This is a genomic window from Pseudomonas sp. 11/12A, assembly GCF_000800055.1.
In the GTDB taxonomy this organism is placed as follows: Bacteria; Pseudomonadota; Gammaproteobacteria; order Pseudomonadales; family Pseudomonadaceae; genus Aquipseudomonas; species Aquipseudomonas mohnii.
This window is the reverse complement of record NZ_JUGV01000001.1, coordinates 6114464-6172134: the sequence shown is the minus strand read 5'-3', so window position 1 is coordinate 6172134 and position 57671 is coordinate 6114464. Positions and strand designations below refer to the sequence as shown.

At 61.0% G+C, this 57671-nt stretch carries 53 protein-coding genes (2 of these 53 running past the window's edge); 35 read left to right on the top strand and 18 right to left on the bottom strand.

Translation table 11 applies throughout. From position 1 onward, the window contains the following. Positions 1 to 140: the 5' portion of a prepilin peptidase gene (locus tag GQ39_RS28185; RefSeq protein WP_052193649.1), read on the bottom strand. 370 nt of this gene lie to the left of the window's left edge; the window shows 140 of its 510 coding nt (coding positions 1–140); the start codon lies at positions 138 to 140; its stop codon lies beyond the left edge, outside the window. 74 nt (positions 141 to 214) lie between these two features. On the opposite strand from GQ39_RS28185, the gene GQ39_RS28180 reads away from it, so the two are divergent. Both GQ39_RS28180 and GQ39_RS28175 read left to right on the top strand, forming a co-directional pair. Then, positions 215 to 655 (top strand): TadE/TadG family type IV pilus assembly protein, encoded by a 441-nt coding sequence (locus tag GQ39_RS28180; RefSeq protein ID WP_047537036.1) that lies wholly within the window; start codon positions 215 to 217, stop codon positions 653 to 655. Further along, complete coding sequence (locus tag GQ39_RS28175; protein WP_047537033.1) at positions 652 to 3405, top strand: PAS domain-containing protein; 2754 nt, start codon at positions 652 to 654, stop codon at positions 3403 to 3405. The genes GQ39_RS28180 and GQ39_RS28175 overlap by 4 nt, the downstream gene beginning before the upstream one ends. Here GQ39_RS28175 and GQ39_RS28170 read toward each other — a convergent pair. The 5 genes from GQ39_RS28170 to GQ39_RS28150 form a co-directional block, all read right to left on the bottom strand. Further along, positions 3390 to 5312 (bottom strand): pilus assembly protein TadG-related protein, encoded by a 1923-nt coding sequence (locus GQ39_RS28170; RefSeq protein WP_047537030.1) that lies wholly within the window; start codon positions 5310 to 5312, stop codon positions 3390 to 3392. The two genes, GQ39_RS28175 and GQ39_RS28170, sit on opposite strands and share 16 nt — an antisense overlap. Positions 5313 to 5495: 183 nt before the next feature. Continuing rightward, the gene (locus tag GQ39_RS28165; RefSeq protein WP_047537027.1) at positions 5496 to 6053 is read right to left on the bottom strand and encodes a DUF4136 domain-containing protein; all 558 of its coding nucleotides are present in this window, start codon (positions 6051 to 6053) and stop codon (positions 5496 to 5498) included. A gap of 54 nt (positions 6054 to 6107) precedes the next feature. Beyond that, positions 6108 to 6725 (bottom strand): DUF4136 domain-containing protein, encoded by a 618-nt coding sequence (locus GQ39_RS28160; protein WP_047537024.1) that lies wholly within the window; start codon positions 6723 to 6725, stop codon positions 6108 to 6110. Positions 6726 to 6737: 12 nt separating this feature from the next. After that, complete coding sequence (locus GQ39_RS28155; protein ID WP_047537021.1) at positions 6738 to 7487, bottom strand: methyltransferase domain-containing protein; 750 nt, start codon at positions 7485 to 7487, stop codon at positions 6738 to 6740. Beyond that, the gene (locus GQ39_RS28150; RefSeq protein WP_047537017.1) at positions 7487 to 7789 is read right to left on the bottom strand and encodes a MazG-like family protein; all 303 of its coding nucleotides are present in this window, start codon (positions 7787 to 7789) and stop codon (positions 7487 to 7489) included. Before GQ39_RS28150 ends, GQ39_RS28155 begins: the two co-directional genes overlap by 1 nt. A 193-nt stretch (positions 7790 to 7982) precedes the next feature. On the opposite strand from GQ39_RS28150, the gene GQ39_RS28145 reads away from it, so the two are divergent. Both GQ39_RS28145 and GQ39_RS28140 read left to right on the top strand, forming a co-directional pair. Next, positions 7983 to 8276, top strand: coding sequence for a hypothetical protein (locus GQ39_RS28145; protein ID WP_047537014.1), 294 nt, complete (start codon positions 7983 to 7985; stop codon positions 8274 to 8276). Positions 8277 to 8349: 73 nt separating this feature from the next. Beyond that, positions 8350 to 9696, top strand: a complete 1347-nt coding sequence (locus tag GQ39_RS28140) for an MATE family efflux transporter (protein ID WP_047537011.1) — start codon at positions 8350 to 8352, stop codon at positions 9694 to 9696. Here GQ39_RS28140 and GQ39_RS28135 read toward each other — a convergent pair. From GQ39_RS28135 to GQ39_RS28105, 7 genes are all read right to left on the bottom strand, one after another. Then, the gene (locus GQ39_RS28135) at positions 9690 to 10565 is read right to left on the bottom strand and encodes an alpha/beta hydrolase (protein WP_047537008.1); all 876 of its coding nucleotides are present in this window, start codon (positions 10563 to 10565) and stop codon (positions 9690 to 9692) included. The two genes, GQ39_RS28140 and GQ39_RS28135, sit on opposite strands and share 7 nt — an antisense overlap. Positions 10566 to 10582: 17 nt before the next feature. Further along, positions 10583 to 11380 carry a DUF4123 domain-containing protein gene (locus GQ39_RS28130; protein ID WP_047537005.1) on the bottom strand — a complete coding sequence of 266 codons (798 nt, stop codon included), beginning with the start codon at positions 11378 to 11380 and terminating at the stop codon, positions 10583 to 10585. Continuing rightward, positions 11377 to 12699: a type VI secretion system Vgr family protein gene (locus GQ39_RS28125; protein ID WP_047537002.1), complete on the bottom strand. Its 1323-nt coding sequence runs from the start codon at positions 12697 to 12699 to the stop codon at positions 11377 to 11379. Before GQ39_RS28125 ends, GQ39_RS28130 begins: the two co-directional genes overlap by 4 nt. Before the next feature lie 232 nt (positions 12700 to 12931). Further along, positions 12932 to 14845, bottom strand: coding sequence for an arginine decarboxylase (speA, locus tag GQ39_RS28120; RefSeq protein WP_047536999.1), 1914 nt, complete (start codon positions 14843 to 14845; stop codon positions 12932 to 12934). Positions 14846 to 15063: 218 nt separating this feature from the next. Continuing rightward, a complete protein-coding gene (locus GQ39_RS28115) occupies positions 15064 to 15435 on the bottom strand; it encodes a translation initiation factor Sui1 (RefSeq protein ID WP_047536996.1) in 372 nt (123 codons plus the stop codon). Between the two features lie 279 nt (positions 15436 to 15714). Beyond that, positions 15715 to 16272 (bottom strand): NUDIX hydrolase, encoded by a 558-nt coding sequence (locus tag GQ39_RS28110; protein ID WP_047536994.1) that lies wholly within the window; start codon positions 16270 to 16272, stop codon positions 15715 to 15717. Positions 16273 to 16275: 3 nt separating this feature from the next. Then, positions 16276 to 17343 (bottom strand): DUF2333 family protein, encoded by a 1068-nt coding sequence (locus GQ39_RS28105; protein WP_047536993.1) that lies wholly within the window; start codon positions 17341 to 17343, stop codon positions 16276 to 16278. A gap of 552 nt (positions 17344 to 17895) precedes the next feature. Here GQ39_RS28105 and gcbA point away from each other — a divergent pair. The 14 genes from gcbA to GQ39_RS28035 all read left to right on the top strand — a co-directional run bounded on the left by gcbA (position 17896) and on the right by GQ39_RS28035 (position 36577). Further along, positions 17896 to 19566, top strand: a complete 1671-nt coding sequence (gene gcbA / locus GQ39_RS28100) for a diguanylate cyclase GcbA (protein WP_047536991.1) — start codon at positions 17896 to 17898, stop codon at positions 19564 to 19566. Between the two features lie 50 nt (positions 19567 to 19616). Further along, entirely contained in the window at positions 19617 to 21563 is a 1947-nt protein-coding gene (locus GQ39_RS28095; protein ID WP_047536989.1) for a methyl-accepting chemotaxis protein, read from the top strand. A gap of 189 nt (positions 21564 to 21752) precedes the next feature. After that, positions 21753 to 23495: a protein-disulfide reductase DsbD gene (locus tag GQ39_RS28090; RefSeq protein ID WP_047536987.1), complete on the top strand. Its 1743-nt coding sequence runs from the start codon at positions 21753 to 21755 to the stop codon at positions 23493 to 23495. A 132-nt stretch (positions 23496 to 23627) separates the two neighbouring features. Beyond that, complete coding sequence (aroQ, locus tag GQ39_RS28085) at positions 23628 to 24080, top strand: type II 3-dehydroquinate dehydratase (RefSeq protein WP_047536984.1); 453 nt, start codon at positions 23628 to 23630, stop codon at positions 24078 to 24080. A gap of 48 nt (positions 24081 to 24128) precedes the next feature. After that, on the top strand, positions 24129 to 24590 hold the full coding sequence (gene accB, locus GQ39_RS28080; protein WP_047536982.1) for an acetyl-CoA carboxylase biotin carboxyl carrier protein: 462 nt from the start codon (positions 24129 to 24131) through the stop codon (positions 24588 to 24590). Positions 24591 to 24607: 17 nt separating this feature from the next. Continuing rightward, on the top strand, positions 24608 to 25966 hold the full coding sequence (gene accC / locus GQ39_RS28075; protein ID WP_047536979.1) for an acetyl-CoA carboxylase biotin carboxylase subunit: 1359 nt from the start codon (positions 24608 to 24610) through the stop codon (positions 25964 to 25966). A 287-nt stretch (positions 25967 to 26253) separates the two neighbouring features. After that, on the top strand, positions 26254 to 27132 hold the full coding sequence (prmA, locus tag GQ39_RS28070; protein ID WP_047536977.1) for a 50S ribosomal protein L11 methyltransferase: 879 nt from the start codon (positions 26254 to 26256) through the stop codon (positions 27130 to 27132). A gap of 30 nt (positions 27133 to 27162) precedes the next feature. Beyond that, positions 27163 to 28389, top strand: a complete 1227-nt coding sequence (locus GQ39_RS28065) for a DUF3426 domain-containing protein (protein ID WP_047536974.1) — start codon at positions 27163 to 27165, stop codon at positions 28387 to 28389. A gap of 185 nt (positions 28390 to 28574) precedes the next feature. Next, positions 28575 to 29585, top strand: coding sequence for a tRNA dihydrouridine synthase DusB (dusB, locus tag GQ39_RS28060; protein WP_047536969.1), 1011 nt, complete (start codon positions 28575 to 28577; stop codon positions 29583 to 29585). Next, positions 29582 to 29902 carry a DNA-binding transcriptional regulator Fis gene (fis, locus tag GQ39_RS28055; RefSeq protein WP_015093301.1) on the top strand — a complete coding sequence of 107 codons (321 nt, stop codon included), beginning with the start codon at positions 29582 to 29584 and terminating at the stop codon, positions 29900 to 29902. The genes dusB and fis overlap by 4 nt, the downstream gene beginning before the upstream one ends. 81 nt (positions 29903 to 29983) lie before the next feature. After that, entirely contained in the window at positions 29984 to 31591 is a 1608-nt protein-coding gene (purH, locus tag GQ39_RS28050; RefSeq protein ID WP_047536964.1) for a bifunctional phosphoribosylaminoimidazolecarboxamide formyltransferase/IMP cyclohydrolase, read from the top strand. A gap of 153 nt (positions 31592 to 31744) precedes the next feature. Continuing rightward, positions 31745 to 33040, top strand: a complete 1296-nt coding sequence (gene purD / locus GQ39_RS28045; protein WP_047536961.1) for a phosphoribosylamine--glycine ligase — start codon at positions 31745 to 31747, stop codon at positions 33038 to 33040. A 99-nt stretch (positions 33041 to 33139) separates the two neighbouring features. Beyond that, positions 33140 to 35914 carry a hybrid sensor histidine kinase/response regulator gene (locus GQ39_RS28040; RefSeq protein ID WP_047536958.1) on the top strand — a complete coding sequence of 925 codons (2775 nt, stop codon included), beginning with the start codon at positions 33140 to 33142 and terminating at the stop codon, positions 35912 to 35914. A 66-nt stretch (positions 35915 to 35980) separates the two neighbouring features. Continuing rightward, positions 35981 to 36577: a MarC family protein gene (locus GQ39_RS28035; protein WP_047536956.1), complete on the top strand. Its 597-nt coding sequence runs from the start codon at positions 35981 to 35983 to the stop codon at positions 36575 to 36577. 109 nt (positions 36578 to 36686) lie between these two features. Here the strand turns inward: GQ39_RS28035 and GQ39_RS28030 are convergent, their stop codons facing one another. The 5 genes from GQ39_RS28030 to cobG all read right to left on the bottom strand — a co-directional run bounded on the left by GQ39_RS28030 (position 36687) and on the right by cobG (position 42112). After that, entirely contained in the window at positions 36687 to 37502 is an 816-nt protein-coding gene (locus GQ39_RS28030) for a hypothetical protein (protein ID WP_236693124.1), read from the bottom strand. A gap of 228 nt (positions 37503 to 37730) precedes the next feature. Then, complete coding sequence (gene cobJ, locus GQ39_RS28025) at positions 37731 to 39440, bottom strand: precorrin-3B C(17)-methyltransferase (protein WP_047536954.1); 1710 nt, start codon at positions 39438 to 39440, stop codon at positions 37731 to 37733. Next, positions 39440 to 40171: a precorrin-2 C(20)-methyltransferase gene (locus GQ39_RS28020; RefSeq protein ID WP_047539229.1), complete on the bottom strand. Its 732-nt coding sequence runs from the start codon at positions 40169 to 40171 to the stop codon at positions 39440 to 39442. The genes cobJ and GQ39_RS28020 overlap by 1 nt, the downstream gene beginning before the upstream one ends. Further along, positions 40171 to 40797 (bottom strand): precorrin-8X methylmutase, encoded by a 627-nt coding sequence (locus tag GQ39_RS28015; RefSeq protein WP_047536952.1) that lies wholly within the window; start codon positions 40795 to 40797, stop codon positions 40171 to 40173. The genes GQ39_RS28020 and GQ39_RS28015 overlap by 1 nt, the downstream gene beginning before the upstream one ends. Beyond that, on the bottom strand, positions 40790 to 42112 hold the full coding sequence (gene cobG, locus GQ39_RS28010) for a precorrin-3B synthase (RefSeq protein ID WP_047536950.1): 1323 nt from the start codon (positions 42110 to 42112) through the stop codon (positions 40790 to 40792). The genes GQ39_RS28015 and cobG overlap by 8 nt, the downstream gene beginning before the upstream one ends. A gap of 285 nt (positions 42113 to 42397) precedes the next feature. Between cobG and GQ39_RS28005 the strand changes: the two genes are divergently transcribed. From GQ39_RS28005 to urtB, 17 genes are all read left to right on the top strand, one after another. Next, positions 42398 to 43048 (top strand): hypothetical protein, encoded by a 651-nt coding sequence (locus tag GQ39_RS28005; protein WP_047536947.1) that lies wholly within the window; start codon positions 42398 to 42400, stop codon positions 43046 to 43048. Between the two features lie 160 nt (positions 43049 to 43208). Further along, positions 43209 to 44420 carry a bifunctional cobalt-precorrin-7 (C(5))-methyltransferase/cobalt-precorrin-6B (C(15))-methyltransferase gene (locus GQ39_RS28000; protein ID WP_047536945.1) on the top strand — a complete coding sequence of 404 codons (1212 nt, stop codon included), beginning with the start codon at positions 43209 to 43211 and terminating at the stop codon, positions 44418 to 44420. Next, positions 44413 to 45510 carry a cobalt-precorrin-5B (C(1))-methyltransferase gene (locus GQ39_RS27995; protein ID WP_047536942.1) on the top strand — a complete coding sequence of 366 codons (1098 nt, stop codon included), beginning with the start codon at positions 44413 to 44415 and terminating at the stop codon, positions 45508 to 45510. Before GQ39_RS28000 ends, GQ39_RS27995 begins: the two co-directional genes overlap by 8 nt. After that, on the top strand, positions 45507 to 46232 hold the full coding sequence (locus GQ39_RS27990; RefSeq protein WP_047536940.1) for a cobalt-precorrin-6A reductase: 726 nt from the start codon (positions 45507 to 45509) through the stop codon (positions 46230 to 46232). The genes GQ39_RS27995 and GQ39_RS27990 overlap by 4 nt, the downstream gene beginning before the upstream one ends. Positions 46233 to 46288: 56 nt before the next feature. Continuing rightward, the gene (locus tag GQ39_RS27985; protein ID WP_047536938.1) at positions 46289 to 46624 is read left to right on the top strand and encodes a type II toxin-antitoxin system RelE/ParE family toxin; all 336 of its coding nucleotides are present in this window, start codon (positions 46289 to 46291) and stop codon (positions 46622 to 46624) included. Positions 46625 to 46628: 4 nt separating this feature from the next. After that, positions 46629 to 46952: a helix-turn-helix domain-containing transcriptional regulator gene (locus GQ39_RS27980; protein WP_047536935.1), complete on the top strand. Its 324-nt coding sequence runs from the start codon at positions 46629 to 46631 to the stop codon at positions 46950 to 46952. A 119-nt stretch (positions 46953 to 47071) separates the two neighbouring features. Next, positions 47072 to 47470, top strand: a complete 399-nt coding sequence (locus tag GQ39_RS27975) for a DUF2946 domain-containing protein (protein WP_047536932.1) — start codon at positions 47072 to 47074, stop codon at positions 47468 to 47470. Between the two features lie 48 nt (positions 47471 to 47518). Then, positions 47519 to 47998, top strand: coding sequence for a copper chaperone PCu(A)C (locus GQ39_RS27970; protein WP_047536929.1), 480 nt, complete (start codon positions 47519 to 47521; stop codon positions 47996 to 47998). Between the two features lie 21 nt (positions 47999 to 48019). Further along, positions 48020 to 48466, top strand: coding sequence for a DUF2946 domain-containing protein (locus GQ39_RS27965; RefSeq protein WP_047536927.1), 447 nt, complete (start codon positions 48020 to 48022; stop codon positions 48464 to 48466). 107 nt (positions 48467 to 48573) lie between these two features. Then, positions 48574 to 50691: a TonB-dependent copper receptor gene (locus tag GQ39_RS27960; protein WP_047536924.1), complete on the top strand. Its 2118-nt coding sequence runs from the start codon at positions 48574 to 48576 to the stop codon at positions 50689 to 50691. Positions 50692 to 50798: 107 nt separating this feature from the next. Then, a complete protein-coding gene (locus tag GQ39_RS27955; RefSeq protein WP_047536921.1) occupies positions 50799 to 52178 on the top strand; it encodes a PepSY-associated TM helix domain-containing protein in 1380 nt (459 codons plus the stop codon). 179 nt (positions 52179 to 52357) lie between these two features. Continuing rightward, positions 52358 to 53146, top strand: a complete 789-nt coding sequence (locus GQ39_RS27950; protein WP_047536918.1) for an ABC transporter ATP-binding protein — start codon at positions 52358 to 52360, stop codon at positions 53144 to 53146. Beyond that, positions 53143 to 54102 (top strand): ABC transporter substrate-binding protein, encoded by a 960-nt coding sequence (locus tag GQ39_RS27945; protein ID WP_047536914.1) that lies wholly within the window; start codon positions 53143 to 53145, stop codon positions 54100 to 54102. Before GQ39_RS27950 ends, GQ39_RS27945 begins: the two co-directional genes overlap by 4 nt. Then, positions 54099 to 55109: a FecCD family ABC transporter permease gene (locus tag GQ39_RS27940; RefSeq protein WP_047536912.1), complete on the top strand. Its 1011-nt coding sequence runs from the start codon at positions 54099 to 54101 to the stop codon at positions 55107 to 55109. The genes GQ39_RS27945 and GQ39_RS27940 overlap by 4 nt, the downstream gene beginning before the upstream one ends. 73 nt (positions 55110 to 55182) lie before the next feature. Continuing rightward, positions 55183 to 55482: a hypothetical protein gene (locus GQ39_RS27935; protein WP_081997989.1), complete on the top strand. Its 300-nt coding sequence runs from the start codon at positions 55183 to 55185 to the stop codon at positions 55480 to 55482. Between the two features lie 224 nt (positions 55483 to 55706). Then, positions 55707 to 56972, top strand: a complete 1266-nt coding sequence (gene urtA / locus GQ39_RS27930) for an urea ABC transporter substrate-binding protein (RefSeq protein ID WP_047536907.1) — start codon at positions 55707 to 55709, stop codon at positions 56970 to 56972. Positions 56973 to 57130: 158 nt separating this feature from the next. Next, positions 57131 to 57671, top strand: the 5' end (the start) of a protein-coding gene (urtB, locus tag GQ39_RS27925; RefSeq protein ID WP_047536904.1) for an urea ABC transporter permease subunit UrtB. 962 nt of this gene lie beyond the right edge of the window; the window shows 541 of its 1503 coding nt (coding positions 1–541); it begins with the start codon at positions 57131 to 57133; its stop codon lies beyond the right edge, outside the window.

Below are 57671 nucleotides of genomic sequence, written 5' to 3'. Positions count from 1 at the left end.
ACCCAGGTGGTTCCGCTCCACAGCATCCATGCCAGGGCCAACGCCCCTGCGCCAAGGGTCAAGCCATTGGCGATGTGCCGTTGCCGGGCATCCTGCGCTGCGCATAGCGTCAGCCAGATCAGTAGGACAAAGCTCTGCATCCGGTAAAAAACGTCCGTTTTGGCTGAATGATTCTATGCTGACATTACCTAGTGATGTCAGGGTAGACGCACTCATGAAAACCAGCTTCCCGCGCAAGCAAAAAGGTGCCGCAGCGATTGAGTTCGCCTTGGTCTTCGTGATTTTTTTCGGCGTGTTTTACGCGATTGTCACGTACAGCCTGCCGCTGCTGCTGATGCAGTCGTTCAACCAGTCGACGGCCGAAGCCGTACGCCGGAGCGTGGCACTGGACCCGAATACTCCCGGTTACGAAGCCCAGTTGAAGTCCACCGCCACGCAGGAACTGACCCGGCAACTGGCGTGGATTCCTGCGGGTCTGAACTTCAACGTTGCCACTGACGCAACCACCACCTATGTCGGCGGAGTCCTGAAGGTGAGCATCAACTACCCCACCAGTAAATTGAATGCAGTCATTCCGTTTCTGAACCTGCCGGGAATAGGTCAAGTGCCTGATTTACCCGCGACCCTCACCGCCAGTTCGAGCCTGCAATTTTGAGTGCCGGGGATAAACTCTTCGGGCGTTTGCTCAACCGCCACCCGCCTCCGCCCCTGGAGGCCCTGCAAGCGCCGAGCATGCCCGGTGTCGGTTTACAGATGCATCTGGACACCGAAGGTCGCGTGTTGCACCTGACCGGGCCGCTGAGACACGTGCTGGCCCAGCAGGTACCCGGCGCCCAGGCCCCGCATCTGCTCGACTTTTTGCTGCCGCACTGCGGCCTCATCGTCGAAGGCTCCCCCGCCGATTGGCAGGGCCAGGCCCTGGATCTGGACTTTTACACCCTCAGTGGTCAAACCCTGCACTTGCGCGGCTGGGTCCAGCCGTTGGCCGATGGCTGGCTGCTGCAGCTGCTGGACATCGGCGATCTGCTACTTGAGCGCCGGCAATCGCGGGTGAGCGAACAATGCCGATTGCTCGCGGTGCAGATCAGCGAGCAGTTGCGCCTGTGCAGCCTGACGCGCTTGCCCGAAGTCCTGTCCGATCAACTGCAAAGCCTGGCCCAGCGTTTTCACGTCCCCTGCATCGCCCTGGCATTGCTCGACGAGCAAGAACAGGGCTGGCAGATTCACCAGCATTTTGCAGGCCTCGATGCGCCGCAACTGTGGCACACCGGACAGCGGCTGGGGACCGGCCTGGACAGCCTGAACGGCTCCGCACCGCAGCACCTGAACTCTGTCGAACACCCCCGTCTGCAAGTCATCTTTGGCAATGCCGAGGGGTTCGTCGTGCCATATCACGATGCTCAAGGCGTGGCGGCCTGGTTGCTTTGTGGTTGCTATCCGGTGCAGCAACGGGCCCCTGATGTCAGCGAGCGCGATTGGCTGCAATTGGCCGCCGCGCTCGCCGGTCCCTTGTTGGAACGCTCCCGCGAGCACCGGCACCACCTGCAAATGGAGCGCCTGGAATCGCTGCAGGGTTTGCTGGGCGCCGGCTGGTGGGAAGTGTTCAGCGACAGGGCCGAGGTGCAACTGGCGCCCTCGCTGGCCAGCACCCTGAACCTTGCCAGCGGGCGTTTACCGCTGAACGACTGGCTCGATCAGGTGCATCCCGCCGACCGCGAAGAACTGCGCAGTCGCTTGCAGGACCTGCTGGACGAAGGCACGCCGTTGATGCTGTGCGTGCGTTCGTATCGGCCCGACGCTGCACTGCCGCCGAGCTGGTATCGCCTGCAAGGCCAGGCCGTGGGTGCCGGCCGCCATCGGCGCCTGGTGGGTTTCATGCTCGACATCAGCGACATCAAAAACCAGGAACAACACGCCGCCGCCGCACACGCGCGCCTGGACAATCTGATCGCCAGCTCCCCCGCGGTGATTTACGTGCAGCGCTATGGGGAAGGCGCGTTGCAACCGACGTTCTTCAGCGACAGCCTGCTGCCGCTGCTCGGCTGGACGCTCGCCGATTGCGCCACGACTGCGTTGGTTGAACGGGTGCACCCCGAAGACCGTGATCGTTATTTCGAGCGTACCCGGCAACTGCTGCGTGAAGGCTCGGTGCGCGCCCGGTATCGACTGCGCGACAGTCGCGGCGATTACCACTGGTTGCTCGACGAGGCCAAGCTGCTGCGCGACGACCTGGGTCTGCCGGTGGAAGCCGTGGGCCTGTGGCTGGATGTCACCGAAGCGACCGTGGCAGCCGAACAGGTCAAGCAAAGCGAAGAACGCTATCGGATCCTGGTGGAAGACTCTCCGGCGATGATCTGCCGATACCGCCCCGACCTGTCCCTGACCTTCGGCAACCGGCCACTGGCGGCGTATCTTGAGTGCACGCCCGAGCAACTGCCGGGGCTGAACCTGGGCAACTGGATGTCGCCGCAACAGCGCGAATCCTTCCTCCAGCGCCTGACCCGTCTGAGCCCGGAGTTCCCGGTCAGCACCGCGGAAATCAACCTGCAATTGCCGGGACGGGAACACGCCTGGTGGGTCTGGTCGGATCGCGGGGTGTTCGACGAGCAGGGCCAGTTGCTGGAGATTCAGGCCGTGGGCCGCGACAACACCGAAGTCCGGCGTTCCCAGCAGCAACTGACCCAAAGCGCAAAAATGGCCACCCTCGGCGAAATGGCCACCGGCCTGGCCCACGAAATCAACCAGCCTCTGAACGTGATGCGCATGGCGATCATCAATGTGCTCAAGCGCCTGGGCAACGGTGACGTGCAGGTCGATTACCTGACCGACAAGCTCAATCGCATCGATGCGCAGGTACAGCGCGCCGCGCGGGTAGTCGATCACATGCGGGTGTTCGGCCGCCGCTCGGAGATCGAGCAACAACCGTTCAATCCGGCCCAGGCCATCGAAGGCACGCTGTCGTTATTGGCCGAAGGCATGCGTGGCAAAGGGGTGGAACTGCGCATCAGCGAAACCGGGTTCGAGGTGCAAGTGCGCGGTTACGTGGATCAGCTTGAACAAGTATTGATCAACCTGATGGTCAACGCCCGGGATGCCTTGCTGAGCAAGCGTGAAACCAACCCCGAATTCAAACCGTGGATCGCGGTGTATGCCGAACGTGACCCGCAGTCGGTGCGCCTGTGGGTCGAGGACAACGGCGGCGGCATCGACCCGCGACTGCTGGAACGGATTTTCGAACCGTTCTTCACCACCAAACCGGTCGGGATCGGCACCGGGCTCGGCCTGTCGGTGAGCTACGGCATCGTCGAAAACATGGGTGGCAAACTGAGCGTGCGCAACGCCACCGAGGGTGCGCGGTTTTGTATCGAGTTGCCGGTTGTGCAGGAGGATCAAATCACCAGGTAGGCTTTGCCTTTCTCGCCGCAGGTCAGGTTGAAGCCGACGTCAACCTTGTTGATGTCGATCCCCAGGTTCATCAACAGGCTGTTCACGATCGGGTCGACCAGCGGCGCCAACAGGCCACTGATGGCCGATGCCAACAGCGCGACGACGTCGGACAGCGTCGACAGCAACGTACTCAACAAACTGCCCAACAGACTGCCGATGGTGGGCGTGTGTTGAATCAGCGTGATCCCGCCGAGTGTGCCCTTCAGACTGCCGACCACACCCGACACCATCACCGGGTGCGTCGGGTCCGCAGACACATTGATCTCATGGGGATTGGCAAAGGTGTAATTGGGCTCGGTGGTGCCGGCGACCGGGCTGTCGATCATGATTTCGCTGCCGCCACCGCCGAAAGGGGTTCGTGCGCCACACCCTGAGAAATTGCAGGTTTTCGAACCGATATCGACCAGCGTCAGCGGCGACAGGCTTGGAGCCGGCGACGACGATAGCCAGATGGCGTCGTCGATCTGGCCGACCTTGACCTGCACTGCGGAAATGTTGGTGGTGGCGGTGAGGCTTTTGTTGGTCGGGCTGGCGCAGGAATAGTCCGTGACGTAACTGCTGCCCGTGCCGGCTTCAATGCCGAGATCGAGGTTGAGCCCTTTGGGCAGTATCTGCAGGTCGGTCTGGGTGCAATTGCCCAGGAGGCAACCGGGCGCCAGCAGTGTGTTGACCAGCCCCACCACCGGGCTCAACAGCGAGTTGACCAACTGCAGCACGGCATTGATCACCGACAGGTCCACCGACACCAGGATGCGAACCTGCGCAGTGCGCACGTAGATTCTGTTCACGCCCAGCGGCGCTGCTTTCGCCAGCGCCGGGTCACCGACCGCCGAGAATTGCGGCGGTTGAATGACCTTGATGCGGGTGGTCACGCCCGCCAGTCCCAATACATTGACTGGCAACACAGCGGTCACCGCGCTGTTCTTGTTGGCCAGTTGAACGAACCCCTGAATCAATTGAAACAACTGCACCGTAGCGTCCAGCCCTGCCGCCTGCGTACCGGTTTGCAGCTGAAGCAAATCACCCAGTTTGATGGGCGAAGCGCTGGTAGCGGCTACCTGCAAGTTGGCCAACGCGGTGGTGACGGTCGCCGTGGCACCGTTGAGGTTCACCACGGTGGCCGCAGCCTTGATGAACTGGGTGACGCTGCCTTGCGTGTTCAACAGCGTGGTGTAGTTGCCGGCCGACACGCCCAGTTCGATGGCGAGCTGGTCCATGAATTTGAGCAAATTGATATCGGTCTTGACCAAGCCATCCCAGCCGCCAACGGTCAGGTTGACATTGCCCCCCAGCAGCGTCGAGAACAGCGGATTCAAGAGGCTGGATTGTGAGCTATCGACGCCCAACAGGGTGCTGCGGATACTCAATTGCGCCAGTGAGATCTTGGGTTCGGCGGCGACGGCCGTGGCGCTGAGCCGGGTCGTGAGGCTGGCCGGCCCACCGGAGAGCAATGCGCCGATACCGGCCGCGACGCTGGTGGCCACCGTGCGGGTGGCGATGACTTGAACGGCAGCGGACTTCTTCGGGTCGGCGCTGAAGGCGCGCAAGTGATCGGCGCCGATCTGCAAGGTGCCGCAACTGACGGTCAGCGTGTTGTCGGCGTTGACGGTAAAACCGTTACGGGTAGCGCTTTGGGTGGCGTAAGCGGTGGCACTCGCCCCGGACAAGCAGTTGCCATCGCGGGTCACCGCCTCCAGTGCGGCGGTGTCTGCTACGCGCTGCAGTTTGCGCTGCTCCAGGTAAAGCCTGCCGCTATCGATCACCAACAGCATGAAACCCAGCGCCAGCGCCAGCGTACCGGCAGCCATCAACCCAATCGCCCCCCGTTGCCGGGCCGGGCCGCGAAACTGCAAGCAGGGAGACATCGAGCACTCCTTTGCCGGCGCACTGCCGAGCGCGACCTCCGTTGGTGTGAAGCAGTGTAGACAAGGGAAATCAGGACTGCTGGCAACTCGCCAGCGCAGACAACAAAAATTCCTGTGGGAGCTGGCTTGCCAGCGAAGAGGCCCTCAAGCGCAATGCACCACTCAAGGCCGGCTGTGTTGTATTTATCTTGGCGGATAGTTGGACAGTATCCGGGTGACCGTTTCGCGTATCGCATCGCTGCGGTCCGAAGGGTTCGGTGTGCGGCTGAGTATCTGCTCGTCACTGCCGCGCCACACCAGTTTGCCGTCCTTGCCATCGAGCAGATCGATCTGGAGAGTGGCGACCTTGTAGGGAACCACGCGGGTTTCGTTGTACATCGGCGCGCCCCAATAGCCGTTCCAGGGATTACCCCAACCGCCGCCATAGTTGGTGGTGATCTGCTGCTGGCGCTCCTCGACAATCAGGTAGGTCTGCACATTCAAATCGCCCTTGGCACCTGCGGCAGCCGGGCGCAGGCCACGCTGATCCAGTTGATCGGCCACCGACTGGCGCACGCGCTGTTCGGTCAGGTCACTCTTGATCCGTGGGTCGTCGGGGCGATATTGCAGGGCGGGCTCTTTCCAGCTCCAGCTGCGATAGGCGGAGAAATCGCGGCTGGCGTCGAAGTCATGATTGACCTGATTGGCGGCGCAGGCACTGAGCAGCGCGGCCACTGCCAGTAAAACGAAACGGCGGAACATGATGATTCTCCGGTAGAAGGCATGAACCTGCGAAACGCTCCATAACGACAGAAGCTAACTCGGAGGATACGCCGACATTGCCTTTTCCACAGCCTCCCGAATCGCATCGGCCTGTTCCATCTGCGTGCCCTTGCGCAGGGTTTCGGCGCTGGAACTCCAGACCGGCTGGCCGCTTTGTGCGTCGAACATATCGACCTGCACTACCACGACCTGTTCCTGATAAGTACGGATGATCGGCACCGTGTTGTACATGCCAACGCCGTTGCCATAACCGCCGTGACCGCCGTAGTAGCCGCCGCCGTAATAGCCATAGTCATCCTGGACCTGACGCAGGCGGGTTTCCAGGCGCAGGTTGGCGCTGACAAACAAGTCCGCCGGGCGATTGTCATGCAGCGGGCGCAAGCCGCGCTGATCGAGGGCATTGCTAACCGCTTCGGCGACCTGCGCCGAGTCGGCCCATGCGCTGCCCGGCGGCAGTTGCCCATTGAGCCAGGCCCAACTGCGGTAACGACCATAATCACGTGGCGCAGCCGGGTAAGCGCTGCGATCGAAGGTGTTGGCTGCCTGAGGCGGCGCCGGTGGCAAAGGGTTGGAGGTTGCCACATAGGGGTTGCTGCCCTGACACGCCGCCAACCCCAGACACAGAACTAACAACCCTGAACGACTGCTCATTTCATACTCCGATCAGACCGGCCGACAAATCCAGTGCAAATAACGCCCAAGCCCGGCAAAGCTTGGATGACGACGATGGGCCAGTTCCATTTCCAGCAAGTCCACCAGCTCGGCGCGGGCCTGGAATTCCACCGGCATGTAATCGTGAAAAACCCGAACGCCGCTCTGGGTTTCGACCTGCCACAGACCTTCAAGTTGCGCCGCCAACTCCCGTGGATCAAGGGGCTGTTGCGGGGTCAGGCTTTGCTTCTCGCCGGCCATGTCGTTCTTGCGCATCTTGCGGAAATGGCCCTTGAGCAAGTTGCGGTAGATCAGCGCATCACGGTTATAAAAGGCCAGGGAGAGCCAGCCGTCTGCCTTGGTCAGTTGATGCAGCACCGGCAGGATCGCGTGGGGTTCGGCCAGCCACTCCAGCACCGCATGACAGAGCACCAGATCGTAAGGTTCGTTGAGTTGGCCGAGCAGATCCTGCCAGGGCGCCTGAATGAACGTTGCCGCTTGCCCGGCCTCGGCGAAGCGCTGGCGGGCGCCGTCGAGCATGGGCTCGGCGGGCTCGGCCAGCGTCACCTGATGGCCGCGTTGTGCCAGCCACAGCGACATGTGGCCTAGGCCGGCACCGATGTCCAGTACGCGCAGCGGGCGATCCGGCAAGGTTTCGGCCAGATCCGCCTGCAGCACTGCCAGCCGGATCGCACCCTTGGCGCCGCCGTAGATTTTTTCGGCGAAGCGGGTCGCCAACTGGTCGAAATGACGATCGCTCATCAGCTGAATCTCCGTTCGCTGTCCGCCAGTTTGCTGCGTACCACTTCATTCATGTCCAGACCCAACTCGCTGCACAACAGCAATAGATAGAGGACGATGTCGCCGACTTCCTGCCCGGCATGGGCCAGTTGGTCCGCCGGCAACTGGCGCGACTGGTCTTCGGTCAGCCACTGGAAAATTTCCACCAGCTCGGACATTTCGACGCTCGCGGCCATGGCCAGGTTTTTCGGGCTGTGAAATTGCCGCCAGTCATTGCGGTCACGGATGGCGTGCAGGCGTTCAGTCAGTTCAACAAGGTTCATCGGGTTCTCCTGAAGGCGTATAGCTTCGGGGGGATGGAGGATGAAGGCAAGCGGCAGAGGTGAGTCGTGGTCACGGGGTCGTTCCCACAGCGGCAAGACAACCCTCTATGCTTGTGGGGAACCCGGCGCCGCAATCGACGGCCCAAGGCTCAAGTCCGGCAACCCCGCCTTTCATTATCAGGACGCTCATTCCATGCAGGTAGAAGGTTTTTTCGAATGGCTCGGCCAGGCCCTCGGTTCCGTCATCCGTTTCATCGTTGATGGCCTCAGCGGCTTGTTCCAGATGATGAGCCGCGCCAGCAGCAATTTTGTCGAAGGCTTGTCCCGCGCCCTGGGCATGGACACGTCGATCATCAGCATCGTGACGCTGATCCTGGGACTGGTGCTGTTGTGGTCGGCGATCCGCGCGTTCATGAGCGCCTCGTTCATCATGGGGATCATCTGGTTGATGCTGGGCCTCTGGTTGTTGAGTTGGGTGGTTCACTAACACCCTCGCTCCTACAATGGATCGCGGCAATCCAAAATGTGTCGTTACAATGCCCGCTCCTCAAGGAGCCTGCATGCCCAAGCTGATTGCCGACTGGCGCGACCGCCCGACCCATCGCCGGGTCTGGGCGCTGGCTGCGCCGATGATCCTCTCGAACATTTCCGTTCCCCTGGTGGCGCTGGTCGACAGCACCGTCATCGGCCACCTGCCCCACGCCCATCAGCTCGGTGCCGTGGCGGTCGGGGCCAGCCTGTATACCTTTCTCGCCTGGGCCATGGGGTTTCTGCGCATGGGCTCCACCGGATTCGCTGCCCAGGCGGCCGGGCGTGGCGATGGCGCGGCGCTGCGACAGGTTTTATTGCAAGGATTGCTGTTGGCCATGGGACTGGCCGTGGTGTTGGGTGCGCTGGGCGTGCCGTTGAGTGGCGTCGCCCTGCATTTCATGCAGCCGTCGGCGGAACTGGACCAAATGACCCGCGAGTTCTTCCACACGCGGCTCTTCGGCCTGCCAGCGGCGCTGGCCAGTTATGCACTGGTCGGCTGGTTCCTCGGCACGCAGAACGCCCGCGCGCCATTGGTGATTCTGCTGAGCACCAACCTGGTCAACATTGCGCTGAATCTCTGGTTTGTCCTCGGCCTGGAATGGGGCGTGGTCGGTGCCGCCCGTGCATCAGTCATCGCCGAGTGGACCGGCGCCCTGATCGGCCTGCTGATGACCCGCCAGGCCCTGCGCGCCTATCCTGGCCACATCGCCTGGGCCGCACTGGCGCTGTGGCAGAGCTGGCGACCTCTGCTGGCGGTCAATCGCGACATCTTTATCCGCAGCCTGGCCCTGCAATCGGTGTTTTTTCTGATCACGGTGCAAGGTGCACGACTGGGGGATGCCACCGTCGCCGCCAACGCCCTGTTGCTCAACGGCCTGCTGCTGACCGCTCATGCACTGGATGGTCTGGCCCACGCCGTCGAAGCCCTTTGTGGCCATGCGATCGGGGCTCGTGACCGCGATGCCCTGCGCCGCTCATTGGTGGTCGCCTGCGGCTGGTCGCTGCTGGCGAGTCTCGGTTTTGCGGCGTTGTTCCTGTTTGCCGGGCATCTGTTCATCGAGATGCAGACCGATATTCAAAGTGTGCGCGACACCGCGTTCATCTATCTGCCCTATCTCGCTGCGCTGCCGTTGATCGCGGTCTGGAGCTACCTGCTCGATGGCCTGTTCATCGGCGCGACCCGCGCCCGGGAAATGCGCAACGGCATGCTACTGACAGTGGCGTTGCTGGTGCCGTTCGGTTGGGCGTTGCGAGGTTTCGGCAACCATGGCCTGTGGATAACCTTCCTGTTGTTCATGGTGTTGCGCAGCCTGACCCTGGGCGCGATTGCCTGGCGTCTGCGGCGCAACGATGGCTGGTTCACCCGCGCTCACTGAAACGGAGTCGTTCTGACGAACGAAGTGACCTCGTCCAGCACCGGCGCCAGACCGCGCATGGGCCGCGACAACGCCGCCACCAGCGTGGCGTGGCCGGTGCGGGAGAAATAAAGATCCTGCACCGGCACACCCGCCTCACGCAGCTTGAGTGCCAGACCGCCGGTATTGCGCGTCGGATTGACCACCTCATCGTCCGTCGATGCCATCAACAGCGCCGGTGGTGCACCGTGACTGACGTGATTGATCGGTTGCGATTGCGGCGGTGAGTCTGGCCAGAAAAACACCGGGCGCACCTCCGGATTCTTGATTGGCAGGAAATCATAAGGGCCGGCCAGACCGATCCAGCCGCTGAGATCGTGCGGCGACAGGCCTACCGCCCCCAGCAGTCCGGGGTCCAGTGCCAGCATCGCAACGTTGTAGGCGCCGGAACTGTGGCCCATCAGGTATAGACGCTGCGGGTTGCCGGCATACTGGCGGATGTGATCATAAGTCCAGGCCACCGCCCCGGCGGCATCTTCAAGAAACAGCGGATAACGCACCTGCGGGTACAACCGATAGTCCGCCAGCACCGCGACAATCCCCCGGGATGCCAGCGCCTCGCCGACAAAGCTGTAGTCGCTGCGTGAGCCACTGTTCCAACTGCCGCCATAGAAAAACACCACCACCGGCGCGTTGGCCATCGGATGACGCGGCACATAAACATCGAGCTTTTGCCGTGGATCGCTGCCATAGGCAATGCCCTCGGCCCGGTCGAACGTGCCGTCGGGCGTCAGGGCGTTGAGCATTTTCAAGGGCGAACAGGCAGTCATTGCGAGCAGCGACACAGCACCCGCAATCAGGCCTATCAACCGCCAAATCCTGCTCGCCATCAGTGTCGTACCTTCTATCAGGGGTGCTGGTCTTGCCAGCGATTGCGCAGGCGTTCGAGGCGTTCTTTCTGGGTAGCGCCCGGCAGCGGCAGGTCGGGCACGGCCTGCGGGTACTGCAAGCGTAGCCATAACCAGCCATCGAGCACCGCGCGCTCGCTGAACCCCAGTTTCAGCCCTTCCTGGAGATGGGACCACAGCGTGCGGTAATCGGTGCCGGTGGACTTGCACCATTGCCAGGTGTGGTGCTCGAGCAGGCAGGTTTGCAGCCTTGCCTTCTGATGGGGACTGAGTGCCTCTTCGATCGCCAGCGGGCTGACGGCAAGCCCCGGATTGAGCAGCCGTTGCCAGCCCTGGCTGCCGTTGGCCCGATCCGCCCAGGTGCCACCGAACCAGCGCAACTGGCTGATCGGCCCCAGCCAGCGACTCAGTTCCCCGGCGTCGCAGGCATCGAAGAAGTAACTGGCGGTGCAAGGGTTGTAGTAACTCAGCAAGGCGCGGTGATGCGCGCCGAAACCGACCGTGAGCATGCGCCGCAAGTGCGCCAGCAAGGCCGATGCCGATGTCTCGCTGATCAACAGCAGGCCACGCCAGTACCGCGCATCGCGCTGGCACGCCCGGGCCAGAATCGGACAGCTCCGCAGATCGATCAGGGCCGGACCTTGCTCGCGCAGCGCATGCCACTCCGTGCCTTCGAACAGCCAAAACCACCGCGCATGGGCAAATCGGTGCGGCAGGGCGGTTCCCGCTTGTGGCACACCCGGTGTATCCAGCAAAAACCAGTGCGGGGTCGATTCGGGCATCTCGACGGCGATCATGCCGCACCACTCTGGCCAAGCCGCAACGCCGCCCGACAGGCACAAAAAGCCTGTTCACAATGATTGAAACTGCCGCCCCCGGGAAGCAGGCACAGCAACAACAAGGGTTCTCCAGAGCACAACCAGCCCTGAATACCTTCGGGCGGATCGTCGTCAATAGAGAGCGAGCCGGGTGTCTCGACCGCTTCGGGCATCTGCATCGGGTTGAGAACGCCGATAATCAATGGTTGATCCGGATCGCCTTCGATGAAACTCACCACCACTTCCGTGCCTTCACTCAAACGAGCGACGTTTGCCGCTTCCAGCTCCGGTGATATCGGCAGCCAACAATGACTGGGCGCTGCTCCCTCGCCTTGATAAAGCCAGTCGAATTGCACCGCCACAGGCCTGGACGGATCGGGCCGAGGCTCATCGACGTCAACAATCCAGGCCCGTTGCAGGCTGTGCATGACCGGTTTGCGTGCAGAATGAGGCGACTCGAACGACACCTCCCAACGCATCGCACGCACCTGGTTGCTGTAGGGAACGTCCGGGTCCTGACGGCCCTGATGCTCGACATGGGTCAGCAACCACGATCGATTCCACTCGGCCACCGGATGTTCGGCGAGCGGCATCATCTGCCCGCTGCGCAGTGTTGGCAGATCCGTGTGACATTGCGCGCGCTGCACCGCACTCTGCGCGCATTGCCGAACCTCGAAACGACGCACCGCCGGTTGTTCGCCATCGCTGTTGAACAACGCCCTTTCGCCACGAGAAAAACACCCCCGACCATCGGAAAACACCACGCAGTGTCCTCTCGGCCGATGTTCGAAGTGGTAGTGCAGCCGTTCCTGGGCACACAGGCGCTGAACGAATTGCAGATCCGATTCCCGGTACTGCGTACAGAAATCACGAGGCGGGTAGTCACCGCCCAGTTCGAAGCGCCGATTCGGACCGACGATGCCGTGCTCCTTGAGCACCTGATCGAGGATTTGCGGCACCGAGCGGGCACTGAAGATGCGTTGGCTGGAACGCTGGGAAAGGCAAGCCAACCGTGGGCCCAGGCGAACATGACAGAGCCTGGCCAACGACCCGTGGTCGCGCTGGACTAGCTCATGCAGCTGTCCGTGCACACGGTTTCCCGATGGCCCGAAATGCAGGGAGGCCGAACGGTACAACAGGCTGGAAAGGTCAAGGCTCAGGTCATCGATCAGCAACTCAATGTCAAACACGAATGGCTCGCTGATGGACTCTCTACCGGTAAAGGCCAGGACCTCGAAGGCGTCGGACAGACCAGCTACGTCCAGACGAAATGCAGGTTCGTTGACTGGATCGAACATCGGCGATTCTCTACAGGAGGGGCGGTCGAGGATTCTCGCCGAGAGACATGGCCGAGTAGAGAGGCGAAGTACAACTTAGGAAATGACCTACGCGAAAAGAGGACTAAATGGCCTGGATGGGCGAGGACGTAGGTCGTTTCGCTTAGAGAAAGAGAGGTGTCGCACCAGGTCATCTGAAGTTTCCGCAGCGTACGGTAAATTTTCAGACAACCTGATGAGAGCGGGGCTTACCTCAAGAAGACAGGTAAGACGAACGGGTCAGGCCCAGACGCAGGGCATCGAGGAACTGGGTGCGCTCGCTGGCACTGATGCGGGCACTGGCGCACTTGTCGCGATAGTGGGTCATCAGTTCTTCTGGCGACAGGTGCACGTAACGCAGCATGTCTTCGATGGTGTCGTGGGTTTCGATACCCGCGTGATACACGCTGCCGTCGGCGTTCTGATAGATGTTCACCGAGTCGGTGTCACCGAACAGGTTGTGCATGTCGCCGAGAATTTCCTGATAGGCGCCGACCAGGAAGATGCCCAGCAGGTAGTCTTCACCGTCCTTCAGCGCGTGCACCGGCAGACTGGTTTCGATGCTCTGCTCGTCGACGTACTGCTTGATCTTTCCATCCGAGTCACAGGTCAGGTCCTGCAGCACGGCGCGACGCAGCGGCTCCTCGTCGAGGCGGTGCAGCGGCAGGATCGGCAAAACCTGGCCGATGGCCCAGGTGTCCGGCAGGCTCTGGAATACCGAGAAGTTGCAGATGTACTTGTCGGCCAGCTTGTCATTGAGTTCGTCGAGCACCTGGCGGTGGGAGCGCTGGCGCGCCTTCAACGAGTTGTGCAGGCGACGGCACACGGCGAAGTAGCATTGCTCGGCCAGGGCTTTTTCCGCCAGGGTCAGCTTGCCGTCGGCATACTGGGAGGCCACATCGCTCATGTAGTGCGTGGCGCGCCAGTAGGTTTCGGTGACCATTTCAATATCGGTCGGGCCGAGCAGGTCCACCAGCCACTGCACGGTTTCCGGCAGCGCTTCCTTGTTCTCGATCTGCGGCACGTCGTCGTTGTGTTTCTCGACGTCGGTGACCTGTACCACCAGCATCGCGTGGTGCGCCGTCAGGGAACGGCCGCTCTCGGAGAAAATGTTCGGGTGCGGCAGGCTCTGCGCGTCGCAGAACTCCTTGAGCATGCCGACCACGACACCCGCGTAATCGTCCATGTCGTAGTTGATCGAACTGGCGTTACGCGAGTGCGTACCGTCGTAGTCGACGCCCAGGCCGCCGCCGACGTCGATGTGATCCACCGGCAGGCCGAGGTTGCGCAGTTCGCCGTAGTAGCGAATCGCCTCCTTGAAACCGTGCTGGTAGTCCGCCAGGTTGGCGATCTGCGACCCCATATGGAAGTGCAGCAGGCGAATGCCTTGATCCAGGCCGGCAGCACGGAAACGCTCGACCACCGACAGCAACTGCGCCGCCGACAAACCAAACTTGGATTTCTCACCACCGGTGTCCGCCCACTTGCTCGACGCCAGGGAGGACAAACGCACGCGCAGACCGACCTGGGGCTTGACCTTGAGCGACGCCGCTTCTTCGATCACCAGGCCGACTTCGGACTCTTTCTCGATCACGATGAACACGTTGTGGCCGAGCTTCTGGCCCATCAGCGCCAGACGAATGAACTCACGGTCCTTGTAGCCGTTGCAGACGATGGTGCCGCCCTTCGGCGCCAGGGCCAGTACCGCCAGCAGCTCAGGCTTGGAGCCGGCTTCCAGGCCGATGGAGACGTTCTGGGTAGCGATGATGTTTTCGATCACCGCTTCCTGCTGGTTGACCTTGATCGGGTACAACGCGGTGTATTTGCTTTGGTATTCCAGGCGTTCGATGTTGGCGTCGAACGCACCGGTCAACTGACGCACGCGGTCTTGCAGAATGTCCGGAAAACGGACCAGCAGCGGCAAGGACAAGCCGCTTTTACGCAACTGGTCGACTTGCTCGAACAGGTCGATAGGCGCGCTGCTCGGGCCGTTCGGACGAACTTCGACGCGACCGGCGTCGTTGATCGCGAAATACCCGGCCCCCCAATGGCGAATCCCGTAAACACTGCGGCTGTCCGCAACTGTCCATTGGCTGCCATCGTCTTTGCGTGTGCGTCGTACGGACATCGAAGTCCCCTATAAAGAAGTCATAGTGCGTCGCCTGGATTCAGGCCGGCGCAGTCTAAAGAATGAAAATGACGGTTCGTCAACGAGGGGTAGACCCCGTCGACGGCAGTGAGTTTAGAAACCGGTCATGAACAGGCTCTGTGAAAACCATGATGACGACGCCAGACCTGACGTTCATCAGGACCGGGTCAAGCCACGGGTGGTTTTCACAGAGGCTGCTAGCCGCCGGATTTCTTCGCTTTGAAACCGTGCCTGGTCAACTCGGCCAAGAGTAGCTCGACATGGTCGCCCTGGATTTCAATGATCCCGTCTTTCAACGCCCCACCGGTGCCGCAACGTTTTTTCAACGTCGTGGCCAGCTCCTTGAGCGCGTCTTCAGCCAGCGGCACGCCGGTGATGGTCGTCACCGTCTTGCCGCCACGGCCCTTGCTTTCGCGACGCACGCGAGCGATGCCGTCGCCGGCCGGAATAACGGTCTGTTTGCAGATGCAGGCGTCCACCGGTTTACTGCAATCCGGGCAATGACGACCTGCGTCGGTGGAAAATACCAAGCCACCGAGGGCGGCGAAGGATGCGGCTTTTTTGGCCACCGGCAATCCTCTTGGGAGGACAAAGACTGGTCGCAGCACTTGGGAAAGGCTATCGACCGCGAAACCCCACTCAGGCAGGGGCAGCGCTAGTGAAACAGTACATCACTGCAGGAGCTGGCTTGTCGGGTCGCCGCCTCGCAGCGATGGACTTCAACGATAACGCGCTGCACCAGGCAGCACGCGTTGTCCTTGCGTTTTTCGCGAGCAGGCTCGTTCCTACAAAAGGTCGCGCAGTGTAACGGCAAAAACGCCGATTGCTAAGAGCCAATCGGCGCCAATTTATAGCTCTTTTGCGACGTCGCCGCCGCGGGCCCTGAGATAGCGTTTCAGCGCGGCCAATGAGTCCGGGCAATAAGGCTTTTCGTCGATTTCCCGAAGCACTTCGTCGATTGGCAGAAAACGCGCCTCAAGCACCTCCTCCGGTTGCAGGACCAACGGACCGTCCCACACCGCCGAAAACGCTGAACACCAGAGCCGGTTGCCGGTGTCTTCGAAGAAAAAATGGTCATGGGCGGTCAATTCCACACCGCTCACGCCAAGCTCTTCTTCCAGCTCGCGGGCCGCCGACTCGGCATAACTTTCGTCGGCCAGCACCATGCCGCCCGCCGCCACGTCCCAATATCCGGGATAAATCGCTTTGCTCAGGGTTCGACGGTGCACGCAAAGCTCACCGGCGGAATTGAACAGCATGATGTAGGTGCCCCGCCCGATCAGCCCGCGCTCGCGCAGATCGGCACGCACCAGCGCTCCGAGCGGGTTGTCCTGCTCGTCGACCCAGGCGATCTGTTCAGCATCCGAAGCTGCCCGGTGGGCAGCCTCCTTGGCACTATCGACCATGACTCAGCCCTGATTCAGCAGTTGACGCAAATCGATCACCGCCGCATTGGCGCGGGAGATGTAGTTGGCCATGACCAGCGAGTGGTTGGCCAGCACACCGAAGCCGCTGCCATTGAGGATCATCGGGCTCCATACCGGTTCCTGCGAAGCTTCCAGTTCACGGATGATCTGGCGCACGCTGACCGTGGCGTTCTTCTTCGCCAGCACATCGGCGAAATCGACCTCGATAGCGCGCAGCAAGTGCGACAGGGCCCAGGCCTGACCACGGGCTTCATAGAATACGTTGTCGATCTGCATCCACGGGGTTTCGACGATTTCTTCGTCAACCTGCGGCGCCACACCCGGTGCCACGACTTCGGTTTTCAACGCCGTGTTGAGCTTGACTCGGCCGACGCTGGCCGACAGGCGTTGCGACAGCGACCCCAGGCGAGTCCCGACGTCACCCAGCCAGTTGTTCAGGTTGTCGGCACGGGCATAGAACAGGGCCGTCTTCTGGCTCGGATCAGACAGGCGCGCCTGATAGCGACTCAGGGAATTGATGCCTTCCTGATACTCGGACTCACTGGACGGCAACACCCAGCTCTTATTGTCGAAGTTGAAACGCGGCTCGGCCTTGGCCAGATCGGCGTCTTCAGTGGACTGCGATTGCGAACGGGCGAAGTCCTTGCGCATTGCACGACTCAGATCACGCACCTGGACCAGCACGCCATATTCCCAGCTCGGCATGTTGTCCATCCACAGGCCCGGCGGGAAACGGTCGTTGGAAATGTAGCCGCCCGGTTTGTTCAGCAATGTACCGGCGACGGTCTTGAGGGTTTCGACCGTGGTATAGCCGACCACCATCTGCTTGCCTTCTTTCTCGGCCGCCATTTGGGCATTCTGCTGCACCGGAAACAGCGATGGCTCCTGGCTCCAGTACCAGCCCAGAATGCTCGTTACCACCAGGTAGATCACTACCAGTGTGAGCAGCGCCCGACTGAACAACAGGCCGCCCAGATAACTGCGGGTAGCCGACTTCGGTTCAGCGGCACGTTCAGGCGCGCTACCGGCGCGGTTCTTCCAGTCCAGCATGGCGATATCCTTTCAATCACTTAGGTTCATCGGTTCGACCACAACCATACAACAACGTGCCTTGGCCCGGCACCCGCCGTTGGGTTAATCCCGAAAAATACCGCCTGAAACGGCGGCAAACCCTTGCTCATGAACTCAAGCGCCCCGCCACTCACTACAGGTCGATGACAGCCATTGAAATTTGCCGCACCTTGGCCGTCACAAAGACTCAAGCCGTCCACCGGAGTTTTGCGGATGTCGTATAGGGGAATCCCTGAACCCTATCAGGCAAAAAGCCCTTCCGGGTCAGGTCGGCGAAAAATCAGAAAAAACCCGACAGAAGCGGCCCGGCGCCCAGCCGGAAATAGCTGAACGACAGACAAGTAAAATCCTGAAAGCGCCTGTTCACCGGGCCTCCGCAGGAACCAAGAGTCTCTTAAGGACCAATCGGTCGTAAACTGAATGAGTTCGCCTTGCAGATTATTGACGTACAACACTCATGCAATCGAAAAGAGGTGCTAGCATAGAGCCACCAGTCGACCCTCAGCGTGCACCCTAACTAGTAGTCAGGATATGACCGAGCCAGAAGACCCCAGCCGCGAGCGCCTCAAGCATCACTTTGCCCAGCGGGTAATTCATCAAGCACGTCAGATTCTTGAGATATGGCAGCGCCTGCAGCGCAGCGAGTGGTCGACCAATGACCTGTCGGAACTGAGCGAGGCCAATCTGCGCCTGCTGCGTTTCGCCGAACGTTTCGAGCAACCGGAACACACGCAACTGGCACGCCATATCAGCCAGTCGCTGGAAGCTGTCGACGCCAATCGCGGACGACTGAGCAGCGGCCTGATCACCGACCTCAATCGCTTGATGCAGCGCCTGTCGCGTACCGGCCTGCGTCATGGCGATCAGCTCGACCAAACCTTTCTGCCACCCCTGCGCAAGCCGATCTACGTGATGCTGCAGGATCATGACCGTGGCGAACGTCTGGCCAAACAGCTTGAGTTCTTTGGCCTCAGCGCCCAGTCCCTGGACAGCGTGGCGGCGTTTCGCGCCTCGATGGTCGAGCGCTTGCCAGCGGCGATCGTCATGGACGTGGATTTCAGCGGCCCCGGCATCGGCCTGAAACTGGCCGCCGAAGCCCAGGAAGGCCTCGATCATCGTTTGCCGCTGTTGTTCTTCAGCCTGCACGAAACCGACACCCCGACCCGCCTTGCCGCGGTGCGAGCCGGCGGCCAGGAGTTTCTCACCGGCACCCTCGAAGCCTCGAGCCTGCTCGAGAAAATCGAAGTCCTGACCTGCGTCGCCCAGTATGAACCTTATAAAGTGCTGATCATCGACGATTCCCGCGCCCAGGCACTGCACACCGAACGCCTCCTTAATAGCGCGGGGATCGTCACCCGGACCTTGATCGAGCCGATCCAGGCCATGGCCGAGCTGGCTGACTTTCAACCGGACCTGATCATCCTCGACATGTACATGCCGGCGTGCACCGGTACGGAACTGGCCAAGGTGATTCGCCACAACGACCGTTACGTCAGCGTGCCGATCATTTACCTGTCGGCCGAAGACGATCTGGACAAGCAACTCGACGCCATGAGCGAAGGCGGCGACGACTTCCTGACCAAGCCGATCAAGCCCCGGCACCTGATCACCACCGTGCGCAACCGCGCGGCACGGGCACGCAACCTCAAGGCTCGGATGGTCCGCGACAGCCTCACCGGGTTGTACAACCACACCCACATTCTGCAATTGCTCGAAGACTGCTCGTTCCGCGCCCGCCGCGAGAACAAGCCGCTGAGCTTTGCGATGCTCGACATCGACCACTTCAAACGGGTCAATGACAGCCACGGCCACCCCATGGGCGACCGCGTGATCAAGAGCCTGGCCCTGTTTCTCAAACAACGACTGCGCAAGACCGACTTTATCGGCCGTTACGGCGGCGAAGAGTTCGCCATCGTCATGCCCGACACTGACCTTGATGCGGCCTACCGGGTCCTCGATGAAATACGTCAGCGGTTTGCCGAAATTCATTACCCCGCTCAACCCCATGATCTTTGGTGCACCTTCAGTGCCGGGGTGGTCGAGTTGTGCGAACACTCGGACAGCCTGTTGATGGCCAGCCAGGCGGACGAGGCGCTCTATCGGGCCAAAGACGCCGGGCGCAATCGCGTACAGGCGGCCAGGACGCCAAAGCAAAGTGCCACCTTTTCATCGCAAATCACTCCATCAGTCATAACCCTGTAACAGAAACGCAATAAATTCAGGCGCTTATCATTCTGCCGTTGGTAGACACGATGCGTCTGAAGCTGCTGACCAATCTCAATACCCTTCTTTTAGTCGCCGTCTGCGTAGCCCTTGGCGCGACACTCTGGTGGTCGCAAAAGGCCCTCGAACGCCCCTATCTGTTGATGGAGCGATACCTCGGCCTGTCCCAGCGGTTTCAAAATGAAGTCGCGCGCAACGTCGAAGACTATCTCGCCAGCGGCGATGCCCTGCGCTTGAGCAGCGCCAGCCAGGCGATCGATGGTTTACAGAACGAACTCGGCGAATTGCCGCCGGCCTTGGCCGAAACCTTGCGCCCCAGCCTGTCGACCCTGGACGAATTCAGCAAAACCGACCTGCTCGCCGCCGGCAAACTCGCGGGAGACCCGCAAGCCCTGTTGCTGCAAGCCGAACGGGAACTCGGCGCCAGCCTTGACCAACTCAGCCAGTACGCCAGTGGCAACGTGGCTTACCTGACACCATTGCTCGCCGCCGCCCAGCACCTGGGCAAACTTTCCCTGGCCCGCGACAAACTGGTCAGCAGCGGCCGCAGCGAACTGGCTGCCGATGTCGAGCGCGAAGTCGCCAACATCCGTGCCCAGGCTGAGCAGCTGGATGCCCTGCCACTGCTGGGCGTGGCCGTCAGCGCTGAATCGAATACGGATGATTTCGCCGCCATGATGGGGCTGGAAAACACTCAAAAAGCCGTTGCGGAAGATGCCGGCGTCGGCCTCAAGCGTGAACTGAACAGCCTCCTCACCCGCTACCCGGCGGAACTGGCGCGTACCCGCGAGCAGATCCAGAAACGCGCCGACCTCAGTGCCGCGACCCACCTGAAAATCACTGCCGTACAGCAAGCGATCGCCGGTCTTGAGCCCGTGGTACGCGCCCAACACGGACAGATCCAGAGCGAAGTGCGATTGATGCAAGGCGTGATGATCGGTCTGATTTTGCTGATCGCCCTGCTCATCGACACCCTGCAACGCAAGCTGGCCCGAACCTTGACCAACCTCGCTCCAGCCCTGTCCACCTGGGCCGAAGGCGATTTCAGTCGCGACATTCAATTGGGCAAAACCAACCGCGAACTGCAAGACATCGAAGCCTCGCTCAATCGCCTGCGCGCCTATCTGGTGGACCTGGTGGGCACCATCCGCCTCAACGCCGAGCAGGTCGCGGGCAGCAGCCGAACCCTGGCAGAGTTGAGCAATGACCTGCACAGCGGCGCCGAACATCAGGCTGGTGACACGGCCATGATCCGTGATTCGCTCAGCGAACTGGAGGCGACCATTCAACAAGTGGCCGGCGATGCCAGTCAGGCCGCCGATGCCAGCCGCCACGCTGGCCAGGCCGTCGCGCACGGGCAGCAAGTCATCGGCCTGAGCCTCACCGGCCTGCATGCGCTGGTGGGTGAAGTGCAGGGCAATGCGCAGATGATCGAACACCTGGCCGAGGAATCGGCCACCATCGGCGGTGTGTTGACCGTGATCCGCTCGATTGCCGACCAGACCAACCTGTTGGCCCTGAACGCGGCCATCGAAGCGGCTCGCGCCGGGGAAATGGGGCGCGGCTTTGCCGTGGTGGCCGAAGAAGTGCGCTCTCTGGCACAACGCACCGCCGGCGCCACGGGAGAAATTCAGACCCTGATCGCCGGCCTGCAAACTGCCGCGCGGCAATCGGTCGAAGGCATGCGCGCCCAGGTCGAACACGCCGAAGCCACCGCCAATCAGGCCCAGGCGGCCGACGGTGCGCTGGATAAAATCGTCGGAGCGATCCAGACCATTTCCGAGACAGCCGTGCGCATTGCCGATGTCACCGCCCAGCAGAGTGGCGCTGTCAGCGAGATCCGCGATCACAGCGAGCGGATTCACCAACTGGGTGGGGATAACTTGCTGCGCATTGGCGAAGGGCGAGAGCAAGGGGAGAACCTGCTGGTGTTGGGCGGGCAACTGCATACAGCCGTTCAGGCGTTCCGCGTCTGACGAATTGCTATCGCGCGCAAGCCCGCTCCCACTGGATTCTTGGCAGTACACAATGTTTGTGTTCACTGAAGATCACTGTGGGAGCGGGCTTGCCCGCGATGGCGTCAGTTCACTCACCACACATCCGTGGCTCTGCACACCGAACGACTGTCCGCTATCATGCCCCCAATTCCGATACGCGAGATTGTCATGCGCCGTTTGCTCTGCCTGCTGCTTTTAGTGCTCGCCCTGCCGGCCACCGCCACCGGGCTGCTGGAGAGTCGGCCCAGTTCGACGCTGGGTTCGATCAACAACAGCGCCGATTTCCTGCCGGTGCGCGAAGCCTTCCAGCTCAGCCTGGTGGAAAGCACGCCGCAATCGATCAAGCTGCGCTTCGTGGCCACCGAAGGTTATTACCTCTACCGCCACCGCTTTCAATTTCGCGCCGATCCAGCCGATGTCGTCCTCGGCACAGCACGACTGCCGGACGGGCAAAAGAAGCATGACGAGTACTTTGGCGACGTCGAGGTCTACCACGGCATTCTCGACGTGGAACTGCCGCGCACAGATCAACGCGCCTTTACCCTGGCCGTGACCTATCAGGGCTGTGCCGATAAAGGCCTGTGCTACCCACCCGAGACCGAACGCCTGAACATCAATGGCGACGGCGCAACGACAGCCCGTGACTGGAGCTGGCGTGAACTGGCGCTGTTTTTTCTCGCGGGCCTGGGCCTGACCTTTACTCCCTGCGTACTGCCCATGCTGCCGATTCTTTCCGGCGTAGTGTTGCGCGGACAGGTCGGCGGCTGGCGCGGGTTCAATCTGTCGTTGGCGTATGTACTGCCGATGGCCACCTGCTTCGCCCTCCTCGGTGCCTTGATGGGATTGTTTGGCGCGCAGCTCAACTTGCAGGCACGCCTGCAATCAGCCTGGGTGCTGGTGCCGTTCGCGATGTTTTTTGCCGTGTTCGCCCTGGCGATGTTCGGCGTGTTCGAACTCAAGTTGCCACACGCGATCAGCAGCCGACTCGATCGCATCGCCGGACGCACCGAAGGCGGTTCGCTGTGGGGCGCCGCCGTGCTGGGCGTGGTCTCGAGCCTGCTGGTTTCACCTTGCGTCTCGGCACCTCTGGCCGGCGCGCTGCTATACATCAGTGCCAGCGGCGATGCCTTGGGCGGAGGCCTGAAACTGTTCATGCTCGGCCTCGGCATGGGTGCACCATTGCTGCTGGTGGCCACGGGGGGAGCCGCCTGGTTGCCGAAGAGCGGGCCGTGGCTGGTCTACGTGAAAAACGCGATTGGCGTATTACTGCTCGGGCTGGCGATCGGCCTGTTCAGCCGCGTCATGCCCGGGCAGGTCACCTTGCTGTTGATCGGCTTGCTGGCCGGTGGCGTCGGCCTGTTCATGGGCGCGCTGGAGTTCGTCTACAAACCGCCTCGAAAACGCCTGGGTCAATTGCTCGGGTTGTTTCTGCTGTTTTATGCGCTGGCCTGCTGGTATGGCGCGTTCAGCGGACAGACCGATCCGTTCAACCCGATCGGTCAGACGCGCACGGTTGCCGGCAACCCGCCAGCGCCCACCAGCAATGCATGGCAGACCGTCAGCACCCCGGCCGACCTCGACCGCGCACTGGCCGAAGCCCGCGCGTCGGGCACTCCGCTGCTGCTCGACTGGTACGCCGACTGGTGCATCAGTTGCAAAGTCATCGAACACGAAGTGCTCAACGACTCCACGGTTGTTGAACGGCTCAAGGGCTACCGGCTGATTCGCTTCGACATCACCGCCAGCAATGCCGAGCAACGCGCCCTGCTCGACCGCTACAAACTGTTCGGGCCTCCGGCACTGATGTTTTTCGGCAAGGACGGCATCGAACGTGCGCAAGTACGGGTGATCGGCGAGATCAATGCGCCGGACTTCGCCGAACGTGTTGCCAGGGCGAATGACCAGATTTAATCAAGCGGTCATATAACTCGCGCAAACATCGGGCATCGTGCTGGCTATTGCAGAGAACTGGACAGTCACAAAGGCTTTGCGGCATAGTCGCCGGGTTCTGACCATTGCACACGGATAACAAAGGAACAGCCGATGGCGACCCTACTGGTTCTGCACGGACCCAACCTGAACTTGCTTGGCACCCGTGAACCGGGCACCTACGGCGCCACGACACTGGCGCAGATCAACCAGGACCTGGAACGCCGGGCCCGTGAAGCCGGCCACCATTTGCTGCACCTACAAAGCAATGCCGAGTACGAATTGATCGACCGCATCCACGCCGCTCGCACTGAAGGCGTGGACTTCATTTTGATCAACCCAGCAGCTTTTACACATACAAGTGTCGCATTACGTGACGCGCTGCTGGCGGTGAGCATCCCATTCATCGAAGTGCATTTGTCTAACGTGCACAAACGTGAACCTTTCCGCCATCACTCTTACTTCTCCGACGTAGCGGTGGGAGTGATCTGCGGCCTTGGCGCCAGCGGTTATCGACTGGCCCTGGAGGCCGCCCTAGAGCAGCTTGAAAGACAGGCAACAGCTTGAACAACAAGCGTTAAACGCCCCTGACCGACCCTTGGGAGTTGATGATTCATGGATATCCGTAAAGTTAAGAAACTGATCGAATTGCTGGAAGAGTCCGGCATCGACGAGCTCGAGATCAAGGAAGGCGAAGAGTCCGTACGCATCAGCCGTCATAGCAAGACCCCGGCTCAGCAGTATTACGCACCGGCTCCGATGCATGCCCCGGCTGCCGCGCCTGTCGCTGCTGCTCCGGCTGCCGCTGCCGCCCCTGCTGCTCCGGCCGCACCAGCGCTGAACGGCACCGTTGCCCGTTCGCCGATGGTCGGCACGTTCTATCGCAAGTCTTCGCCAACCTCGCCGTCCTTCGTTGAAGTCGGCCAGACCGTGAAGAAAGGCGACACCCTGTGCATCGTTGAAGCCATGAAGATGATGAACCACATCGAAGCTGAAACCAGCGGTGTGATCGAATCCATCCTCGTCGAAGACGGCCAGCCGGTTGAGTACGACCAACCGCTGTTCACCATCGTTTGAACCGCGGAGAGCCTTTGATGACTGCGAAGTTGGAAAAAGTTCTGATCGCCAACCGCGGTGAGATCGCACTGCGGATTCTGCGCGCCTGCAAAGAGATGGGCATCAAGACCGTCGCCGTTTATTCCAAGGCTGACAAGGAACTGATGCACCTGGGCCTGGCAGACGAGTCCGTCTGCATCGGTCCTGCATCGGCCGCCCAATCTTACCTGCACATCCCGGCGATCATCGCCGCGGCCGAAGTGACCGGCGCCACCGCCATTCACCCAGGCTACGGTTTCCTCGCGGAAAACGCCGACTTCGCCGAACAGGTCGAGAAATCCGGCTTCGCCTTCATCGGTCCGAGAGCTGAAACCATCCGCCTGATGGGCGACAAGGTTTCGGCCAAGCACGCCATGATCGCCGCCGGTGTGCCTACCGTTCCGGGTTCCGACGGCCCGCTGCCGGAGGACGAAGAAACCGCCCTGCGCATCGGCCGTGAAGTCGGTTACCCGGTGATCATCAAAGCCGCTGGCGGCGGCGGTGGTCGCGGCATGCGCGTTGTGCACAAGGAAGAAGACCTGATTTCCTCGGCGAAACTGACCCGCTCCGAAGCGGGCGCAGCGTTCGGCAACCCGATGGTCTATCTGGAAAAATTCCTGACTAACCCGCGCCACGTGGAAGTCCAGGTACTTTCCGACGGACAGGGCAACGCCATCCATCTGGGCGACCGCGACTGCTCGCTGCAACGCCGTCACCAGAAAGTTCTCGAAGAAGCGCCGGCACCGGGCATCGACGAGAAGGCTCGCCAGGAAGTCTTCGCCCGCTGCGTCAAGGCGTGCATCGACATCGGTTACCGTGGCGCAGGCACTTTCGAGTTCCTGTACGAAAACGGTCGCTTCTACTTCATCGAGATGAACACTCGTGTCCAGGTAGAGCACCCGGTATCGGAAATGGTCACCGGCATCGACATCGTCAAGGAGATGCTGAGCATCGCCGCCGGCAACAAGCTGTCGTTCACCCAGGATGACGTGGTCATCCGCGGTCACGCGCTGGAATGCCGGATCAACGCCGAAGACCCGAAAACCTTCATGCCGAGCCCTGGCACGGTCAAGCATTTCCACGCCCCGGGCGGAAACGGCGTTCGCGTCGATTCGCACCTGTACAGTGGTTATGCCGTTCCGCCGAACTACGATTCGTTGATCGGCAAGCTGATCACCTACGGTGCAACCCGCGACGAAGCCATGGCGCGCATGCGCAATGCCCTGGACGAGATCGTGGTCGACGGGATCAAGACCAACATCCCGCTGCACCGCGACCTGACTCGCGATGAAGGCTTCTGCAAAGGGGGCGTGAACATTCACTACCTCGAGCACAAGCTGGCGGGCGAGAAGCACTAAGCTTCGACCTCATCAACAAGGCCGCCTTCGGGCGGCCTTGTTGTTTCCGGATATTTCATTTAACGAATCACCACCAACCCTGTGGGAGCGGGCTTGCCCGCGATAGCCGTGTATCAGTCTACGATTGATATCGGATGTACCGGCCTCATCGCGAGCAAGCTCGCTCCCACAGGGTATGTGTTGATGCTCGGGCCAACCCACTCCCACAAACCCCCCGCGCTCGCGTAAACTTGCGCGCTTCTCGCAGCCCGCTAGGCTGCAATCAATATTTTTCAAAGGTGCCCGCCATGCCTTGGCTGCAAGTCCGTCTCGCCATCAGCCCAGAACAAGCCGAAACCTATGAAGACGCTTTCCTTGAAGTGGGCGCCGTGTCGGTGACCTTCATGGACGCCGAAGATCAGCCCATCTTCGAACCGGAACTCAATACCACACCACTGTGGTCGCACACCCACCTGCTGGCCCTGTTCGAAGGCGGCACCGAAGCCGCCAGCGTACTGGCCCACCTCGAGCTGCTGACCGGCAGCCCATTGCCCGAGCACCACAGCGAAGTGATCGAAGACCAGGACTGGGAACGCAGCTGGATGGATAACTTCCAGCCGATGCGTTTTGGCCAGCGCCTGTGGATCGTGCCGAGCTGGCACGCCGCCCCCGAGCCTGAGGCGGTCAACCTGCTGCTGGACCCGGGCCTGGCGTTCGGCACCGGCACCCACCCCACCACCGCGCTGTGCCTGGAATGGCTCGACGGCCAGGACTTGAAAGGTTGCAATGTGCTGGACTTCGGCTGTGGCTCGGGGATTCTGGCAATCGCCGCCCTCCTGCTGGGTGCGAAGGAAGCCGTGGGCACCGACATCGACGTTCAGGCGCTGGAAGCCTCCCGCGACAACGCCGGACGCAACAATATTGCCGAAGAGCTCTTCCCGCTGTATCTGCCGGAAGATTTGCCGCAGGTTCAGGCCGACGTGCTGGTCGCCAACATTCTCGCCGGCCCGCTGGTGTCCCTGGCACCGCAGCTGTCCGGACTGGTCAAGACGGGCGGTCGCCTGGCGCTGTCGGGCATCCTTGCCGAGCAAGGCGAAGAAGTGGCCGCCGCCTATGCCAAGGACTTCGACCTGGATCCGATCGCCAATCGCGATGGCTGGGTGCGCATCACCGGCCGTCGGCGCTAGAATGAGCCTCTGCATAATCCGGATCGCCGCATGACCGACAGCTTCGTCACTCAGTGCCCGCATTGCCAAACCAGCTTCCGCGTCAGCCATGCTCAGTTGAGCGTGGCTCGCGGCGTTGTTCGCTGCGGCTCATGCCTGCAGGTGTTCAATGCCGCCAAGCAGTTGCTTGAGCAGGCCGGCAAGGAACCTGTCGCACCGGTCGTCCCGGCCATCGTCGAAGCACCGCCACCCGCAGAACCCCGCGCCATCAGCCAAAAACAATGGACGGCCGCCGAGCTGGACCTCGACAGCCTCGACCTCGACGAAGAGCTGGCCCGACTCGAGCAGCGGGAAATCCAGCCGACCACGGAGTTCACCCGGCATCGCGAAGACACGCTCAGCGCCCGTCGCGACACCGCCGAGACCGAAGAGCCCTGGTCCGACAGCCTGTTCAGCGAATCGGCTGCCGATCGCGCCCAGACCGAAGAAGAGGATTTGCCGGAACCGGAGCAGGTCCCGAACAAACCCTCGCGCACTGAACCTTCGCTGTCCCTGGAGCCCGTCGAACCGGAGGACGAAGCAACACCGCCACAACTGCGCCTGCACGACCCGCTCGACGCACCGGTTCATCATGAACGCCTGTCGGCCACTGCAAGCGACGAACATGACGACGACCTGCCCTCGATCGAGCCATTGCGCAAGCGACGCGAACGCAGTGAACCCGGCGTGCGCACCGACGTGTTGCAAGACCTGACCGATGATCCGCTGCAACTGGACTGGCAACAACGTCGCTCCCCGTGGGGTCGCCGACTCTTCTGGCTACTGCTGATCGTGCTCGGCGCTGGTGCGCTCGTCGGCCAGTACGTTGCTTACCACTTCGATGAACTGGCACGTCAGGACCAATACCGTCCGTGGTTCCAGCAACTGTGCCCGCAAATCGGCTGCACAGTGCCATCCAAAGTCGACATCGCGAAAATCAAAAGCAGCAACCTGGTGGTACGCAGTCACCCGGAATTCAACGGCGCCCTGGTGGTCGACGCGATCATCTACAACCGCGCGCCTTTCTCCCAGCCATTCCCGTTGCTGGAACTGCGCTTTGCCGACCTCAATGGCCATCTGATCGCCAGCCGTCGCTTCAAGCCCGGCGAGTACCTGAGCGGCGATCTCGAAGGCATGGCCGAAATGCCCCCGCAGACACCGATCCACATCGCACTGGACATTCTCGATCCAGGCGCCAAAGCGGTGAACTACAGCCTCAGCTTCCACTCACCGGAGTGAAACGGTTCACCGATCCTGAATTGACGACAACTTTCTGACTTTACCCGCCCGGACCAAACCGCTGGCGATAACAGAATAACTGTTCAGATTTTGTTCAATTCAGCCTTTATCCAGTCATCGAGAGCGGGTATCATGCCAACCCTTTTTCGAACTCTCATGATCCGGCCCCACAACAGGGAAGTCCTATGTCGGCGGTACGCATCGGCCCATACACATTACACAACGGCTTGATTCTCGCCCCAATGGCGGGCGTCACCGACCAACCCTTTCGTCAGCTGTGCAAGCGACTGGGCGCGGGGCTAGTAGTCTCCGAAATGGTCACCAGCGACATGAGTTTGTGGAACACCCGCAAGTCGCGCATGCGCATGATCCACGAAGGCGATCCCGAGCCACGCTCGGTACAGATCGCCGGTGGTGACGCACAGATGCTGGCGGATGCGGCCCGGGCCAACGTCGAGCTGGGCGCACAGATAATTGATATCAACATGGGCTGTCCGGCAAAAAAAGTCTGCAACAAGGCTGCCGGCTCCGCACTGTTGAAGGATGAGGCATTGGTTACCGAGATCCTGCAGGCCGTCGTGGCTGCGGTTGATGTGCCGGTGACCCTGAAGATCCGTACCGGCTGGGACCGGGACAACAAGAATGGCCTGACCGTGGCGAAGATCGCTGAACAGGCGGGCATTTCGGCGCTGGCGGTCCATGGCCGCACCCGTGCCGATCTGTACACCGGTGAAGCCGAGTACGACACCATCGCCGCGATCAAGCAGGCGGTGTCGATGCCGGTCTTTGCCAATGGCGATATCGACTCGCCAGAGAAGGCCCGATACGTGCTCGATGCGACCGGTGCCGATGGCCTGCTGGTTGGTCGGGCCGCCCAGGGACGGCCATGGATTTTTCGCGAGATCGACCATTTCCTGCGAACCGGCGAGAAGCTCCCGGCGCTGGAACTGATCGAAGTGGAACGCATACTGCTAGAGCATCTGGCTGCGCTTCACGCCTTCTACGGAGACGTGATGGGCGTACGCATTGCTCGAAAGCATGTGGGCTGGTATCTCGCAACCTTGCCGGGCGCCAGGGAGTTTCGCGCCCACTTCAATCGTTTGGAAGATACGGAAGCACAATGCGCCAACGTTCAGGGCTTCTTCGCAGAACGTTACAAGAGCCTGACAGGGGACGGAGAGGGGGTGGCCGCATGACGATGATGACCGAGACTTTAGTGAGTGGAACAACACCCGTGAGCGACAACGTGAATTTGAAACAGCACCTCAATACCCCGAGTGAAGAAGGCCAGACCCTTCGCGGGAGTGTCGAGAAAGCGCTGCACAATTATTTCGCCCACCTTGAGGGCGCTGCCGTCACGGATGTGTACAACCTGGTGCTCTCCGAAGTCGAGGCTCCCCTGCTCGAGTGCGTGATGAACTACGTCAAGGGCAACCAGACCAAAGCCAGCGAGATGCTCGGGCTGAACCGAGGCACGCTGCGCAAGAAACTCAAGCAGTACGATTTGCTGTAAGCATTCAATCAAACCAGAAAGGCGCCCGCGTAAAACCGGTCGCCTTTTTTGCTGACTCCTTTGCTTTTGATGGAAATTGAAATGACCGACCAGACTACCCGCCTGCCGATCCGCCGCGCCTTGATCAGCGTTTCCGACAAGACCGGGATCCTCGAATTCGCCAAAGAACTTGAAGCACTGGGCGTCGAGATCCTCTCCACCGGCGGGACGTTCAAGCTGCTGCAGGACAACGGCGTTGCCGCAGTGGAAGTCGCTGATTACACCGGCTTTGCCGAAATGATGGACGGTCGGGTGAAAACCCTGCACCCGAAAATCCACGGCGGGATCCTGGGTCGTCGCGGTATCGACGACGCCATCATGAACGAGCACGGCATCAAGCCGATCGACCTGGTAGCAGTTAACCTTTACCCGTTCGAAGCCACCATCAACAAGCCAGGCTGCGACCTGCCGACCGCGATCGAAAACATCGACATCGGCGGCCCGACCATGGTTCGTTCGGCAGCGAAGAACCACAAAGACGTGGCCATCGTGGTCAACGCCAGCGATTACGCCGGCGTCCTGGAAAACCTCAAGGCCGGCGGCCTGACCTACGCCCAGCGTTTCGACCTGATGCTCAAGGCCTTCGAACACACCGCTGCCTATGACGGCATGATCGCCAACTACATGGGCACCGTGAACCAGGCCGCTGATACCCTCAGCACTGAAGGTCGCAGCGAATTCCCGCGCACCTTCAACAGCCAGTTCATCAAGGCCCAGGAAATGCGCTACGGCGAGAACCCGCACCAGAGCGCGGCGTTCTACGTGGAAGCCAAGCCTGCCGAAGTCGGCATCGCCACCGCGACCCAACTGCAAGGCAAGGAACTGTCGTACAACAACGTGGCCGACACCGATGCCGCGCTGGAATGCGTGAAGAGCTTCGTCAAGCCAGCCTGCGTGATCGTCAAGCATGCCAACCCGTGTGGCGTGGCCGTCAGCCCGGACGCCGAAGGCGGTATCCGCAAGGCCTACGACCTGGCCTACGCCACCGACACCGAATCCGCTTTCGGCGGCATCATCGCGTTCAACCGCGAGCTGGATGCTGAAACCGCCAAAGCCATCGTCGAGCGTCAGTTCGTCGAAGTCATCATCGCCCCGAGCGTCAGCGAAGAAGCCCGCGCCATCGTGGCCGCCAAAGCCAACGTACGCCTGCTGGCCTGCGGCGAGTGGTCGGCCGACCGCGCGGCGGCCTGGGACTACAAGCGCGTCAACGGTGGCCTGCTGGTGCAGAGCCGCGACATCGGCATGATCAGCGCCGACGACCTGAAAGTCGTGACCAAACGCGCACCGACCGAACAGGAAATCCACGACCTGATCTTCGCCTGGAAAGTCGCCAAGTACGTTAAATCCAACGCCATCGTCTACGCCAAGAACCGTCAGACCATCGGTGTCGGCGCTGGCCAGATGAGCCGCGTGAACTCGGCACGTATCGCCGCGATCAAGGCAGAACACGCTGGCTTGCAGGTAGCCGGTTCGGTAATGGCTTCCGACGCATTCTTCCCGTTCCGCGATGGTCTGGACAATGCGGCCAAGGCCGGTATCACTGCGGTGATCCAGCCAGGCGGCTCGATGCGTGATGCTGAGGTGATCGCTGCGGCGGATGAAGCCGGCATTGCAATGGTATTCACCGGCATGCGCCACTTCCGTCACTGATTACTCGATCAACTGTGGGAGCTGGCCTGCCAGCGATAGCATCCCCTCGGCTTAGCTGATAAACCGAGTTGCCTGCATCGCCGGCAAGCCAGCTCCCACAGAAAAGCACCTCTGCGGTGCTCAACAGAATTAGCGTCATCCGAGGTTTTTGAAATGAATGTTTTGATCATTGGCAGCGGTGGCCGTGAACACGCCCTGGCCTGGAAAGTAGCTCAGGATCCGCGTGTGCAGAAGGTTTTCGTGGCTCCGGGCAACGCCGGCACCGCCATTGAAGCCAAGTGCGAGAACGTCGCCATCGATGTGCTGGCGCTTGAGCAACTTGCAGACTTTGCCGAGAAAAACGTTTCCCTGACCATCGTCGGCCCTGAAGTACCGCTGGTCGCTGGTGTCGTCGATCTGTTCCGCTCCCGCGGCCTCGACTGCTTCGGCCCGACCGCCGGTGCCGCTCAACTGGAAGGTTCGAAAGCGTTCACCAAGGACTTCCTGGCTCGCCACAAGATCCCGACCGCCGACTACCAGAACTTCACCGAGATCGAGCCAGCCCTGGCTTATCTGCGTGAAAAAGGCGCGCCAATCGTGATCAAGGCCGATGGCCTTGCCGCCGGTAAAGGCGTGATCGTTGCCATGACCCTGGCCGAAGCCGAAGACGCCGTACGCGACATGCTGGCGGGCAACGCTTTCGGCGACGCCGGCTCCCGCGTGGTGATCGAAGAGTTCCTGGACGGCGAAGAAGCCAGCTTCATCGTCATGGTTGACGGCAAGAACGTCTTGCCGATGGCCACCAGCCAGGACCACAAACGCGTCGGTGACGGCGATACCGGCCCGAACACGGGCGGCATGGGTGCCTACTCCCCTGCTCCGGTGGTCACCAACGAAGTGCATCAACGCGTCATGGACCTGGTGATTTGGCCGACGGTTCGCGGCATGGCCGAGGAAGGTAACGTCTACACTGGTTTCCTGTATGCCGGTCTGATGATCGACAAGGCTGGTAACCCAAAAGTTATCGAATTCAATTGCCGTTTCGGCGACCCTGAGACCCAGCCGGTCATGCTGCGCCTGCAGTCGAGCCTGGTACTGCTGGTCGAAGCAGCCCTGGCCCAGGCGCTGGACAAAGTTGAAGCGCAATGGGATCCACGTCCGAGCGTCGGTATCGTTCTGGCCGCTGGCGGCTATCCAGGTGACTACGCCAAAGGCGCGGCCATCAAGGGTCTGGATGCAGCCGCGACACTGGAAGGCAAAGTCTTCCACGCCGGTACTGCACTCAAGGACGGACAAGTCGTGACGGCCGGCGGTCGGGTGCTGTGCGCCACCGCCATGGGCGCAAGCGTCGATGCCGCTCAACAGCAGGCATACAAGCTGGCAGCCAAAATTGATTGGGAAGGCTGTTTCTATCGCAAGGACATTGGCTACCGTGCCATTGCCCGCGAGCGTGGCGAAAATCAGGAATAAGCTACCCATTCAGCCGGGCAAGGGCTTCGAGCCCTTGCCTGACTATTCCGGCGCCGCGCATAGTTATATTCTGGCATCAACCTACGAAGGGATTTCGCCGTGCGCTGGCTCAGGATTGCCATAGGTTTTACCGTCACTCTGCTGACCTTGCTCTGCATGCTTACGGCTCAGGCCGCACAAGGCAGCGGCTGGTCCGTTTTGCTCGACGAACAGGGCGACCTGCAGCTGAGCGACATCCGTTCCACACGCTATACCAATCAATTCAGCCCTATCGAACTCGATGAGCTCACCGCCGCCGAGCCCGAAGGCGCACTCTGGCTGCGGTTCCGGCTTGCTCCCGGCAAGCATGAACAGTTGCTCCGGGTGTTCGCACCCGATTTGCTGCACTTCAATATGTATGTGCTGGACGGCGACAAGCTGATCGAGCAATCGAAGACAGGCAGCGAACAAATCAATACCGATCGACCTTTGCCCAGCAGCGACCTGATGCTACCGTTGCCGCAAAGCAACAAGCCTCTCGACGTTTACCTGCGGCTGGTTTCCGAACACCAGCTACGCCCTTACATCACCTTGCAATCAGCGGTCATGACCGCAGCCAACCAGAGCCAGACGCTGATCTACGGCCTGCTGTTGGGCTGCATTGGCATGATGATCCTGCACAACCTCATCCGTTACGCCTACACCCGTTCACGCAGCAGCCTGTGGCTGGCGGCATCCGAAGGCTGCCTGATGCTCAGCCTGGTCCTGCTGTTGAACCTGGCCGGCCCCTGGCTTGCGGAGTGGCAAGCGGTGCAAACCCATGGCGCGTACCTCGCCTTGTTGCTGACGGCACCCTGTGGCCTGATGTTTGCGCTACGCTTCTTCGCCCCCCTCGGTTTCCACCCGCTGAACAAAGTGATCGCGGGCGAAATTCTGTTGATCGCGATCTCAGGGCTGCTACTGCTGTTCGTCAACACGCTGCCGTTGAACTTCATCACCTACGGACTGGTGGCCCTTGCAGGCTTGACGATGCTGTTCGTCAGCGCCTTCCACTGGCAGAAAGGCTATCGCCCGGCGCGGCTGTTCGTGGCCGCCATGGTGGTGTTCAACCTCGGCATACTGATCATCCTGCCTGCCCTGCTGGGGCTGACCCACATCGAACCCCATGGCCTGATCACCACCCTGCTGGCATTCATTTGCATCAGTGGCCTGCTGATGAGCATCGCCTTGAGCGAGCGCCAGCGCAGCATCACCGAAGACCGCTTCAGCATCAGTCGCGACCTGGCCGCCAGCAACGCCGAAATCAACGCCAAGGCAGAGTTTCTGGCGAAGATCAGCCATGAGATCCGCACCCCGATGAACGGCGTACTGGGGATGACCGAGCTGTTGCTGGGCACGCCACTTTCGGTCAAGCAGCGCGACTACGTGCAGACGATCCATAGCGCCGGCAACGAACTGCTGACGCTGATCAACGAAATTCTCGACATCTCCAAGCTCGAATCCGGACAGATCGAACTGGACGATGTGCAATTCGACCTCAACGCCCTGATCGAAGACTGCCTGAGCATCTTCCGCGCCAAGGCCGAACAGCAGAACGTCGAATTGATCAGCTTCATCCAGCCTCAAGTGCCGCGGGTCATCAGCGGTGATCCGACACGTTTGCGCCAGACCCTGTTGAGCCTGGTTGAAAACGCCCTTAAAAAATCCGATGAAGGCGAAATCCTGATCGTCGTCGCGCTCGACGAACGCAGTCCCAAACCACGCCTGCGCATTGCCGTACAGGACAGCGGCGAACCCATGGACGCTGAAGAGCGTGACGCGCTGATGCACGCCGAATTGCACAGCAAGCATTTCCTCTCGACCAACCGGCTGGGCGGTAATCTGGGCCTTGTCATTGCCCGTCAGTTGATTCGCCTGATGCACGGCGAGTTCGGCATCAAGAGTGGCACCAACCAGGGCAGCACACTGTGGCTGACCTTGCCGCTGGACCCTGACCGTCTCGAGCACCCGACTTCCGACCTCGACGGTCCGTTGCAGGGCGCACGGGTGTTGGTGGTGGACGACAACGACACCTGCCGCAAAGTGCTGGTGCAGCAATGCAGCGCCTGGGGCCTGAACGTCAGCGCCGTACCCTCCGGCAAGGAAGCGCTGGCCTTACTGCGCACCAAGGCGCACCTGCGCGACTACTTCGACGTGGTCCTGCTGGACCAGAACATGCCCGGCATGACCGGCATGCAACTGGCCGCCAAGATCAAGGAAGACCCGAGCCTGAACCATGACATCCTGCTGATCATGCTCACCGGCATCAGCAATGCGCCGAGCAAGATCATCGCACGCAACTCAGGAATCAAACGCATCCTCGCCAAACCCGTGGCCGGTTACACCCTCAAGACAACCCTGGCCGACGAGTTGACCCAGCGCAACAAGGGTCTCGCCGTGATGCAGCAGCCATTGGGTCCACCTCTGCCGATCAAGGTCCCCAGCGATTTCCGCATTCTGGTGGCCGAAGACAACAGCATCTCGACCAAGGTCATCCGCGGCATGTTGGGCAAGCTCAACCTGCAACCGGACACCGCCAGCAATGGCGAAGAAGCCCTGCAGGCCATGAAGGCCCAGCGTTATGACCTGGTACTGATGGATTGCGAGATGCCGGTCCTCGATGGCTTCTCGGCCACCCAGCAATTGCGTGCCTGGGAAGTCGGCAACCAGCGCACTCGCACGCCCGTGGTGGCATTGACCGCGCACATTCTCGCCGAGCACAAGGAGCGCGCGCGCCAGGCCGGCATGGACGGACACATGGCCAAACCCGTCGAATTGTCGCAATTGCGCGAACTGATCGAACACTGGGTTGCCCAGCGTGATCAACAAGACCGCGCCACGACCCCAACGTCCTGAGCCGACAGACCCCGCAACGCCTGATAGACTCCCCTCCTCGACTTCCCTCGCCAGTGAGCCTGCACCATGCTTCACGTGTTGTTCAGTGTTTACCTGAAGATGCTGGTGCTCTACAGCCCGTTCTTCGTATTGTCCTGCTTCATCAGTCTCACCCGCGGTTACTCGCGCAAGGAACAGCGTCGCCTGGCCTGGAAAGTGGCAATCGCCACGCTGGTTTCCAGCGTCTTGCTGTACCTGTTCGGAAGAGTGATTTTCAGCGTCTTCGGCATCACTGTGGATGCGTTCCGCATCGGTGCCGGTAGCGTGCTGTTCATCTCGGCACTCGGCATGGCGCAAGGCAAGTCGGCAGTGCAAACCGACAACGTGCAACAGGACGTGACCATCGTCCCGCTGACCATCCCGCTTACGGTCGGCCCCGGCACCATCGGTGCCTTGCTGGTCATGGGTGTAAGCCAGCCGCACTGGGACGACAAGCTCACCGCAATCCTCAGTATTGCCCTGGCCAGTTTCACGGTCGGCGTGGTGCTGTACCTGGCCAATCATATCGAGCGCATTCTCGGCGACCAGGGATTGCAGATCGTCAGCCGGTTGATGGGGTTGTTCGTGTGTGCGTTGGCGGCGCAGATTATTTTCACCGGGGTCAAGGGCTATCTGATTCCTTGACTGGCACCGCCCGCTCCGAGACTTCACTCGGGAGAGATAACGCCAGCATCAATCAACGAGCCATTTTTCAGACGGGCCAGAGGCAGCAGATGCCTCTGACCCTTTCGTGTTACTTGCGACGCCTGAAACGCTTGACCAAAATTTCCTTTCGATGCTCGCCAAGATACTCTTCAATGTCCGCCCTTATTTCCGCATATCGGGCAGGATTGAAGGTTACGAACGACTTCCCGTGAAAAATATCCAGCGAGGAAGTTTTCCAGTCGACAAACAGCACGCCCCCCTCACGGCCTCCACCTTGATGATCAACAGCGGCTAGCGCAACCAGGATAATTCCATTCGACATTTGTTCGCAGGGAATCGTGGACAAACGTACGCCTTCAGCACTCTTCGCCCCTATATTCAGCAAGTTGATGGCTTCAGGCTCTTTCTTTAGTGCGTCCAATGTAGAGTTCGCGACCGCACTAAGCACCGCGGCGCCTGGGAAAGCCGCTTTGGCCGCCTCGACGGCAGCCCGGACAATATCAACCATGACATTATCGATTTCCAACTTCAGCGACGTTGCGCTGTACTTCGAGTAGCCTTTATCTGGAACAAAACATCCCAGGTCTTCCATGCACGTCGTAAAGGCGTGATACCAGGCCTTGGGATCTTTATGTCCTGGAACTTCGTAATTAGCCTCCATTTTCGACATGGTGATCAAGTTCTCGATAATCGCCATGTTCTCAATGCTTATCTTGTCACCATAACCAATCAGGCTATTGCCGAGCACCAGTGCATCCAGCTCTTTTGTTGGACTCGTTGCAACCGTCGACGGCACCGACCTTTTAAGCCGCTTGCCTGCCACGGCGTTTTTGCGCCTTTCAACGCGCGCCCTTACCAGATCGATACGGTCAGAACCGCTTAAAGAACTTTCAAACTCACTCACAATAATATCCTTTTATTTATTAAAAACCGCTCCCTCCCGGAGCGAATCAAATCTAACGCGACCACACTCAACCAACAACCATAACTAAATACAACATATGTAGCGCGCATCAAATAATCATGCACACAATTACGACCACAACAAAAAGCTCACAAAACCAACCGGACCGCCACCAAACAATAGTTCGGGCGATCCGGGGTTATTCGATACAAAAAAATGAAGCAGTTATTATCGGGCGGGATTGAGCTTATCGCCGTAGCTACGTGGCGTGTACACCCAGGTACTACCGTCCGGGCGAGGAATCACACGAGTCGTCGAGGAGCCAATGAGCACCATCGTTCGCATGTCCACCTGATCGGCAGTCAATTGCCCGAGTGTCGTCACCCGCAAGGTCTGACCCGGGCGACCGATATCGCGCCCCAGCACAACTGGCGTTTCAGGTGTGCGATGCCTGGCGACGATGTCCAGCGCCTGCCCCAGCTGCCACGGGCGCGAGCGCGAGATCGGGTTGTAGAACGCCAGGGCCAGGTCCGCCTGGGCCGACAGATCCAGGCGCTTTTCGATGATTGACCAGGGCTTGAGGTTGTCCGACAGCGACAACACGCAGAAGTCATGACCCAGCGGTGCGCCTGCCTGTGCGGCAGTTGCCAGCGACGCGGAAACGCCCGGCAGGATCTCGAGATCGACGTTGTGCCAATGGACGTCCGTGGACTCGTCGAGCGCTTCCAGCACGGCGGCAGCCATGGCAAAGACACCCGGATCGCCAGACGACACCACCACCACCGACCGCCCTTGGGCCGCCAGTTCGAAGGCGTGGCGAGCGCGCTGCATTTCCTCACGGTTGTCGGTGCAATGCAGCACCTGATCGGCACGGAAGGGTCCGGCCATGCGCACATAGGTTTCATAACCCAGCACATCGTTGGCGCGCGCCAGTTCGGCCTTCACCGCCGGGACCATCAACTCGGCCGCACCGGGCCCCAGACCGATCACCGCCAGGCGCCCGCGAGGTCGGCCGATCTGCAGCGGGTCCACTGGCTGTTCGGCGATCGCTACGCTGATGGTTTCATCGCCAGCGATGGAAACAGCCTGCCCGATGGCATCGCGGGCCAGCTCGCTGAGCGTTCCAGCCGCGCTGGAAAAACGCAGGGGTACACCCAATTCGAGTGCGGCTTCACGCAGAGCCGGGTCAGCCATTTCCGTGTCGGCAGCCAACAGGCAGGCCAGCGATTGCCGGGCAATATTGGCCTGACGCAAAACATCACCAATCACCTTCGGCAAATCCGCAACGCCGGGCTTTACCGCGACCACCACGCAACGTGGATAGATCAGCAGTTCATTGGCCGCAACCGCTCGCTCGGCATGGCCGACATGAACGGTCAAGCGCGCCTGCCCGTCCTCAGGCAACTGCGCCTGCGCCAGCCAGGGCGCCGAACCTTCGATGCGCACCGTTTCACCGGCCAGCAAATCGGAGACGAAACGCTTGCCCAGCTCCAGGTCACCCAAGGCATAGCCGCTGGGTGGATTAAGCAGGCAAGTGCCAAAACGCAGCTCGCCACTGGTGGTGATCGCAGCCGCTACCTCGAGATGAGCAGCGATCTCTCGCGCCAACACATTCACCCCGCCCAGGCCGCCGAGCAGCGGCACCACTGCGCTGCCGTCTTCAGCCACGGCCAGCACCGGCGGCTCACTGCCCTTTTCCAGTAGCAGCGGCGCCAGTGTGCGAATCACGATCCCGGCCGCGCACAATGCAATGATCGGCGTGTCTTGCCGATATAGATCGCGCAACGTCGCACCGAACTCGCGATAGAGACAGTCCGCGCCTTCAACCCGTTCGGCCAGGCCGTGGATCAGCGCATCCGGGTAGAGTTGTTGAATCTTGCGCGCGGTCGCAAGGCTGCCATTGCCGAGTATGACAATCGCCGGAACTGGACGGGGCATCAGCCTTGCCACCTTACGCCGGGAACGATGATCAGCGAGAAATACGGCGAAGACATCGGCTCGACCTCATCCAGCGGGACGATTTTCTGATTGGCCATGGTCGCGCGCTCAACGTACAGCGCGCGCTCGGCCAGACCGAGCTCTTCCAGAACCTGGCGGACCTTGGGGAAGTTGCGCCCCAGCTTCATGATCACCGCCGCGTCTGCATCGGCCAGGCGACGCTTGAGTTCATCGTGCGGCAATACACCGGACAACACCGACAGGCTCTGATTGCGGTACACCAGCGGCGCCCCGAGTACCGAAGCACCGCCGAGCATCGAGCACACGCCCGGCACGACTTCGGCGTCATAGCGCTCGGCCAGGCGATCGTGCAGGTACATGTAAGAGCCGTAGAAGAACGGATCACCTTCGCAGATCACCGCCACATCTCGACCGGCATCCAGGTGCGCGGCCAGTTGTTCGCCAGCGGTATCGTAGAAGTCGCTGATCACTTGCTCATACGACAGCGGCGCGGGCAGTGCCTCGGTGGTCACCGGGTAAACCAGCGGCAGCAGGGTTTGTGCATCCTGCAAATGGGCCTCGATGATGCCAAACGCGTTGCCCTTTTTTCCCTTGGCGACGAAGTACGCCACCACCGGCGATTCGCGCAGCAGACGCAGGGCTTTGACGGTAATCAGTTCAGGATCACCCGGGCCGACGCCGAGGCCGATCAAACGTCCTGGTTGCTGCATCATTCGATCTCCGTGGCGAGGGCATTGACAGCGGCCGCGGCCATGGCGCTACCGCCCAGGCGGCCTTGCATGATGACGAAGGGCACGCCACGGCTGTCGGCGGCAAGCGCTGCCTTCGATTCGGCGGCCCCGACGAAGCCCACCGGGAAGCCGAGGATCAGCGCCGGTTTCGGTGCCCCGGCGTCGAGCATTTCCAGCAGATAGAACAGCGCGGTCGGCGCATTACCGATCACCACCACACTGCCTTCCAGATGCGGGCGCCACAGCTCCAGCGCGGCGGCGGAGCGGGTGTTGCCCAGCTCACGGGCCAGCTCCGGAACGCTTTCATCGCGCAGGGTGCAAATCACCGGGTTGTTCGCCGGCAAGCGCGCGCGGGTGACGCCTTCGGAGACCATCCGCGCATCACACAGGATCGGCGCACCGGCCGCCAACGCATCGCGTCCGGCCTTGCCCGCGCCTTCGGAAAACTGCAAACCGTCGATGGCATCGACCATCCCGCAGGCGTGAATCACCCTCACCGCGAGTTTTTCCAGATCGGCCGGGATTCGCGCGAGGTTGGCCTCGGCGCGAATGATCGCGAAGGAATTGCGATAGATCTCCTGACCGTCGCGGATGTAATCAAGCATCTAGGGGGCTCCGTGAGCGGGCGTCGAGCAAGGCGCCGACCGCGTCGATAGTAAGGTTGCGTGCGTGCAAGGCGCCGAATCCCGGCTGCGCTGCATCGCGAAAATAGAGGTCGTAATGACCGGGAGTCACGGCCAGCAAAGTGACCGGAGCAATATGCGCGGCAGCACAGGATCGTGAGCAACCGCTCAAGTGGACCTTCAATGCATGCCCATCGCGTTGCAGCAAAGCAGCCAGTTGCAACGCGTCCGCCTTGGTGTCGGCCAGGCCTTTGCCGCAACCGCTGGATCCGGTACAGGCGATCAACCGGGACAATGGCTGAGCGCTTGCGCATAACAAGCCCAATGACTCCAGGCGCCGAATGACTTCAGCGGCGTTTTCCTCATGGATATTGGGCAGCAGCAAACTCTGCCAAGGGGTGAAACGCAGGCTCGAATCGCCGAACGCTTGCGCCAGTTGCGACGCGCCTCGGAGCATATCCGGGGTCAGTCGGCCCAGCGGCGGTACGGCGCCGATGTACACCAGGCTCGCCTGTGCCTGTGAGTGCGCGCCAATGTGCAGAAAGTCCGGGCTCACGCGGCGTTGCCAGCCAACAACGGGATTGATTGGCAACTGCGCCTGCAGCCGGGCGAGGAACGTGGCGACCGGGTATTCGGCCAACAAGTGGCGCATTCGCGTCTGATCGGGTCGTGCGAGTTCAAGAAACAACTCCAGCACCGCCACCACCAATGCATGACCATCGTCCAGCCTCACCGCACCGAGCGCAGCATCCATTGGGGTGCCGGCCAGGCCGAAGACGAGCCATTGGGTGCCATCCTGCTCTGTCGCGCTCAGCCACAGATCATGAGGGTGTTCCAGCATTGCCAGCGCTTCGCCGCCATCGATTTGCACAGCAAACTTGGCGCTCAGATCGTGGAAGCGCGCGTGAGTTTGCAGCGTGTCCAGCACCTGTTCCGCCAGTGCGCGGGTGTCGAACAACATCTGAGGGTCTATCCCGGCGGCCGGGCTGAGCATCAGATTGCGTACATCATCGCCCTCGGCATGGCTCGGCCCCAATCCAGCGGCGAGCAAACTGTCGATCAACGCCGCCGTTTCGCTGCCAATCCCGCGAATCTGCAGGTTGGCGCGGTTGGTCGCCTCGATCACCCCAGCGGCATATCGTTCGGCGCCATCTGCCACGGAGATCGCCTGCCGGGCCTTGATCGAGCCACCGCTGAGTTTGATCCGGCAGATACCACCGTCCAATGCCTGGACGACCCGCAACAACCCGGGACAGGCCGAAGGGCGCAAAAGGGTGGGTTTCTGATGTGGATTCACAGGATGACCGGTACGAGATGAAGGGCAGCATTATGCCTGCTTTGTCTGGCCGGATGAAAAGCCCGCGCAGATTGACGACGAAAAGCGATCCCGGGGCCGGTTTGCGCTGTTCGAGCCTGTATTGCACAGGGGCAATTCAATCAGGCAATAACGCCACGGAAACGCTTAACAGCAAGAATCAAATTTATAACCCGCCATCATTTCAACGACCGATGATTCTTTGTAGTTTCATCAACCATTAAAGCCACGCATCACAACACAAACACCACCTACAAGGAGCAGTGTATGGTTATGGACAAACCCTCTGGAACATTAACCGGCCCCAATCTTATTTCATGCATCAGTGAACTCTCTCCAGCGGATTACGATGATTTTACCTTTTGCACACAAATAGCCACCCATTCCGCGGACCTGGTCGGCAGCCGCTTTACCGATTCGGAAAAATGGTTACATGAGTATGTAGTGACGCTGAATTTTTTTGGCTGGTCTGTCTTTCAGGAAGCCATCTTCACTCGCACGCGATACGACATCTCGACGAGCATCGCGGATTTTCTGGTTCAGAGCGCACAGCGCATGCCCGACTCCCGACAAGGGAACGCCATGATCGACACCCTCGACGCGTTGAAACCGGACAATCCGGCGATCGCCTCACTGGATAAGGAAAGCCTTAATGGCAAGCGCTTTCAGGTTATCCCTGTGCGGTATGATTCAAAAGGCTTTCTTGAAGTTGCAGTGTTCAATCTGGAATTGGTAGCCAACGCCAAAAAGAACAGTTTTATATTCTGGAGCTGGGAAGAACAGCCCGCAACAATCATCCAGCATCGAGCCAGCCTTAAACTGGATAAAAGAATACTTGAAAGCAAAAGATCAATGATCGAGAAAAAGCGGCTCGAAATCAGAATGAAGAGATTCGACCTGAGAAAGCGTCATCAATAAAATTAAATCCCCCCCGATTAACACCTCTATCACCATCAACAACGATTTCGCATGCTGCCACAGGCGAATGCATTCGCCGCCGCGTTATGATGCGCAACCTGCGTGAGTCGACGCAGGTTGCGCAGAGTGATTTGGCTTCGGTTTACAGAAGAGGAACGGCATGGCCCCCTGGCTGACGGTAGTAGGCATCGGTGAAGACGGTTTCAAAGGCCTGGGCAAGAACGCCCGGCACGCCCTGTTGCATGCCTCACGGATCTTCGGCGGTCAGCGGCACCTGGACCTGTTGCCGGCGTGCATTCGGGGCGAACGCCAGAGCTGGCCGAGCCCGTTTTCCGTCGAGCCCGTGCTGGCCCTGCGCGGTGAGCCCGTGTGTGTTCTCGCCAGTGGCGATCCGATGTTTTTCGGGGTCGGCGCCAGCCTCAGCCGACAACTGGCCAGCGCCGACCTGCAAATTCTGCCAGCCCCCTCCTCTTGCTCGCTCGCCGCCGCCCGAATGGGCTGGCCCTTGCAGGAGGTCGTGACGTTATCGGTGGTGGCCCGCCCCGTCGCCGCCCTCAATGCGCAGTTGTTCAGCGGCGTGCGCTTGTTGGTCCTGAGCAACGACGGGGGCAGCCCCGCCGCCATCGCCGCACTGCTGCGTGATCGCGGATTCGGCCCCAGTCGCCTCAGCGTGCTGGAACACTTGGGCGGCCCCGCAGAACGGCGGATCGACGGCATTGCCAGCGAGTGGAGCGATCCCGCGATTGCCGACCTGAACCTGATCGCCATCGACTGCATCGCCGAACCCGATACGCCACGCCTGTCAAGATTGGCCGGTTTGCCGGACTCGGCGTTCAAACATGACGGCCAACTGACCAAGCGCGATGTACGCGCGGTCACGCTCGCCCGCCTGGCCCCGGTTCCCGGTGAGCTCTTGTGGGACGTCGGTGCCGGCAGCGGCTCGATCGGCATCGAGTGGATGCGCGCCCATCCGAGTTGCCGGGCGCTGGCCATCGAAGCCGATGCAGGGCGCCAGCAGTTGATCGAACACAACCGCGATGCCCTCGGCGTCCCCGGCCTGCAGCTGATTCGCGGCAGTGCGCCGCAAGCCCTGACCGGGCTGGAGCGACCGGACGCGATTTTCATCGGCGGCGGCGTGACCCGCGAAGGCGTGCTCGACGCCTGCTGGGCCGCCCTCAAACCCGGCGGCCGGCTGATCGCCAATGCGGTCACGCTGCAAAGTGAAATGACCCTGATGGCCTGGCGCGACCGGCACGGCGGAGACCTGACGCGGATTCATATCGCTCAGGCACAACCGCTGGGCGACTTCGATACCTGGCGTCAGGCGTTGCCGATTACCTTGCTGGATGTGACGAAGTCCCTCGATGCGTGACGAAACCGCCGAACAACCCGCCCCCCTGCGCAGTGGCCTGACCACGGGCAGTTGCGCGACGGCAACCAGCCTTGCGGCGGCTCGCCTGCTGCTCAGCGGGGTGAGCTCGGATGCCGTGGAGATCATCTTGCCCAAAGGCAAACAGGTGCAGATGCGCCTGGAGTTTTGCCGCACGACCGAGGACGGCGCCGAAGCGGGCACCCTCAAAGACGCTGGCGATGATCCTGACGTGACCCACGGCGCCTTGCTCTACTCCCGGGTACGCCTCATCGGCGAACCGGGTGTCAGTTTCAAGGCCGGACGCGGTGTCGGCACCGTCACCCGGCCAGGGCTGGTGCTGGGCGTCGGCGAGCCGGCGATCAACCCGGTGCCGCGCAAAATGATCACCGATCACCTGACCCGACTGGCCGATGAATTCGGCTATGGCGGCGGTTTCGAGGTCACGGTGAACGTCGAAGGCGGCGAGGAACTGGCGCTGAAAACCATGAACCCGCGCCTGGGGATTCTCGGCGGTCTGTCGATTCTTGGCACCAGCGGCATCGTCCGGCCATTTTCCTGCGCGGCGTACATTGCCTCGATCCATCAGGGCATCGATGTCGCCAAGACCAACGGTTACCTGCACATCGCCGCGTGCACCGGCAATGCCAGCGAAGACACGATGCGTCGGGTCTACAACCTGCCGGAAATTGCCCTGATCGAAATGGGTGACTTCGTCGGCGCCGTGCTCAAGCACCTGCGCAAAGTGCCGGTGGAAAAACTCAGTCTTTGTGGCGGCTTCGGCAAGATCAGCAAACTGGCGGCCGGGCACATGGACTTGCACAGTCGGCATTCGAGCATCGACCTGCCACAACTGGCCGAATGGGCGGCAGCGGTTGGCGCCGACGCGGCGTTGCAGCAAAGCATCCGCGAAGCCAACACCAGTCAGCAAGCGTTGGCCATGGCCAGCGCCGCCGGGATCGCCCTCGGCGATGCAGTGTGCCGGCATGCCCTGGACTTTGCCCGCAGCGTGGTGCCGGCGCAGGTTCAGGTCGAAGTGTTCGCGATCGATCGCCAGGGCGGGATCGTCGGCCATGCAGGAGCCTTCCAATGAAACGCCTGCTGTTGCTCGGTGGCGTCACCGAGGCCCTGGCGATTGCCCGAACCCTGGGGCCACAGCACATCTACAGCCTGGCCGGTGTCGGTCGGGTGCCGACGGATCTGACTTGCCAGGTTCGTGTTGGCGGCTATGGCGGTGCCGAAGGCCTGGCGCAGTTCATCCGCGATGAAAGGATTGATCTGCTGCTCGACGCCACCCATCCCTACGCCGCCCGAATCAGTCAAAACGCCGCGACCGCCGCCCGCTTGAGTGGCATCGCCTGTTGGGCGCTGCGGCGTCCGGCGTGGCAACCACAGCCCGGGGATGACTGGCGCGAAGTCAGCGACTGGGCTGAATTGATCCAGGCACTCAAACCCTTCCGGCGACCGCTGTTTACCCTCGGACGCGAGCCCCTGCAGCACCTGGATGAAATCCCGCCGGATCAATTCTGGACCCTGCGCGCACTGGACGTTTATCCCGGCAACGAGCGCTGCGAAGTGATCGGTGCACGCGGGCCGTTCCTGATCGAGGATGAGCGTGTGCTGTTCGAACGCCGGCAGATCGACGTGCTGATCAGCAAAAACAGCGGCAGCACCGCCACCGAACCGAAGCTGGAAGTGGCGCGGGAACGTGGGGTGCCGGTGCTGGTGTTGAAGCGGCCGGTGTTGCCGGGGGTTGAGCGGGAGTTTCTGTCGCTCGAGGAAACACTTGATGCGTTGGCGGCCTGCGCTCAGTAAGGCAGGATCATTGGCTTGCATGAACAGTAACCTATTTGTTACCTTCAAGGCCGCCTGTGATCACACTCGAAGAATACGTGCAGGACAACGAATCAAGCCCCTTTGGGCGCTGGTTTTCCACCTTGAATGCTCAGGCAGCGCTAAAGGTTTCCAATGCATTGCTCAGACTGGAGCTAGGCAATACATCCAACATCAAGTGGTTTGAAGGTCTCGGCGAATATCGAATCAATTGGGGCCCCGGCTACAGGATCTACCTTGTTCAAGAAGGGAAACGCCTGATCATCCTTTTGGGTGGAGGCGACAAGTCCACGCAAAAAACCGACATCAAACAGGCAAAAATACTGATAGCCGAATTTCGGACCCGAAAAAAAGCTCAACGAAATCGGAGATAGAGTCATGGCGCTAACCCGAAGCTACAAACACACGATCGCCGAGCGCGCCCAGCGTGATCCCGAGTTCGCCCAAGCATTGTTGGATGAGGCTGCTACCCTGTTTCTCAATGGTGAACCTGAAATGGCCAGGATCATTCTGCGTGACCTCGTTAACGCCACTGTAGGTTTCGAAGAACTGGCAAAGGGAACAGCGAAGCCCAGCAAAAGTCTCCATCGGATGCTATCTGCCAAAGGCAATCCGAGCATGGACAACCTGGCTGCGATATTCGCGGTCATTCGCGCTACGCTTGGAGTAGATATGCAAGTACATGCGGTGCGTGCGCACTGACAGCATAAGAAACAAGCGAACTTGGCTGCGACACCAAACCGCACGCAGCCTTTTTACTTATCGGCCCTGATCAGGCTAAATAGCCCGCGCCTGATCGCCCACCCAAACGGATTTTTTCCATGTCCCGACACCGGCTCGCAATTGCCTGGATAGCCTGCTTCGCAGTGCTGTTCAACATGCTCGCCATGCCGATGTCCGGAGCGATGGCGCAGACGACCACAGCACCTGCCGAACAAGTGTTGTGGGGCAGTTTCTGTTCATCCAGCGGCACCAAAATGGTGGCAATTTCTCTGGGCAAGATTGAGCAGAAGGCACCGCAAAACGACGAACACTCCAATATGCAGCATTGCTGGTGTTGCTCCGGTTCCGCGCCGCTGGTGGCGCTGCCAGGGCATGAACCGCAGCTGTATTTCGCCAGTTTCGAATCCAATCGCAGCTTGCCTCCGTCGTCCCTCAACACCCCGACGCCGCGCCAGCAATGGCCAAGTCTCAATCCCCGCGCTTCCCCTCTGGTGTGATTCCTTCTCGCAATTGAACTGCGTTTTGAATCGTTCCGGAGAACTGCCATGTTGAACAAATTCCTCGTTCTGGCCGCGTTGCTGCTGCCTGCCTGCTTTGCCAATGCCCACGAATACAAGGTTGGCGAACTGGAAATCGCCCACCCCTGGTCGCAAGAGTTGCCGCCCAATGCGCCGACCGTTGCGGCGTACTTCGTGATTCACAACCCAGGCAAAACCGCCGACCGCCTGCTCAGCGCCGATACCCCCATTGCAGGCGAAGCTCAGTTGCACGAGCACGTCATGCAAAACGACATGATGAAAATGCAGCACGTACCGAGCGTGGAGATCCCCGCTGGCGGCGAGGTCACTTTTGCGCCGATGGCCTATCACGTGATGCTCCTCAACCTGAAAGACCGCAGCCTGCTCACTGACGGCAAACGGTTCCCGATGACCCTGCACTTCGAGAAGGCCGGTGACGTGAAGGTCGACGTCACGGTGCAGAAGCAGGCGCCGGATGGCATGCCAGCACACGCGCATACCCCGTAATCGCCTGAGCTGAAAACGCCCATGCGCGCGCTTAGCGCCAGGTCATCCAGGTCACGTCGTCAGCCATTGAGCCTGACACGCGGCAGCTGGATCAGCCTGTTCGCCATGCTGATGATTTTCATCGGTCCGCTGATATCTCAGTCGATGCCGATGGATTCGCGTGCGGCCATGTCCATGAGCATGTCGATGGACATGAGCATGGACATGTCGGCAATGGAGCACGCCGACCACGGCGCGCAACCCGCCGCCGAGCACTGCCCGCCACAAGCCGGGCATCATGTCCTCTGGGAAAAATGCGGCTATTGCAGCCTGCTGTTCAACTGCCCGGCGCTCACCGGTGGCGTGTCATTCACCGCATTCGACACCCCGCCCGTCAATACTTTCACCACACCCTCCCCACGCCTGGGCCATGCCCGGCAAACCTTCTTCCCCGGTGCTCGCACCCGCGCCCCGCCCGTCCTCGCGTAAACACCCACCACTGATTTCACACGTCCGCAAGACAACCAAAGCTCGGTCCCACAGGGATTGCGCAGGTTGTCGGCCGTGTCGTTTACGACTGTTCGATGGAAATTGTCATGTCCAGGTTTTCTGCTGACTCACGCTTGAGCTCTGCCCAGGCCTCTTTTACCCTGAACGAAGCCAGCATCCGCTTCAGGCACACCACCGCCATCCTGTGCGGTGCCCTTCTGGCGCCGGTGGCGCTGGCCGATGAACACGCTAATCATGTTGAAGAACTGAGCCCGACCGTCATCACCGCCGTTGCGCCGAGTTCACCGCTGACCATCGTCACCAACCCCAAGGAGCCGCGCCAACCGGTGCCGGCCAGCGACGGTGCCGACTACCTGAAAACCATCCCCGGATTCGCCATGGTGCGTAACGGCGGCACCAATGGCGACCCGGTCCTGCGCGGCATGTTCGGCTCACGGCTGAACATCCTCACCGACGGCGGCATGATGCTCGGCGCCTGCCCCGGCCGGATGGATGCACCCACCTCGTACATTTCTCCACAAACCTACGACAAGCTGACCGTCATCAAAGGCCCGCAAACCGTGCTCTGGGGGCCTGGCGCTTCAGCCGGCACCATCCTGTTCGACCGTGAACCGGAACGTTTCGGCGAACTCGGCACCCGGGTGAATGCCAGCGTGCTGGCCGGTTCCAACGGCCGGTTCGACAAGCTGGTGGACGCTGCTGCCGGTGGGCCGCTGGGATACGTGCGCGTCATCGGCAACACCGCGCACTCCGATGATTATCGAGACGGCAACAACGACACCGTCGCGTCGCGCTACGACAAATGGAACGGCGACGTCGCTGTCGGCTGGACCCCGGACGCCGATACCTTGCTGGAACTGACCGCCGGCAAGGGCGACGGCGAGGCCCGTTACGCCGGGCGCGGCATGGACGGTTCGCAGTTCAAGCGCGAAAGCCTCGGCCTGCGCTTCGAGAAGTCCAACATCAGTGACGTCCTGGACAAGCTCGAGGCGCAGGTCTACTACAACTACGCCGACCACGTGATGGACAACTACACCCTGCGCACGCCGTCCGGCACCGGCATGATGGCCGGCCCCATGGCCTCTAACGTCGACCGCCGCACCCTCGGCGCCCGCATCAAGGCCACCTGGCACTGGGCCGATGTGCAGCTGATCAGCGGCATCGATGCGCAGACCAACGAACACCGCCAACGCAGCGCCATGGGTGTCGACACCTACCAGAACCTGCCCTACACCAAGGACGCTGACTTCCATAACTACGGAGTGTTCGGCGAGCTGACCTGGTATGCCGCCGAGCGTGACCGTTTGATCAGCGGCGCACGCCTGGACCGTGCTTCGGCCAAGGATTACCGGCAAACCACCGGCTCCGGCATGATGACCCGGCCCAATCCGACCGCCGACGACACCCGCGCCGACACCCTGCCCAGCGGCTTCATTCGTTATGAACACGATCTGGCTGACAGCCCGACCACGCTGTACGCGGGCCTCGGGCACACCCAGCGTTTCCCGGATTACTGGGAGCTGTTTTCGCCGAACTCCGGTCCTGCCGGTTCGGTGAACGCCTTCGATTCGATCAAACCGGAGAAAACCACCCAACTCGACGTCGGCCTGCAATACAAGACCAAAGCGCTCGAAGCCTGGGCCTCGGCTTATGTCGGTCAGGTGCGCGATTACATTCTGTTCGACTACACGCCGGGAATGATGGGCACCACCTCGCAGGCCGAGAACATCGACGCGCGAATCATGGGCGGTGAATTGGGCGCGGCCTACCAGCTCACCGACCGCTGGAAAGCGGACGCGACCCTGGCCTACGCCTGGGGCAAGAACAGCAGCGATGGCAGTGCGTTGCCGCAAATGCCGCCGCTGGACGCACGTTTTAGCCTGACTTACAGCGAAGACAATTGGAGCGCCGGCGCACTGTGGCGAGTGGTCGCCGCGCAAAACCGCATCGACCAGAACAAAGGCAATGTCGTCGGCAAGGACTTCGACAAGACCCCGGGGTTCGGCGTGTTCTCGCTCAACGGCGCCTACCGGATCAACCAGAACTGGAAGGTCAGTACTGGCGTCGACAACCTGTTCGGCAAGGCGTACGCCGAACACCTGAACCTGGCGGGCAACGCCGGTTTCGGTTACCCGGCCAATGACCCGCAAGCCATCAAGGAGCCCGGGCGCACGTTCTGGACCAAGGTGGATATGAGCTTCTAACCCTCGAGGGCAACCCGCTCCCCCTGTGGGAGCGAGCTTGCTCGCGATCGGTTGCGCAGCAACCGTAACAGACAACAAAAAGATCCAAGCCAAGCGGAGCACACACGATGAAACAGCCCAAAGTGAATTTCTACAACCTGGCCTGGCGCTGGCACTTCTATGCCGGCCTGTTCGTGGCCCCCTTTATGGTGATGCTGGCCCTGACCGGCACGATTTACCTGTTCAAGCCGCAACTCGATTCATTGATGTACAGCAGCCTGCTCAACGTCCCCGCCGGCCATCACACCGTCCCGGCCGACGACCTGCTCAAGCGCGTGAAAGACGCGTATCCACAAGGAACGATCAAGCAGTACCTGCCACCGGTCAACGCCGAACGCAGTGCCCAGTTCGTCGTGCTCAATGGCGGCAACGAACTGAATGTATTCGTCGACCCGTACCACGGCGACATCCTCGGCGAGCAAGATGCCAAGAAGAACCTGCAAGCCATCGCCCGTGCGATTCATGGCGAGCTGATGATCGGCACCGTGGGTGACCGACTCATCGAACTGGCGGCCGGTTGGGGCGTGGTACTGGTGGTTTCCGGGGTATTCCTGTGGTGGCCGCGCGGCCAGGCGGCGGGGATTCTGTGGCCACGCCTGAACAGTCGCGGACGGGTGCTTTGGCGTGACCTGCACGCTGTGACCGGGTTCTGGGGGGCCTCGCTGCTGCTGGTGATGCTGCTCAGCGGCATGACCTGGACAGGGTTCTGGGGCAAGCAATACGCCGAAGTATGGAACGTGTTCCCCGCCTCGATGTGGGATGACGTCCCCAAGTCCGACGTCGAGGCCCGCAGCCTCAACAGCGCCACGCGCCAGACCGTGCCGTGGGCCATGGAAAATACGCCGATGCCGATGTCCGGTGACCATGCCGAGCACATGGCCCATGGCGGCGCGCAAGCTGGCCCTGCGGCACCGGCCATCAGCCTGCAAGACGTGCAGAACATCGCCGTGCAACGCAAGGTCGAGCCGGGTTACAGCATCACCTTGCCGACCACCGCCACAGGGGTGTTCACCATCGCCGTGTTCGCCGATGATCCGCGCAATGACGCCACCCTGCATGTCGATCAGTACACCGGCAAGGTCCTCGCCGATGTGCGCTTTGAGCAATACGGCACCGTTGCCCGCGCCACGGAAATCGGCGTGATGCTGCACGAAGGCAAGATGTTCGGGGTGTTCAATCAGATCATTGTGCTGCTGATCTGCCTGATGATCCTGCTCAGCGCCGTCAGTGGCGTGGTGATCTGGTGGAAGCGTCGCCCACAAGGCAAGTTCGGCGTTCCGCCGCTGCGTCACGACCTGCCGAAATGGAAAACCGCGATGGTCATCATGTTCGCGTTGGCCGTGGCCTTTCCGTTGGTGGGTGCCTCGCTGGTGGTGATCTGGGTGCTGGATCGCGTGCTGTTTTCGCGCTTGGGCCGGCAAACTGAGTCGGCCTCATCTTCATCTTGAGACAGGCGAGATGCGCGGGGTTGTCAGCACTGTAGACTGCCCCGCGCATCACCCTGGCAGTTCCGGGTTTTCTTTCGGGCCCCTTCGCTGGCAAGCCAGCTCCCACAGAATTTGCACAACACCTGTGGGCGCTGGCTTGCCAGCGAAGAGGCCATAAGCTTCGCCTCAAGAGTAGCGGCATGACCTCGCTTCACCTCAACAACATCACCTGGTCGCCCCTGGGCCAGGGCCACTGTCATCACCAGTTCCAGTTGCGTGATGCTTCGCTGCACGTGGCTGCCGGTGAGTTCGTCGGCTTGATCGGCCCCAACGGCAGCGGCAAGACCAGCCTGTTGCGTTGCGCCTGGCGCTTCAGCAAACCGCAAAGCGGCGAAATCAGACTCGAGCATCACAACGTCTGGAAGCAATCCTCACGCTGGTGCGCGCAACGCATCGCCGTGGTTCTGCAGGAATTCCCCGATGCGTTCGGCCTGACCGTGAACGAAGTGGTCGCCATGGGTCGTACGCCCCACAAAGGCCTGTTCGATGGCGACTCCCTCGAAGACCGAAATCTCGCGGCCCAGGCCCTGGAATCAGTCGGCCTCAAGGGCTTCGAGGACCATGCCTTCTCCACCCTCTCCGGCGGTGAAAAACAACGTGTGATCCTCGCCCGGGCCCTGGCCCAGCAGCCACAATTGCTGATCCTCGACGAGCCGACCAATCACCTCGACCCGCGCTATCAGCTTGAGCTGTTGAGGTTGGTCAAGCGCCTGCAGATCGGCACATTGGCCAGCATCCACGACCTCAATCTGGCCGCCGCCTTTTGCGATCGACTGTACGTGATCAATCACGGCCGCATCGTCGCCAGCGGCACGCCCAAAGAAGTCCTCAACGCCGCGCTGTTGCGTAACGTTTTCGGCGTCGAAGCACTGATCGATGAACACCCCTTGCACGGCTACCCACGAATGACCTGGATAACCCGACCATGATTTTGCGCTCCCTGCTGCGCCGCAGTTTCACCCTCGTTTTACTGCTGGGCAGCGCCCACGCCTTGGCCGAGGCCACGCATTACCCGTTGACCATTCAGAGCTGCAACCGCGAGGTGACCTTCCAGCAGGCGCCAAAACACGCGGTCAGCCATGACATCAACATGACCCAGATGATGCTCGCCCTCGGCCTCAAGCCACAGATGGCCGGGTACAGCGGCGTGTCCGGCTGGAAGGCGGTGACGCCTGACATGCAAAACCTCCTCGACGGCCTCCCGGAACTGGCGGCGAAGTACCCGTCGGTGGAAACCCTGCTCAATGCCAACGTTGACTTCTTCTTCGCCGGCTGGGACTACGGCATGCGCGTGGGCGGCGACCTCACCCCCCAAACCCTGCAGCCATTGGGCATCAATGTCTATGAGCTGACCGAGTCCTGCGCCTTCGTGATGCAGCGCCCGCCGGCCACCCTGGAAGACACCTACAACGACCTGCGCAACCTCGGCAAAATCTTCGACGTGCAGGATCGCGCCAACGCCTTGATCGGTGCCATGCAGGCGCAAGTCGCCGAGATCCGCCAGGGTCTGCCCGCCGAAAAACCACGCGTGTTCCTCTACGACAGCGGTGAAGACCGGGCCATGACCTCGGGCCGCCTCGGTATGCCGCAAGCCCTGATCGACGCCGCTGGCGGGCGAAATGTGCTCGACGATGTCGAGGCAAGCTGGACACGGGTCAACTGGGAGAACGTGGTCGAACGCAATCCCCAGGTGATCGTGATCGTCGACTACAGCGAGATCACCGCCGATCAAAAGATCCGGTTTCTGCTGAACAACAAAGCCCTGCAATCGGTGGACGCGATCAAGCACCAGCGCTTCATCGTCATTCCTTACGTGCAGGCCACGCCGGGGATCGATAACGTGCTGGCCGTCGCCACCCTGGCCAAGGGTTTTCACGGCGAATGATTAACCGTCACTACCCCTGGTTGCTGATCGCGCTCGGCACGCTGTTGCTGATGTCGGCTGTGGTGTCACTGGGTTTCGGCCCGGCGCGGGTGCCGCTGGACGTCGTCTGGCGGATTCTGCTGCACAAGCTCCTCGGTCTCGGCGTACCCGACTGGAGCACCGGGCAGGAACACATCGTCTGGCTGATTCGCGTGCCACGGATGTTGCTCGGTGCACTGGTCGGTGCCGGGCTGGCGTTGATCGGCGCAACGCTCCAGGCGGTGACGCGCAATCCGCTGGCCGACCCCCACCTGCTCGGCGTGACCTCGGGCGCCACCCTGGGTGCGGTGATCGTGGTGTTGCATGTGGGTGAAATCGTCGGCCTGCTGACGTTGCCCATCGCGGCGTTTATCGGCGCCTTGTCGAGCATGCTGCTGGTGCTGATGATCGCCAACCGCAACGGTCGGCTGGACAGCGATCGCCTGCTGCTGTGTGGCGTCGCGGTGTCGTTCGTGATGATGGCGATGGCCAATCTGCTGCTGTTCATGGGCGATCACCGCGCCAGTTCGGCGGTGATGTTCTGGATGCTCGGCGGGCTCGGCCTGGCGCGCTGGGAATTGCTCGCGGCGCCGGCTGCCAGCGTTCTGCTGGGGCTGCTGTTGCTGCTCGGCATGGCCCGGCCGTTGAACGCGTTGATGGCAGGTGAACAAACCGCCGTGACGCTGGGGCTGAATGCACGAACGATCCGGCTACGGGTGTTCGTGATTGCCTCGCTGATGACCGGGGTGCTGGTGTCCATCAGCGGTTCCATCGGCTTTGTCGGGCTGATGGTGCCGCACATTGCGCGGCGTTTGGTCGGGGCGGAGCATCGGCGATTGCTGCCGGTGTGCGTGTTGCTTGGCAGCGTGTTTCTGGTCTGGGTCGATGTCGCCGCCCGTACCCTCATTGCCCCGGAAGACCTGCCCATTGGCGTCGCCACTGCGGCCATCGGCGGGCTGTTCTTCATCGGCCTCATGCGCCGCCGCTGATCCCTGTAGGCTCATTCCACCAGGACTCAACATTCCTTACACTGCGCATCTCACGACCCTCAGGATGAGCCTCATGTTGAAATCTGTTTTCCTGTCGTTGCTGGTATTCGGCGCCAGCGCCGCATGGGCCGATACCACCGTCGATGTCTCGAAGATCTACGGCAAGATCCAGTTCGTCGACAGATTCCCGGACTACAAGGTGCAGGTGGTGGACTTCTTTCCCGACCTGAAGGTGCAGCAGGTCGACTTGTTCCCGGACTCGCCAGGCAAGTGGAAAACCGTCGACAGCTTCCCGGATTACAAAATCCAGATCGTCGATTCCTTCCCCGATTTCAAGATCCAATACGTCGACTCATTTCCCGGCCCCAACTGAAGCTTTCTGCATCACCGCTGCCGCCACGCGGCAGCACCACAATGACGCATCCCTGCGCACCACCGCCCCGCCCTCGTCCCTTCGTGGTGCGCCGCCACCGCACGCAAGCGCACTAAAACGACATTTCCCTGTCTTTTCCCGACCGGGCACAGCCCTTGCTAAAGACCCTTCAGTAGTCCGCATCTGCCAACCAGAAAAATTCATAAGTTCATGGAGATCGCACAATGAAGCGTCGTAGCTTGATCAAGGCTTTCACACTCTCGGCATCGATTGCCGCGATGGGCATGACCTGGACCGTCCAGGCCGCCGAGACCATCAAGGTGGGTATTTTGCATTCGTTGTCCGGGACCATGGCGATCTCCGAAACATCGCTCAAAGACATGGCGCTGATGACCATCGACGAAATCAACGCCAAGGGTGGCGTGAACGGCAAGATGCTGGAGCCGGTAGTGGTCGACCCGGCATCGAACTGGCCACTGTTCGCCGAGAAAGGCCGCCAGTTGCTGACCCAGGACAAGGTCGCCGTGGTGTTCGGCTGCTGGACGTCGGTGTCGCGTAAATCGGTATTGCCGGTGTTCGAAGAACTCAACGGCCTGCTGTTCTACCCGGTGCAGTACGAGGGCGAAGAGATGTCGCCGAACGTGTTCTACACCGGCGCCGCGCCAAACCAGCAAGCGATCCCCGCAGTCGAATACCTGATGAGTGAAGAAGGCGGCAGCGCCAAGCGTTACTTCCTGCTCGGCACCGACTACGTCTACCCACGCACCACCAACAAAATCCTGCGCTCGTTCCTGCATTCCAAAGGCGTGGCGGACAAGGACATCGAAGAGGTCTACACCCCGTTCGGTCACAGCGATTACCAGACCATCGTCGCCAACATCAAGAAATTCTCCGCCGGCGGCAAGACCGCCGTCATCTCCACCGTCAACGGCGACTCCAACGTGCCGTTCTATAAAGAACTGGCCAACCAGGGCCTGAAAGCCACCGACGTACCGGTCGTGGCGTTCTCGGTGGGCGAAGAAGAACTGCGCGGCATCGACACCAAGCCGTTGGTGGGCAACCTCGCGGCGTGGAACTACTTCGAATCGGTGGAGAACCCGGTGAACAAGAAGTTCGTCGCTGACTGGAAAGCCTACGCCAAGAAACACAACCTGCCGGGCGCCGACAAAGCGGTGACCAACGACCCGATGGAAGCCACTTATGTCGGCATCCACATGTGGGCCCAGGCCGCAGAAAAAGCCAAGTCCACCGACGTCGACAAAGTCCGCGAAGCCCTCGCCGGCCAGACTTTCGCTGCGCCGTCCGGCTACACCCTGACCATGGACAAGACCAACCACCACCTGCACAAGCCGGTCATGATCGGCGAGATCCAGGGTGATGGTCAGTTCAACGTGGTCTGGCAGACCGAAGGCCCGATCCGCGCCCAACCGTGGAGCCCGTTCATTCCGGGCAACGACAAGAAGCCGGACTATGCGGTGAAGAGCAACTAAGCCACTGGAGGTCGGGCCCGGGCATTCGGACCCGACACAAATCCCTGTGGGAGCGAGCCTGCTCGCGATGACGGCAGCACATTCAAGATCTCTGTGACTGACCCATCGCTATCGCGAGCAGGTTCGCTCCCACAATGTCCGCGTCAAGGCGACTCTCTATGTCCACGGCCCTTTACCGCCTCATCCTCGCCATCGCACTCTTGCTGCCAATGGCTACCTACGCCGGCGACGCCGAAGACTTCGTCGCCGCCAATCCCGTGCAGCAGGCCAAACTGCTGGAAGCCTGGGCCGCGCAGCCCGATCCGGCGCGCATCGAACTGATCAACGCCCTGCAACAAGGTGAGTTGAGCATCGACGGCCAGCCGAAAACCCTGCGCCTGAACAACCGCCTGCGGGGTCTGATCGACACCGCGCTGGCCAGCCATCAACTGCTCGCCGCCGACGCCAAAATCCGTCTCGGTGCCGCGCAGCAATTGCAGAAAAGTGCCAAACCCGCGCAACTGAAATTCCTCGACCAGCAACTGGCTGGCGAAAAGGACGAAACCGTTCACGCCGCCCTCAGCCTGGCCCTGGCCAATCTGCAATTGGTCGACAGCGACCCGGCCGTGCGCCTCGCCGCGGTGCGACTGCTGGGCGAAACCGGCGACCCGCTGGCCCGCACCCGCCTCGAAAGTCTGCTGGAACCGGGCGTCGAAACGG

Excerpts from the sequence above, each read along its gene's own strand:
- GQ39_RS28180 (WP_047537036.1), top strand. The coding sequence starts at position 215 with ATGAAAACCAGCTTCCCGCGCAAGCAAAAAGGTGCCGCAGCGATTGAG.
- GQ39_RS28170 (WP_047537030.1), bottom strand. The coding sequence starts at position 5,312 with ATGTCTCCCTGCTTGCAGTTTCGCGGCCCGGCCCGGCAACGGGGGGCG.
- GQ39_RS28165 (WP_047537027.1), bottom strand. The coding sequence starts at position 6,053 with ATGTTCCGCCGTTTCGTTTTACTGGCAGTGGCCGCGCTGCTCAGTGCC.
- GQ39_RS28160 (WP_047537024.1), bottom strand. The coding sequence starts at position 6,725 with ATGAGCAGTCGTTCAGGGTTGTTAGTTCTGTGTCTGGGGTTGGCGGCG.
- GQ39_RS28155 (WP_047537021.1), bottom strand. The coding sequence starts at position 7,487 with ATGAGCGATCGTCATTTCGACCAGTTGGCGACCCGCTTCGCCGAAAAA.
- GQ39_RS28150 (WP_047537017.1), bottom strand. The coding sequence starts at position 7,789 with ATGAACCTTGTTGAACTGACTGAACGCCTGCACGCCATCCGTGACCGC.
- GQ39_RS28145 (WP_047537014.1), top strand. The coding sequence starts at position 7,983 with ATGCAGGTAGAAGGTTTTTTCGAATGGCTCGGCCAGGCCCTCGGTTCC.
- GQ39_RS28140 (WP_047537011.1), top strand. The coding sequence starts at position 8,350 with ATGCCCAAGCTGATTGCCGACTGGCGCGACCGCCCGACCCATCGCCGG.
- GQ39_RS28135 (WP_047537008.1), bottom strand. The coding sequence starts at position 10,565 with ATGGCGAGCAGGATTTGGCGGTTGATAGGCCTGATTGCGGGTGCTGTG.
- GQ39_RS28130 (WP_047537005.1), bottom strand. The coding sequence starts at position 11,380 with ATGATCGCCGTCGAGATGCCCGAATCGACCCCGCACTGGTTTTTGCTG.
- GQ39_RS28125 (WP_047537002.1), bottom strand. The coding sequence starts at position 12,699 with ATGTTCGATCCAGTCAACGAACCTGCATTTCGTCTGGACGTAGCTGGT.
- speA (WP_047536999.1), bottom strand. The coding sequence starts at position 14,845 with ATGTCCGTACGACGCACACGCAAAGACGATGGCAGCCAATGGACAGTT.
- GQ39_RS28110 (WP_047536994.1), bottom strand. The coding sequence starts at position 16,272 with ATGGTCGATAGTGCCAAGGAGGCTGCCCACCGGGCAGCTTCGGATGCT.
- GQ39_RS28105 (WP_047536993.1), bottom strand. The coding sequence starts at position 17,343 with ATGCTGGACTGGAAGAACCGCGCCGGTAGCGCGCCTGAACGTGCCGCT.
- gcbA (WP_047536991.1), top strand. The coding sequence starts at position 17,896 with ATGACCGAGCCAGAAGACCCCAGCCGCGAGCGCCTCAAGCATCACTTT.
- GQ39_RS28095 (WP_047536989.1), top strand. The coding sequence starts at position 19,617 with ATGCGTCTGAAGCTGCTGACCAATCTCAATACCCTTCTTTTAGTCGCC.
- GQ39_RS28090 (WP_047536987.1), top strand. The coding sequence starts at position 21,753 with ATGCGCCGTTTGCTCTGCCTGCTGCTTTTAGTGCTCGCCCTGCCGGCC.
- aroQ (WP_047536984.1), top strand. The coding sequence starts at position 23,628 with ATGGCGACCCTACTGGTTCTGCACGGACCCAACCTGAACTTGCTTGGC.
- accB (WP_047536982.1), top strand. The coding sequence starts at position 24,129 with ATGGATATCCGTAAAGTTAAGAAACTGATCGAATTGCTGGAAGAGTCC.
- accC (WP_047536979.1), top strand. The coding sequence starts at position 24,608 with ATGACTGCGAAGTTGGAAAAAGTTCTGATCGCCAACCGCGGTGAGATC.
- prmA (WP_047536977.1), top strand. The coding sequence starts at position 26,254 with ATGCCTTGGCTGCAAGTCCGTCTCGCCATCAGCCCAGAACAAGCCGAA.
- GQ39_RS28065 (WP_047536974.1), top strand. The coding sequence starts at position 27,163 with ATGACCGACAGCTTCGTCACTCAGTGCCCGCATTGCCAAACCAGCTTC.
- dusB (WP_047536969.1), top strand. The coding sequence starts at position 28,575 with ATGTCGGCGGTACGCATCGGCCCATACACATTACACAACGGCTTGATT.
- fis (WP_015093301.1), top strand. The coding sequence starts at position 29,582 with ATGACGATGATGACCGAGACTTTAGTGAGTGGAACAACACCCGTGAGC.
- purH (WP_047536964.1), top strand. The coding sequence starts at position 29,984 with ATGACCGACCAGACTACCCGCCTGCCGATCCGCCGCGCCTTGATCAGC.
- purD (WP_047536961.1), top strand. The coding sequence starts at position 31,745 with ATGAATGTTTTGATCATTGGCAGCGGTGGCCGTGAACACGCCCTGGCC.
- GQ39_RS28035 (WP_047536956.1), top strand. The coding sequence starts at position 35,981 with ATGCTTCACGTGTTGTTCAGTGTTTACCTGAAGATGCTGGTGCTCTAC.
- cobJ (WP_047536954.1), bottom strand. The coding sequence starts at position 39,440 with ATGCCCCGTCCAGTTCCGGCGATTGTCATACTCGGCAATGGCAGCCTT.
- GQ39_RS28020 (WP_047539229.1), bottom strand. The coding sequence starts at position 40,171 with ATGCAGCAACCAGGACGTTTGATCGGCCTCGGCGTCGGCCCGGGTGAT.
- GQ39_RS28015 (WP_047536952.1), bottom strand. The coding sequence starts at position 40,797 with ATGCTTGATTACATCCGCGACGGTCAGGAGATCTATCGCAATTCCTTC.
- GQ39_RS28005 (WP_047536947.1), top strand. The coding sequence starts at position 42,398 with ATGGTTATGGACAAACCCTCTGGAACATTAACCGGCCCCAATCTTATT.
- GQ39_RS28000 (WP_047536945.1), top strand. The coding sequence starts at position 43,209 with ATGGCCCCCTGGCTGACGGTAGTAGGCATCGGTGAAGACGGTTTCAAA.
- GQ39_RS27995 (WP_047536942.1), top strand. The coding sequence starts at position 44,413 with ATGCGTGACGAAACCGCCGAACAACCCGCCCCCCTGCGCAGTGGCCTG.
- GQ39_RS27990 (WP_047536940.1), top strand. The coding sequence starts at position 45,507 with ATGAAACGCCTGCTGTTGCTCGGTGGCGTCACCGAGGCCCTGGCGATT.
- GQ39_RS27980 (WP_047536935.1), top strand. The coding sequence starts at position 46,629 with ATGGCGCTAACCCGAAGCTACAAACACACGATCGCCGAGCGCGCCCAG.
- GQ39_RS27975 (WP_047536932.1), top strand. The coding sequence starts at position 47,072 with ATGTCCCGACACCGGCTCGCAATTGCCTGGATAGCCTGCTTCGCAGTG.
- GQ39_RS27970 (WP_047536929.1), top strand. The coding sequence starts at position 47,519 with ATGTTGAACAAATTCCTCGTTCTGGCCGCGTTGCTGCTGCCTGCCTGC.
- GQ39_RS27965 (WP_047536927.1), top strand. The coding sequence starts at position 48,020 with ATGCGCGCGCTTAGCGCCAGGTCATCCAGGTCACGTCGTCAGCCATTG.
- GQ39_RS27960 (WP_047536924.1), top strand. The coding sequence starts at position 48,574 with ATGTCCAGGTTTTCTGCTGACTCACGCTTGAGCTCTGCCCAGGCCTCT.
- GQ39_RS27955 (WP_047536921.1), top strand. The coding sequence starts at position 50,799 with ATGAAACAGCCCAAAGTGAATTTCTACAACCTGGCCTGGCGCTGGCAC.
- GQ39_RS27950 (WP_047536918.1), top strand. The coding sequence starts at position 52,358 with ATGACCTCGCTTCACCTCAACAACATCACCTGGTCGCCCCTGGGCCAG.
- GQ39_RS27945 (WP_047536914.1), top strand. The coding sequence starts at position 53,143 with ATGATTTTGCGCTCCCTGCTGCGCCGCAGTTTCACCCTCGTTTTACTG.
- GQ39_RS27940 (WP_047536912.1), top strand. The coding sequence starts at position 54,099 with ATGATTAACCGTCACTACCCCTGGTTGCTGATCGCGCTCGGCACGCTG.
- GQ39_RS27935 (WP_081997989.1), top strand. The coding sequence starts at position 55,183 with ATGTTGAAATCTGTTTTCCTGTCGTTGCTGGTATTCGGCGCCAGCGCC.
- urtA (WP_047536907.1), top strand. The coding sequence starts at position 55,707 with ATGAAGCGTCGTAGCTTGATCAAGGCTTTCACACTCTCGGCATCGATT.